This window comes from Enterobacter sp. UCD-UG_FMILLET (assembly GCF_000762975.1).
In the GTDB taxonomy this organism is placed as follows: Bacteria; Pseudomonadota; Gammaproteobacteria; order Enterobacterales; family Enterobacteriaceae; genus Enterobacter; species Enterobacter dykesii.
This window is the reverse complement of the sequence record NZ_JRJC01000017.1, coordinates 57,473-115,143: the sequence shown is the minus strand read 5'-3', so window position 1 is coordinate 115,143 and position 57,671 is coordinate 57,473. Positions and strand designations below refer to the sequence as shown.

At 57.7% G+C, this 57,671-nt stretch carries 44 protein-coding genes (2 of these 44 running past the window's edge); 22 read left to right on the top strand and 22 right to left on the bottom strand.

Annotated features, from left to right (window positions below; translation table 11 throughout):
* Positions 1–818, top strand: the 3' portion of a protein-coding gene (locus tag LA04_RS09020; protein ID WP_047651271.1) for a benzoate/H(+) symporter BenE family transporter. The gene continues 349 nt to the left of window position 1, outside the view; 818 of the gene's 1,167 nt are visible here — the last part of the coding sequence; the start codon falls outside the window, past its left edge; its stop codon occupies positions 816–818.
* On the opposite strand, the gene LA04_RS09015 is transcribed toward LA04_RS09020, so the two are convergent.
* Positions 798–1,670 (bottom strand): helix-turn-helix transcriptional regulator, encoded by an 873-nt coding sequence (locus tag LA04_RS09015; RefSeq protein WP_047651270.1) that lies wholly within the window; start codon positions 1,668–1,670, stop codon positions 798–800. The two genes, LA04_RS09020 and LA04_RS09015, sit on opposite strands and share 21 nt — an antisense overlap.
* Before the next feature lie 173 nt (positions 1,671–1,843).
* Here LA04_RS09015 and LA04_RS09010 point away from each other — a divergent pair, with 173 nt between their 5' ends.
* Positions 1,844–2,740, top strand: coding sequence for a DMT family transporter (locus LA04_RS09010; RefSeq protein WP_047651269.1), 897 nt, complete (start codon positions 1,844–1,846; stop codon positions 2,738–2,740).
* A 34-nt stretch (positions 2,741–2,774) separates the two neighbouring features.
* Here LA04_RS09010 and LA04_RS09005 read toward each other — a convergent pair whose 3' ends face one another.
* Positions 2,775–3,449 (bottom strand): DUF3313 domain-containing protein, encoded by a 675-nt coding sequence (locus LA04_RS09005; RefSeq protein WP_047651268.1) that lies wholly within the window; start codon positions 3,447–3,449, stop codon positions 2,775–2,777.
* A 135-nt stretch (positions 3,450–3,584) separates the two neighbouring features.
* Positions 3,585–5,180 carry an ABC transporter substrate-binding protein gene (locus LA04_RS09000; protein ID WP_047651267.1) on the bottom strand — a complete coding sequence of 532 codons (1,596 nt, stop codon included), beginning with the start codon at positions 5,178–5,180 and terminating at the stop codon, positions 3,585–3,587.
* Positions 5,181–5,291: 111 nt separating this feature from the next.
* Between LA04_RS09000 and pepT the strand changes: the two genes are divergently transcribed.
* Positions 5,292–6,521 (top strand): peptidase T, encoded by a 1,230-nt coding sequence (gene pepT, locus LA04_RS08995; RefSeq protein WP_047651266.1) that lies wholly within the window; start codon positions 5,292–5,294, stop codon positions 6,519–6,521.
* Here the strand turns inward: pepT and tehB are convergent.
* Positions 6,518–7,114 carry a tellurite resistance methyltransferase TehB gene (gene tehB / locus LA04_RS08990; protein WP_152594363.1) on the bottom strand — a complete coding sequence of 199 codons (597 nt, stop codon included), beginning with the start codon at positions 7,112–7,114 and terminating at the stop codon, positions 6,518–6,520. The two genes, pepT and tehB, sit on opposite strands and share 4 nt — an antisense overlap.
* 133 nt (positions 7,115–7,247) lie before the next feature.
* Between tehB and ydcK the strand changes: the two genes are divergently transcribed.
* A complete protein-coding gene (gene ydcK, locus LA04_RS08985) occupies positions 7,248–8,228 on the top strand; it encodes a YdcK family protein (protein ID WP_047651264.1) in 981 nt (326 codons plus the stop codon).
* Here the strand turns inward: ydcK and rimL are convergent.
* The 4 genes from rimL to LA04_RS08965 all read right to left on the bottom strand — a co-directional run bounded on the left by rimL (position 8,223) and on the right by LA04_RS08965 (position 12,782).
* A complete protein-coding gene (rimL, locus tag LA04_RS08980) occupies positions 8,223–8,771 on the bottom strand; it encodes a 50S ribosomal protein L7/L12-serine acetyltransferase (protein ID WP_047651263.1) in 549 nt (182 codons plus the stop codon). The two genes, ydcK and rimL, sit on opposite strands and share 6 nt — an antisense overlap.
* Before the next feature lie 45 nt (positions 8,772–8,816).
* On the bottom strand, positions 8,817–10,472 hold the full coding sequence (locus LA04_RS08975) for a glucan biosynthesis protein D (RefSeq protein ID WP_047651262.1): 1,656 nt from the start codon (positions 10,470–10,472) through the stop codon (positions 8,817–8,819).
* A gap of 356 nt (positions 10,473–10,828) precedes the next feature.
* Entirely contained in the window at positions 10,829–11,602 is a 774-nt protein-coding gene (locus LA04_RS08970) for a transporter substrate-binding domain-containing protein (protein ID WP_025756391.1), read from the bottom strand.
* Between the two features lie 10 nt (positions 11,603–11,612).
* Entirely contained in the window at positions 11,613–12,782 is a 1,170-nt protein-coding gene (locus LA04_RS08965; RefSeq protein WP_047651261.1) for a pyridoxal phosphate-dependent aminotransferase, read from the bottom strand.
* 115 nt (positions 12,783–12,897) lie between these two features.
* On the opposite strand from LA04_RS08965, the gene LA04_RS08960 reads away from it, so the two are divergent.
* Complete coding sequence (locus tag LA04_RS08960; RefSeq protein WP_047651260.1) at positions 12,898–13,740, top strand: LysR family transcriptional regulator; 843 nt, start codon at positions 12,898–12,900, stop codon at positions 13,738–13,740.
* Here the strand turns inward: LA04_RS08960 and LA04_RS08955 are convergent.
* Together LA04_RS08955 and hglS are read right to left on the bottom strand one after the other, a co-directional pair.
* A complete protein-coding gene (locus LA04_RS08955; RefSeq protein ID WP_047651259.1) occupies positions 13,727–15,232 on the bottom strand; it encodes a carboxylesterase/lipase family protein in 1,506 nt (501 codons plus the stop codon). The genes LA04_RS08960 and LA04_RS08955 overlap by 14 nt on opposite strands.
* A gap of 43 nt (positions 15,233–15,275) precedes the next feature.
* Positions 15,276–16,619, bottom strand: a complete 1,344-nt coding sequence (gene hglS / locus LA04_RS08950; protein WP_047651258.1) for a 2-oxoadipate dioxygenase/decarboxylase HglS — start codon at positions 16,617–16,619, stop codon at positions 15,276–15,278.
* Positions 16,620–17,147: 528 nt separating this feature from the next.
* Between hglS and LA04_RS08945 the strand changes: the two genes are divergently transcribed.
* The 8 genes from LA04_RS08945 (at position 17,148) to LA04_RS08910 (ending at position 23,684) form a co-directional block, all read left to right on the top strand.
* Positions 17,148–17,333, top strand: coding sequence for a general stress protein (locus tag LA04_RS08945; protein ID WP_004150795.1), 186 nt, complete (start codon positions 17,148–17,150; stop codon positions 17,331–17,333).
* 94 nt (positions 17,334–17,427) lie between these two features.
* Positions 17,428–17,922, top strand: coding sequence for a YciE/YciF ferroxidase family protein (locus LA04_RS08940; RefSeq protein WP_047651257.1), 495 nt, complete (start codon positions 17,428–17,430; stop codon positions 17,920–17,922).
* A gap of 22 nt (positions 17,923–17,944) precedes the next feature.
* Positions 17,945–18,148 carry a hypothetical protein gene (locus LA04_RS08935; protein WP_008502273.1) on the top strand — a complete coding sequence of 68 codons (204 nt, stop codon included), beginning with the start codon at positions 17,945–17,947 and terminating at the stop codon, positions 18,146–18,148.
* 25 nt (positions 18,149–18,173) lie between these two features.
* A complete protein-coding gene (locus tag LA04_RS08930) occupies positions 18,174–18,680 on the top strand; it encodes a ferritin-like domain-containing protein (RefSeq protein ID WP_014883791.1) in 507 nt (168 codons plus the stop codon).
* A gap of 15 nt (positions 18,681–18,695) precedes the next feature.
* A complete protein-coding gene (locus tag LA04_RS08925) occupies positions 18,696–19,568 on the top strand; it encodes a manganese catalase family protein (RefSeq protein WP_008502274.1) in 873 nt (290 codons plus the stop codon).
* A 68-nt stretch (positions 19,569–19,636) separates the two neighbouring features.
* Positions 19,637–21,040, top strand: a complete 1,404-nt coding sequence (locus LA04_RS08920) for a cytochrome ubiquinol oxidase subunit I (RefSeq protein ID WP_047651256.1) — start codon at positions 19,637–19,639, stop codon at positions 21,038–21,040.
* Positions 21,040–22,050 carry a cytochrome d ubiquinol oxidase subunit II gene (cydB, locus tag LA04_RS08915; RefSeq protein ID WP_047651255.1) on the top strand — a complete coding sequence of 337 codons (1,011 nt, stop codon included), beginning with the start codon at positions 21,040–21,042 and terminating at the stop codon, positions 22,048–22,050. Before LA04_RS08920 ends, cydB begins: the two co-directional genes overlap by 1 nt.
* 8 nt (positions 22,051–22,058) lie before the next feature.
* Positions 22,059–23,684 carry an alpha-amylase family protein gene (locus tag LA04_RS08910; RefSeq protein ID WP_047651254.1) on the top strand — a complete coding sequence of 542 codons (1,626 nt, stop codon included), beginning with the start codon at positions 22,059–22,061 and terminating at the stop codon, positions 23,682–23,684.
* On the opposite strand, the gene LA04_RS08905 is transcribed toward LA04_RS08910, so the two are convergent.
* Genes LA04_RS08905 through LA04_RS08890 form a run of 4 tightly spaced genes read right to left on the bottom strand, consistent with a single transcriptional unit; the run spans position 23,685 to position 26,178 of the window.
* Complete coding sequence (locus LA04_RS08905; protein ID WP_047651253.1) at positions 23,685–24,671, bottom strand: SDR family oxidoreductase; 987 nt, start codon at positions 24,669–24,671, stop codon at positions 23,685–23,687.
* A gap of 17 nt (positions 24,672–24,688) precedes the next feature.
* Complete coding sequence (locus LA04_RS08900) at positions 24,689–25,207, bottom strand: 2-oxo-tetronate isomerase (protein WP_047651252.1); 519 nt, start codon at positions 25,205–25,207, stop codon at positions 24,689–24,691.
* Positions 25,208–25,218: 11 nt separating this feature from the next.
* The gene (locus LA04_RS08895) at positions 25,219–25,665 is read right to left on the bottom strand and encodes a DUF421 domain-containing protein (protein ID WP_047651251.1); all 447 of its coding nucleotides are present in this window, start codon (positions 25,663–25,665) and stop codon (positions 25,219–25,221) included.
* Between the two features lie 9 nt (positions 25,666–25,674).
* Positions 25,675–26,178: a hypothetical protein gene (locus tag LA04_RS08890; RefSeq protein ID WP_047651291.1), complete on the bottom strand. Its 504-nt coding sequence runs from the start codon at positions 26,176–26,178 to the stop codon at positions 25,675–25,677.
* 138 nt (positions 26,179–26,316) lie between these two features.
* Between LA04_RS08890 and LA04_RS08885 the strand changes: the two genes are divergently transcribed.
* From LA04_RS08885 to LA04_RS08870, 4 genes are all read left to right on the top strand, one after another.
* Entirely contained in the window at positions 26,317–26,706 is a 390-nt protein-coding gene (locus LA04_RS08885; RefSeq protein ID WP_047651250.1) for a YdeI family stress tolerance OB fold protein, read from the top strand.
* 64 nt (positions 26,707–26,770) lie between these two features.
* Positions 26,771–27,655, top strand: coding sequence for an SDR family oxidoreductase (locus tag LA04_RS08880; RefSeq protein WP_047651249.1), 885 nt, complete (start codon positions 26,771–26,773; stop codon positions 27,653–27,655).
* 180 nt (positions 27,656–27,835) lie between these two features.
* Positions 27,836–28,759, top strand: coding sequence for a LysR substrate-binding domain-containing protein (locus LA04_RS08875; RefSeq protein WP_033145495.1), 924 nt, complete (start codon positions 27,836–27,838; stop codon positions 28,757–28,759).
* A 250-nt stretch (positions 28,760–29,009) separates the two neighbouring features.
* Positions 29,010–31,391: a glucose/quinate/shikimate family membrane-bound PQQ-dependent dehydrogenase gene (locus LA04_RS08870; protein ID WP_047651248.1), complete on the top strand. Its 2,382-nt coding sequence runs from the start codon at positions 29,010–29,012 to the stop codon at positions 31,389–31,391.
* 48 nt (positions 31,392–31,439) lie between these two features.
* Here LA04_RS08870 and LA04_RS08865 read toward each other — a convergent pair whose 3' ends face one another.
* The 3 genes from LA04_RS08865 to LA04_RS08855 all read right to left on the bottom strand — a co-directional run bounded on the left by LA04_RS08865 (position 31,440) and on the right by LA04_RS08855 (position 34,716).
* Positions 31,440–33,131 (bottom strand): methyl-accepting chemotaxis protein, encoded by a 1,692-nt coding sequence (locus LA04_RS08865; protein ID WP_047651247.1) that lies wholly within the window; start codon positions 33,129–33,131, stop codon positions 31,440–31,442.
* A gap of 160 nt (positions 33,132–33,291) precedes the next feature.
* On the bottom strand, positions 33,292–34,410 hold the full coding sequence (locus LA04_RS08860) for an S-(hydroxymethyl)glutathione dehydrogenase/class III alcohol dehydrogenase (protein ID WP_032668253.1): 1,119 nt from the start codon (positions 34,408–34,410) through the stop codon (positions 33,292–33,294).
* Between the two features lie 30 nt (positions 34,411–34,440).
* A complete protein-coding gene (locus tag LA04_RS08855) occupies positions 34,441–34,716 on the bottom strand; it encodes a metal/formaldehyde-sensitive transcriptional repressor (protein ID WP_003857256.1) in 276 nt (91 codons plus the stop codon).
* A gap of 198 nt (positions 34,717–34,914) precedes the next feature.
* Here LA04_RS08855 and LA04_RS08850 point away from each other — a divergent pair, with 198 nt between their 5' ends.
* Positions 34,915–35,781, top strand: coding sequence for an AraC family transcriptional regulator (locus tag LA04_RS08850; RefSeq protein WP_047651246.1), 867 nt, complete (start codon positions 34,915–34,917; stop codon positions 35,779–35,781).
* Positions 35,782–35,832: 51 nt separating this feature from the next.
* Here LA04_RS08850 and LA04_RS08845 read toward each other — a convergent pair whose 3' ends face one another.
* Positions 35,833–36,762, bottom strand: coding sequence for a LysR family transcriptional regulator (locus LA04_RS08845; RefSeq protein WP_047651245.1), 930 nt, complete (start codon positions 36,760–36,762; stop codon positions 35,833–35,835).
* 89 nt (positions 36,763–36,851) lie between these two features.
* On the opposite strand from LA04_RS08845, the gene LA04_RS08840 reads away from it, so the two are divergent.
* The 3 genes from LA04_RS08840 to LA04_RS08830 all read left to right on the top strand — a co-directional run bounded on the left by LA04_RS08840 (position 36,852) and on the right by LA04_RS08830 (position 38,513).
* Positions 36,852–37,328 (top strand): GNAT family N-acetyltransferase, encoded by a 477-nt coding sequence (locus LA04_RS08840; protein WP_047651244.1) that lies wholly within the window; start codon positions 36,852–36,854, stop codon positions 37,326–37,328.
* A 124-nt stretch (positions 37,329–37,452) separates the two neighbouring features.
* Positions 37,453–38,121: an epoxyqueuosine reductase QueH gene (locus LA04_RS08835; protein ID WP_052119540.1), complete on the top strand. Its 669-nt coding sequence runs from the start codon at positions 37,453–37,455 to the stop codon at positions 38,119–38,121.
* Positions 38,122–38,240: 119 nt separating this feature from the next.
* The gene (locus LA04_RS08830) at positions 38,241–38,513 is read left to right on the top strand and encodes a DUF883 family protein (protein ID WP_047651242.1); all 273 of its coding nucleotides are present in this window, start codon (positions 38,241–38,243) and stop codon (positions 38,511–38,513) included.
* 30 nt (positions 38,514–38,543) lie between these two features.
* Here the strand turns inward: LA04_RS08830 and LA04_RS08825 are convergent, their stop codons facing one another.
* On the bottom strand, positions 38,544–40,007 hold the full coding sequence (locus LA04_RS08825) for an EAL domain-containing protein (RefSeq protein WP_047651241.1): 1,464 nt from the start codon (positions 40,005–40,007) through the stop codon (positions 38,544–38,546).
* A 277-nt stretch (positions 40,008–40,284) separates the two neighbouring features.
* Here LA04_RS08825 and LA04_RS08820 point away from each other — a divergent pair, with 277 nt between their 5' ends.
* Positions 40,285–41,169, top strand: coding sequence for a hypothetical protein (locus LA04_RS08820; protein ID WP_047651240.1), 885 nt, complete (start codon positions 40,285–40,287; stop codon positions 41,167–41,169).
* Positions 41,170–41,204: 35 nt separating this feature from the next.
* Here LA04_RS08820 and LA04_RS08815 read toward each other — a convergent pair whose 3' ends face one another.
* The 3 genes from LA04_RS08815 to LA04_RS08805 all read right to left on the bottom strand — a co-directional run.
* Complete coding sequence (locus tag LA04_RS08815) at positions 41,205–42,380, bottom strand: HlyD family type I secretion periplasmic adaptor subunit (RefSeq protein ID WP_047651239.1); 1,176 nt, start codon at positions 42,378–42,380, stop codon at positions 41,205–41,207.
* Positions 42,377–44,557 carry a type I secretion system permease/ATPase gene (locus tag LA04_RS08810; RefSeq protein ID WP_047651238.1) on the bottom strand — a complete coding sequence of 727 codons (2,181 nt, stop codon included), beginning with the start codon at positions 44,555–44,557 and terminating at the stop codon, positions 42,377–42,379. The genes LA04_RS08815 and LA04_RS08810 overlap by 4 nt, the downstream gene beginning before the upstream one ends.
* 176 nt (positions 44,558–44,733) lie before the next feature.
* A protein-coding gene (locus LA04_RS08805) for an Ig-like domain-containing protein (protein ID WP_047651237.1) crosses the window boundary here: on the bottom strand, positions 44,734–57,671 show its 3' portion. Its footprint extends 5,068 nt past the window's final position; the window shows 12,938 of its 18,006 coding nt (coding positions 5,069–18,006); its start codon lies beyond the right edge, outside the window; it ends in the stop codon at positions 44,734–44,736.

Here is a 57,671-nt window from a genome sequence, read left to right as displayed (position 1 = left end):
TGAGGCTGATCCCCCATTCGCTTGCTGCCGCCATGCTGGCAGGCGTGTTGCTGCAGTTTGGCCTGCACGCGTTTGCGCACCTGGAGGGTCACTTTCTGCTGTGCGGCAGCATGATTGCGGCGTGGCTGATGGCAAAAGCGCTGGCGCCGCGCTATGCCATCGTGGTCACGCTGCTCGTCGGCGGTATCGTGGCATGGGCGGGCGGTGACGTTGTCACGGATAAGCTCACGCTCTCCCTTGCGATGCCTGAGTTTATTGCGCCCACGTTCACCTTCACCAGCCTGGTGAGTATTGGCATGCCCTTCTTCCTGGTGACCATGGCCTCTCAGAACGCGCCGGGGTTCGCCACGATGAAAGCCTCCGGTTACCCGCTGGCGGTCTCGCCGCTTATCGTCGTGACGGGCGGACTGGCGCTGCTGTTTTCTCCGTTTGGCGTCTTTTCAATATGCATCGCGGCCATTACCGCCGCCATTTGCCAAAGCCCGGATGCACACCCGGACGCCGATAAACGCTGGCTGGCGGCCGTCGCAGCGGGAGGTTTTTATCTGCTGGCGGGGATTTTCGGCGGCTCGATTACCGGGCTGATGGCCGCTCTGCCGCTCAGCTGGATCCAGACGCTCGCCGGTCTGGCGCTGCTGGGAACCATTAGCGGGAGTTTATATCAGGCGCTGAATCACGAGGCGGAGCGCGACGCGGCTATCGTCACGTTTCTGATGACCGCGAGCGGCGTCACGATCCTCGGCATCGGTTCGGCATTCTGGGGGCTGGTGCTGGGCGGCGTCTGCTATGCCCTGTTTTCACGCGCGCGCCGCGCGTAGCTGCGAAGGCGTCATGCCCGTCGCGCTGCGAAAGCGGTTGCTGAAGTGGCTGGCGGAGTTAAACCCACAGGCAAGGGCGATGTCCGTTAGCGGCGTCGCCGTGTTCTGCACCAGCGCCTTCGCTTTTTCCATTCTTCTCTGCATCACGTACTGATGCGGCGCCAGCCCCGTCGACTGGCGGAACATGCGGGCAAAATGGTATTCGCTGAGGGCGGCCTGCGCCGCCAGTTCAGCCAGCGTCAGGGGTTGCCCGAGGTTCTCTTCGATGAAGGCCAGCACGTTGCGCAGCACGAATGGCGATAGCCCGCCGGTGACGACCGGCAGCTTCCACTGAACGTTAGAGTAGTTTTGCAGCAGATGGGTCAGGAGTAGCGTAGAGGCCGTGCTCAGGGTGAGCTGGTTGGCGTGCTGCTGCCAGTCGCAGCCGAGCAAAAACTGGCGATACAGCGCTGTGATCTTCGGATCGCTACCAAAAATGCGCTCGTCCAGCGTCAGCGAAAGCGGGCGCTTATCCCAGATCTTTTCCCCCACGTCGCGCAGGTGTTCGTCGGTGCAGTAGAGATGCACAAACGACAGGTCATCGCGGATATCCCACGTCGATTCGCTCTCTTTTGGCATCAAGCAGAAACGGTCCGGCCCCCCGCCGTTCTTCCAGCCGCCCGGCGTTTTTTGGTAGCTTTCGTAGCCGTCCGCCACGTACAGGCTCAGGGTATGGTGGTTACTTTTTACCGTTATTGTATCGTGCTTGTTGTACCACGCTGCCAGCTGAATGCCCGAGTTCAGCGAGACGGTTTCCCGCAGGACCGCATTCTGTTGGCAAAGCGTTTCAAAGGTATCGTAAGCGTGAGACATGACCGTAAGCGCGTGATTGACTGGAATATCAGTCTAAGAAGAGTTGTCTCCCGTTGCCAGCCCCCGGGGAAGAAAAAAGCGCAAGAATTTGCAAGTCTACCGCAAGCCGGTGAAAGCCCCTGACCGATCTCAGCGGCATACTGCGGGCTTCCGTGGTTTGAGAAGAGAAAAATATGAACGCATTATTATACGGACTGGTGGTGGTCATCTGGGGAACCACCTGGATTGCGATTTTCCTGCAGCAGGGCCCCGTGGCGGCGCCCGTCTCGATTTTCTGGCGTTTCGCCGTCGCCAGCCTCACGATGATGGTGGTGTTACTCGCCCTGCGCCGCCTGCGCAAGCTGGCGCTGCGGGATCACCTCTTTTGTATGCTCCAGGGATGCTGCGTTTTCTGCTTTAACTTCTGGTGTTTTTATACGGCAGCGGCACATATCAATACCGGGCTGGAGTCGGTGATCTTCTCCATGGCCGTGCTCTATAACGCTATTAACAGCTTTATTTTCTTCGGGCAGCGCCCGCCCGCGCGTTTCTGGACGGCGGCGGCACTGGGCCTGACTGGGATCGTCACCCTCTTCTGGGACGATCTGCTGGCCAGCGGCTGGAGCGCGTCGCTCCTGACCGGGATTGGTCTTTCCGCGCTCGGCACCTACGGCTTCTCGCTGGGCAATATGATCAGCATGCGTCACCAGCGCAGAGGCTTGGAAACCATGACCACCAACGCCTGGGCGATGCTCTACGGCACGCTGGTAATGGGTTGCATTGCCCTGCTCAGAGGCGACAGCTTCGCGCCAGAGTGGACCATCAGCTACATTGGCGCGCTGCTCTATCTGGCGCTGTTTGGTTCGGTGATTGCCTTTGGCGCCTACTTCACGCTGGTGGGACGTATCGGTCCCGGCAAAGCGGCCTACAGTACGCTGCTCTTCCCGCTGGTGGCGCTGTCCATCTCCACAGTGTACGAAGGCTACGTCTGGCATATCAACGGAATCGTGGGGTTATTGCTGATTCTGGGGGGAAATATGGTGATGTTTACCAAACCAGAAACCTGGTTCAGACGCTTACGAACGGCGTAAATAAAAAGGCCTGCATTAAGCAGGCCGTTTTATTTTATTTCGCGGTATTTTTCACATCAAACATGGTGGCGTCCGTCGCCATGTCATCAACTACCTGTTTCAGCGTCGCAAAGCCCATCGGCGTATTTTCGTTTGCCAGCTCTTTACCTTCGCCTTTACGAACCACCTTCATTACGGACTTATTGGTTGCCGCATCAATCAGCTCACCTTCAAAGTAAAGATGGGTATCCATGGTGCGATGTCCGGTTGCCATCTGCGTACCTGCTACCACCAGCGCGACCGGCACCACTTCATAGAACTGCAGACCTTCTTTCTGCGAACTCACCCCGGTAATTGCACCGCGGAAAATCAGGCTGTGTTTACCCGGCGTGGTCACGACTGGCTTACGGGTACCAATAGCGGTTTTCATTTTGTTATTTGTATAATTCAACAGCTCATCAAGCGTTTTCTGACCAATTTGAGTGGTCGGTTTAGGCGCAGGATAATAAGTAATCGGCGTCCAGAGAATACTGTCGTAATTAGCTTCGTTATAAGAAGGATCAACCCAACGCAGCGTTGGTTTCCCCGTCGCAGACGTCGTCTGCTGCAAGCCGGAATAGTCTTTTAAAAAGCCAGAATATTGTTCGGGAGCCGCGACTTTTGAAGAACAGCCCGCTAACGCCAACAGACCAGTAAGCACTGCAACTTTAAAAAAAGTTTGAGTACGCATGATAGTTTTCCATGTTATCTGCAAGTATGCATTTGAAGTTATAGCAAAAGACCGACGGGTTTGTTGTGACAAAAAATGATGCGGAGAGCACAAATTGCAAAAAGACTGCCCGGAGGCGTGCCGGGCAGTGAAAAATTACTGATTTATATCCAGTTGCCAGAACAGATGTTTGCCAAATGGGTCGATTTCATAGCCCGTCACCTCCTTGCGCACCGGCTCGAAAATGGTTGAATGCGCAATCATCACCGCCGGCATCTGGTCATGCATCATTTGCTGAGCCTCTTTATACAGCGCCACGCGTTTATCGCGATCGGTCGTTGATTTTGCTTCCGCGATAATATTATCGAAGGGCTTATAGCACCATTTCGCCGAATTTGAGCCACCGTTTGCCGAGGTGCAGGTAAATAGCGGACCAAAGAAGTTGTCGGGATCGCCCGTTGCGGTCGTCCAGCCCATCAGCGCGGCCTGATGTTCCCCGCCCTTCACGCGCTTAAGGTATTCGCCCCACTCGTAGGTCACGATTTTGGTCTGTACGCCGATTTTCGCCCAGTCGGCCTGAATCATCTCCGCCATGCGTTTCGCATTCGGATTGTACGGACGCTGCACCGGCATCGCCCACAGGTCGACGCTCACGCCGCTGGCAAAACCAGCCTCTTTCAGCAGCGCTTTCGCCTTTTCAGGATCGTAATCGTAATCCTTAAGCTCGCTGTCTGCGCCCCAGACGCCCGGCGGCAGCAGGTTCTTCGCCGCAGTGCCGGTGCCGTGGAAAACCGCATCAATAATGGCAGGTTTATTGATGGCAATCGCCAGCGCCTGACGGACTTTCACGTTATCCAGCGGTGGCTTTTGGGTATTGAACGCCAGAAAGCCGGTATTCAGTCCGGCTTTGCTCATCAGATTGATGTCTTTGTTCGCCTTCATGCGCGGCAGGTCCGCCGGGTTCGGGAACGGCATCACCTGACACTCGTTCTTTTCAATTTTGGCAAAACGCACGGAGGCATCCGGCGTGATGCTAAACACCAGCCGGTCCAGCTTCGATTTCCCCTGCCAGTAGTCGGCAAACGCCGTAAACAGGATCCGCGAATCCTTCTGATACTGGGCCAGCTTAAACGGGCCGGTGCCTATAGGCTCCATATCCACCTTCTCCGGCGTACCCGCTTTGAGCATCGCGTCGGCATATTCCGCGGATAGGATCGAGGCAAAATACCATGCCAGATCGGCGACAAACGGCGCTTCCGGGTGCGCCAGGGTAAAGCGCACGGTGTGGTCATCAACTTTATCAATGCCGGTTATCAGGCTGCCAAACTCCAGACTTTCGAAGTTCGAGTAGCTGCCGTTAGAGACGTTGTGATACGGATGATTCACGTCTTTCTGACGCATAAACGAGAAAATCACGTCGTCGGCGTTAAAGTCGCGGGTCGGCGTGAAGGATTTATTGCTCTGGAATTTGACGCCCTTACGCAGATGGAAGGTATAAACCTTGCCGTCGTCGCTCACCTCCCAGCGCTCCGCCAGGCTCGGCACCAGCTCCGTGGTGCCGGGTTTGAAATCAACCAGCCGGTTATAGACCGGCACGGCGCTGGCGTCCACGCTGGTTCCCGAGGTGTATAGCTGAGGATTAAAGTTTTCCGGCGATCCTTCGGAGCAATACACCAGCGTTTTCGCGGCAACGGTGGAACTGACCGTGAGCGCAGCAAGCGCCAGCGTTAAAGTTGTGAGTTTGCTTTTCATCATTTATTCCTGTCTTTTTAATTCGACGGCTAATTAATTCTTTTGCCATTTCATAAATAACATTAAAGTGATGTGGCAAACACCTGAAAAATAAATAAGGAATAAATCACTATGGGCTCGCCGCTTTCCAGACAATTAACGCACCGTTTTTTCCGCTATCTCGCGATCACCAGCCAGAGCGATCCCAAAGTCAAAACCCTGCCCTCAACGCCGGGCCAGCACGACATGGCGCGGGAGCTGGCGCAGGAGCTGTCACAGCTGGGTTTAGACGACATTGTTATTGATGAATTCGCCACGGTAACGGCGGTTAAAAAAGGCAACGTGCCCGGTGCGCCGCGCATCGGCTTTATTACCCATATTGATACCGTGGACGTGGGATTATCACCGGATATTCATCCACAAATATTAACCTTTACCGGTGAAGATCTCTGTCTGAATAAAGAGAAAGACATCTGGCTGCGGGTTAACGAGCATCCTGAAATTCTGGCGTATCCGAATGAGGAGATTATTTTCAGCGACGGAACCAGCGTATTGGGCGCGGATAATAAATCGGCGGTCACGGTGGTCGTGACGGTGCTGGAAAACCTGACCGCGGAACATCAGCACGGGGATATCGTCGTGGCGTTTGTGCCTGACGAAGAGATCGGCCTGAACGGTGCAAAAGCGCTGGACCTTAAGCGCTTTGACGTCGACTTCGCCTGGACTATCGACTGCTGCGAGCTGGGGGAAATTGTCTACGAGAATTTTAATGCGGCAGCCGCTGAAATCCGCTTTACCGGCGTAACGGCGCACCCGATGTCCGCCAAAGGCGTGCTGGTGAATCCCCTGCTGATGGCGACTGACTACATCAGCCATTTTGACCGCCAGCAAACGCCGGAGTGCACCGAGGGGCGTGAGGGCTATGTCTGGTTTAACGGCATTCAGGCCGGACAGAACGAGGCCGTTCTTAAGGCCAATATCCGCGACTTTGACAAGGACAGCTTTGCCGCCCGCAAGCAGCAGATTGCCAACGTTGCCGCGCGGATTGCCGCCCAGTATCCAACGGCCAGGGTGGACTATCGCATTGAAGATACCTACAGCAATATCAGCAATGCGATTGGAGAGGACAGACGCGCCATCGATCTGATGTTCGAGGCGATGAAATCGCTCGGCATCACGCCGAAGCCGACGCCCATGCGTGGCGGTACCGACGGCGCGGCGCTCTCGGCAAAAGGGCTGCTCACGCCGAACTTCTTCACCGGCGCGCATAACTTCCACTCGAAGTTTGAATTCCTGCCGCTGTCGTCGTTCGAGGCGTCTTATAAGACTGCCCTGCAGATCTGCCTGCTGGCCGCCCGCTAAGCGGGCTTGCGCGCCAGCATCGTGGCAAAGCGCAGCTTGATGCGGTTACCGTTTTCATCGGTGCGGTGGAGTTCGCCAACGTCTTCATTGTATTTGAGCAACTCCCAGCCTTCGTAGTAGTTGCTCAGCTCACCGCTTTTGAACGCAAACGGGAAGCCGACGGTGCACGGGTAATCCGCCGTGTCCATCGCGGCAACAATCAGGTTGTAGCCGCCGGGTTTGGTGCAGCGCTGCATGTTAGCGATAAGTCCCGGGATGGTTTTTGACTCCAGGAACATCAGCACCACGGTGGAGAGAATGAAATCGTACTCGCCGTCAAAACTCAGGTTGTTGAGATCTTTGATCGCCGTATGGAGGTTATCGATCCCTTCTTCCGCCTTGATGCGCTCGATATTCTCGATGCTCATCGGGTTCTTATCCCACGCGGTCACCTCGTAACCGTTGGCCGCCAGATAAAGGCTGTTGCGGCCATTGCCGCAGCCCAGGTCCAGCGTTTTGCCCGGTTTAATCTGTGCCGCACTGAACAGCACCTCTGAATGGGTGCGGGTTAAGCCATATTTCTCTGTAAAGTAATTCTCGTCGACGGTCATTATTTTTTTCCTGAGCCTGCATAATCTGAAAGTGCATTCTGAATGCCATTTTAAGGCGTTTACCGTCTTGTTGCCAACCGTTCGAAAACCGAAAAATTTGCTACGTTTAGTTAAGACGCTTATCAGAGACCTAAAGATGAATAAATATCGCCTTAGCGACGAAACCCGCCTCTGGCAATGGAAAAACGGCGAAACTACCCACTCCGTCACGCTGCGGCAGATTATCGCGACGGCGGATTTTAACGACGTGACGGTCGGGACGAGAGGCGGATGGATTGATGATGAGCGCGCCCTCGCGCAGGACGGCGTCTGTTGGATCTACGACGAAAACAGCGTGGTGTTCGCCGGTGCAACCGTGTCCGGCAACGCGCGGCTTACCCTGCCTTGCATCGTTAGCCACGACGCGCATATCAGCGGCAGCTGCTGGCTGGACGGGGCGGAGGTAAGCCACGGAGCACGCATAAGTGACAATGTCACCGTTCAGCACTCCTGCGTGCGGGGCGAGTGCCATATCTACGGTGAAGCGCGCGTGCTGCACAACAGCGTTATCATTGCCGCCAAAGGGCTGACGCCGGATCATGACCAGATCCTGCAAATCTACGATAAGGCGACGGTGAGCCAGTCGCGCATTGTGCATCAGGCACAAATCTACGGCGAGGCGATGGTGAATTTTGCCTTTATTGAGCACCGCGCCGAAGTCTTCGACAACGCGATCCTCGAGGGTAACGAACTCAACAACGTGTGGGTGTGCGACTGCGCAAAGGTCTATGGCAACGCCCGCGTGATTGCCGGTTATGACGACGATGCTATTCCGACGGTGCGCTACAGCTCTCAGATTGTGGAGAATGCGGTGGTGGAAGGAAACTGCGTCATCAAGCATCACGTCCTGATTGGCGGTCAGGCCTGGCTGCGCGGCGGGCCGATCATGCTGGATGATAAGGTGGTGATCCAGGGACGCGCGCGGATCAGCGGGGACGTGCTGATCGAACATCGGGTTGAAATCACAGATGATGCGGTCATTGAAGCGTTTGCCGGGGAGAGCATTCACCTGCGCGGCGAAAAGGTGATTAACGGCGACCAGCGCATCACCCGCACCCCGCTGCTGGGAGCGTTATAGGACGTAGATCTTTCCGTAGATATTCACATCGTCAAAGCGGCCATTCAGGTATTCCGCTTCCCGCAGGCACCCTTCCAGCGTAAAACCGTTGCGGACGGCAACGCTGTTGCTGTGCTGATTCGCCACCCGACACTTGATCACAAAACGGCGGATCTCTCCGCGCTCAGCGTAGTAGCGCATAAAAGCCTGCAGTGACCGGGAGAGAATGCCCTGCCCCTGATGGGCTTCATCCAGCCAGTAGCCGATGTATCCGGCTTTGTTGGCTGGCTCAATCGCATTGAACGACAGCACGCCGACCAGCGCATCACTCTTGAAGATCAAAAACATTTTGGCGTAGCCGCGCTGATGCAGCATCTGATTGCTCTGCACGTTGCGGCGGGTATCCTCCTCGCTGCCGACGTGCTGCGCCCAGTCAAAGGCGGTTTGCAAAAAGGTTTTGTTTTTGACGACGAGATTATGCAGATCGGCGGCGTAGCGCTCTTCGACGGCGCGAAGCTCGAGAGCGTCAGATACCGGGATTATTTCGGATTTTGCTGCGGTCATTGCCCCTCACCCTATCCCTCTCCCGAAGGGAGAGGGAATCGATCGTTAACGCATTATCCGGTCGTCAACGTAGATACGTTTATCCGGCGCCGGTGGGAAATACTGGTACAGCCAGGTTTCACTGATGGCATCGCCCTGACAGCGCAGGAACAGGCGCATATCCACCGGCTCCGTTGAATCCGACGTCGGATACCAGTCAAACAGGATGCGATAGCCGTCAAACGGCTCAACGTAGAGGATCTCAACCTGCTTCGCTTCACCGCTGGAGAGCGTAATCACCGGCTCGATGCCTTTTGGCGCAGCGGCCTTCAGGTCGCCGCCGACGAAGTCGATGGCAAAGCGACGGGCCCACACTTTCGGGTAATTTTCGCCCGGTGCCCAGCCTTCCGGGAAGCCGCCCATGCCGGTACGGGTGGCGAAGACGTTGGCCAGCGGAGAACGCACCGGCGGCATGGCGCTCCAGTAGAGGCGATATTTGAAGTCCAGCTCGTCGCCCGCTTTCACCGCTTTTTCCGGCTGCCAGAAGCAGACCACGTTATCCAGCGTTTCGCCGGTGGTCGGGATCTCCATCAGGCCAACCGCGCCTTTCCCCCAGTTGTTACGCGGTTCCACCCACAGGCTCGGGCGTTTGTTATACCAGCCCATCACGTCCTGATAGTGCGAGAAATCGCGGTCGAGCTGCAGCAGGCCGAAACCTTTCGGGTTTTTGTCCATATAGGCGTTGAACTGCAGCTTCTGCGGGTTGTTCAGCGGACGACAGATCCACTCCCCGTTGCCGCGCCACATTGCCAGGCGGTCGGAGTCATGAATTTGCGGGTGAATGGTGTCACACATGCGGCGTTCGTTATTGCCGCAGCTGAACATGCTGGTCATCGGCGCGATGCCGAGCTGCTTGATGTCCTTTCGCGCGTAGAGATGGTTTTCCACCTCCATAATCACCTGGCTCTTCTCGCAGTGGATCACGAATTTATAGGCACCCGTGATGCTCGGGCTGTCCAGCAGGGTATAGACGGTAAAAGTCGTGTCGCCGGGCTTGACGGTTTCAAACCAGAATGACGTGAAATCGGGAAACTCTTCCGGCGTATCGGTAAAGGTATCTACCGCCAGACCGCGGGCAGACAGGCCGTACTGGTAGGTGTCATCCACCGCGCGGAAATAGCTCGCGCCCAGGAAAGAGACGATATCGCGACGCGCCAGCTCCGGCGCCTTAAAGGCGCGGAAGCCCGCAAACCCGAGATCGCTTTGCCCTTCCAGCTGTTTGGTATCCACACCCGTTTCACCGTAGCTGAACAGCTCCGGACGGAAGTGGATCTCGCGCGCCATAGAGGTCGACTGGTCCAGCGAGAACATCCGCACGCGGCGGCGGAACCCCATCCCCATATGGAAGAACTGCACGTCCAGCTGACGCCCTTCAATGTTGTTCCACAGTGACTGTTTTTCATCGTAGCGGATGGCGTTGTACGCCTGCGGCGTCATGGTTGCCAGCGTGTCCGGCAGCGGACGCGGCGCGCCACCCCACGGGGTTTTCGCCAGGTCATGCGCCATGGATTGCAGTACGGAGAAGTCGAAACGACGGCTCTGGCCGTCAGCAATGTCAGAGTCGGCAGCGTATGCCGCTTTGGAAAACAGGGAAGCAAGGCCAGATGTGCCGCTCAGGGCTGCCACTGCCAGCGAGCCTTTTAGAAAACGTCTGCGATTCATGCCTGGAAAAACGTCCTTATGGTCGTGTGAATGTGTTTCGCGCTCGGCGAAATGACGGCAAGAAAGAACGCACAGCCTAAACAAAAATGGTTAAGAATCCAATTGTTGGCCGGTGATTATATGAACAAAGTGAGAAATATTTTCTGTCGACCAGAACGGCCCGAAAGTGGTGTAAAAAACAGTAAATACACAAAATCATTCATGCTGGATCAAGGCGGCAATTCTGAGAATCCCCAGGAGCTTACTTAAGTAAGTGACTGGGGTGAACAGACGTAGCCAACGCAGAGGTAGCTTGAAGGATGAAGTGTATTAAAAATGCCCCGTCAGGACATCAGCTGACGGGGCGAATGAGGCGGTTATTTTACGCTGACATCGATACCCGGGAAGTACTTATCAGCGAGTTTAGCGATCGTGCCGTCGGCACGTACTTTATCAATCGCGGCATCAAGCTGCTTTTTGGTGGCCTCGTCACCTTTACGCAACCCAAAACCGATCCCACTGCCGAGGATAGTGTCGTCAGACACCGGTTTGCCGATGAAGCCAAACCCTTTCCCCTGCGGCTTGCTGAGGAAACCTGCCTGCCCGGCCGCGGACATGACCAGCGAGGCGTCGATACGGCCATTCAGCAGATCGCCCCAGGCCATATTCTGATCTTTATAAGACACCACGGTGACACCCTGCTTTTCCCAGTGCTCTTTGGCATAGGTTTCCTGAATGGATCCCTGCAGCACGCCGATGGTTTTACCCTTCAGCCCTTCTGGCGTTGCCTCAACCGCCGTGCCGGCCTTGCCGACCAGCTGCGACGGTATACGGTAGATCGGCTGGGTAAAATCAATGCTCTTGCGGCGCTGCTCGGTGATGTTCATCGCCGAGTTGATGGCATCAAATTTCTTCGCCACCAGGCCCGGGATCAGCGCATCAAAGGAGGTTTCAACCCAGCTGCACTTCAACGCTGCCGCTTTGCAGATGGCATTCCCCAGCTCAACGTCAAACCCTTCCAGTTCGCCCGCCGCATTGCGGCTCTCAAACGGCGGGTATTCCGCTTCCAGCCCGTAACGCAGCTCGGTGGCCGCGAAGGAAGAAAAAGTACACAGCAATCCCATGCCGACAACTAACGCGCGTAATTTCATCTAATACTCCTCAGCGTGGTTTAACCCGACACAGGGCCTGGGCACCTGCCCGTAACGTCGCCTCATCTTTCGCAAAAGAGAGACGAATCAATTTATTATCCGTACCGTCCGCATAAAACGCCGACAGCGGAATGGTGGCAACGCCGTACTCAACGATCAGCCGTTTCACCAGCTCGCTGTCGCGTTCGTCGCTGAACTGGCTGTAGTCCGCCAGCATGAAGAACGATCCGGCGCTCGGCAGCAGCGTAAACGGTGAATCGGCCAGCAGGCTGTGCAGCAGATCGCGCTTGCGCTGGTAAAACGCAGACAGCGATAGCCAGGTTTGCGGGTCGACCATATGCTCAGCAAACGCGTGCTGCATTGGCGTATCGGCAGAAAACATTAAAAATTGATGCACTTTACAAATCTCGTCCATCAGTACCGCCGGTGCAACACAGTAACCCACGCGCCATCCGGTGACGTGATAGGTTTTTCCGAAAGAGGAAATAATCACGCTGCGCTCCGCCAGCTGCGGGTGCGTGGCCATCCCGTGGTGCGGCTCACCGTCAAAAACGACGTGTTCGTACACTTCGTCAGACAAAATAATGATGTCGGTGTTGCGCGTCAGCGCCGCCAGCTGCTGCAGGTCACTGGCGGAGAAGACCTGACCGCTCGGGTTGTGCGGCGTATTGATGATGATCATGCGCGTGCGCGGCGTGATCGCGGCGCGAACCTCATCCCAGTTGACGGCAAAATCCGGCACCGTGAGCTTGATGGCGATCGGGGTTGCCCCCTGCAGACGAACAATCGGCGCGTAGCTGTCAAAGGACGGCTCAAAGTAGATCACCTCATCGCCCGGATGTACCAGCCCGCTAATCGCCGAATAGAGCCCTTCGCTGGCGCTGGCGGTCACCAGCACCTCGCTGGCAGGGTCATACTGCGTGCCGTAGAGCGTAGCAATTTTATCGGCAATACGTTCCCTGAGCGGCTGCAGGCCGGTCATCGACGCGTACTGGTTGTGCCCCGCCTCCATTGCGCGGGTGACGCCCGCAATCAGCTTCGGGTCGCAGGAAAAATTCGGTGCGCCCTGAGAAAGGTTAATCGCGTTATGCTGCGCCGAGAGCTGGCCGATAACGGTAAAAATGGTGGTTCCCACATCCGGCAGTTTGGAGCGCGTTTGCACAGGCGTTCGTAAAGTCATCCTCTTTCCCTTCTCATGGATATTGCATAACTATTCAAACAACATCTGTGCTGTCGGGACAATCGAATTGTTGTCATAATAGCCATGAGAAAAATGCATAGCTGAGGTGTTTTCTATGTCACGCCGTTCGCTCCCCCTTAATGCCATCGACGCATTTTTAGTCACCGCGCGTCACCTCAATCTTACCCATGCCGCGGCGGAACTGTGTCTGACGCAAGGGGCCGTGAGCCGCAAGATTGCCTCCCTTGAGGCGTGGTTTGGCTTTCCGCTTTTTGAACGCCACGCGCGCGGGCTGCGCCTCTCACCGCAGGGTAGCGCCCTGCTTCCGGAGCTGCAGTCCGCTTTCGAGCAGCTGCTGTCCGTGGCCGACCAGGCCCGCAGCCAGCACACGGTGATCCGGCTGAAGGCGCCCACCTGCGCCATGCGCTGGCTGGTGCCGCGCCTGCTGGAGGTGGAGCGCGAGCATCCGGATCTGCAAATTGCGCTGACCACCACAACCGATCACAACGTCAATTTCAAAACCGAATCTTACGACGCGGCCATCGTGTTCGGCACGCACATGAGCGCAGGCGATCTTCTGTTCGACGAGGCGCTCACCCCGGTGATAAGCCCGGTGCGTGCGGGGGCAGCGCTGGGATCGCTGACGTTTCTGCACCCCACAAGGGATAAGACGGACTGGTCGCTGTGGCTGGCGAAACAGGAAGGTCCGGGCTTTGCCATGCACAAAAATCAACACTTCGACACGATGGATCTCGCCATTACGGCCGCCATTCAGGGGCTCGGCGTCGCCATCGCCGACGAAACGCTGGTGGCAGAAGATGTTCACGCTGGAAGGCTGGTGCGGCCCTATGAGGCAAGCATAAAAACCGGCGCAAGCTACCGGCTGGTGCTGCGCGAAACGCCAGGCGAGGAAAATGGTCTCGCGGCGTTTCGCGCCTGTTTGCTTAATCGAGGCTGACGTGGTGCTTCATTACCCGCTTGAAGAGGCTCATGCGGGCGCGCATAAAGCGGTTTTCAAGCCTGAAAGCTGCATGTTTATTCACGCCAATGCGTAACAGCACGTCCCGCCCTTTGCGACACGCGGGCCAGTGCGTCGGCCCGGGCAGGATCTCGCGAGGACCCGCGTCACGCGCAAAACTCACCCAGTAATCGGCCACCTGGGCAGCAAACTGCAGATCCCGCTCATTGACATACTGGCGTGAAGGCTCCACCTGGCCGAGCGTATCAAAGACGTAAGGCACTTCATTGCCGTGCCACGCGCCGTTAATATAGGTGGCATGTTCCGCTTCCGCGACATAGTCAAACCAGTAACGCCAGCACAGTCCACCGACGCGCTGCTGGGCCTGCATCACCACATAGCCCATCGTGGTGAACGCCATGTCGCGGCACACCTGTCTGCCCAGCTCTTCATCGCCCTTCACGCCCGGATAGAGCAGCTTAATCAGCCCCAGCCCGAAGCGGCGCTCCCGGCGAAGCTTCTGAATTTGTCCGGCGAGATCGATGCCAAACACCGCCATCACGCTGGCTTCATCGCTGTTAGAGCCAATCATCACCGGCACCGGATGCTGACGGGCGGCGAAAAAGACGTCCAGAATGGCTTCCGGCAGAACACAGTCTCCAGCGATAGGCGCCGGGGCGACGTTCAGCGGCGCGGTGAGCGGCCAGAACGCCTCGGGCGGAATGGCGCGCAGCTGCCCGGCGGTCGCATTTTCCAGCCCGAAATGGGCGGCCAGCGCTTCCCCTTTTTGCAGCGCCTGCTCGCGCGGCGTGTCCGGCAAGGTGTATCCGCTCTGCACAATCGCCTTGTGGAATAATCCTGCTGCCAGCGGAGAGGCCAGCAGAGAAAGCACGCTGCGCGCGCCGGCGGATTCGCCAAACAGGGTCACATTAGCGGGATCCCCGCCAAACCCGGCGATATTCTCCCGCACCCATTCGAGCGCGGCGATCTGATCCAGCAGGGCAAAATTATGCACCACGCGCCCTTCCTCGCCTTCCAGCGCGGGATGGGCGAAAAAGCCGAGATGGCCGAGACGGTAGTTAATCGTGACCACAACCACGCCGCGCGTAGCCAGCGCTTTGCCGTTATACGGCGGCAGGCCCCCGGCACCAATCGTAAAGCCACCTCCGTGCAGCCAGACCATAACCGGGAGCGGCTCGGCGCGCTCTGCCGGAGACCAGACGTTAAGGTAGAGGCAGTCTTCGGAAAACTGGCCCGGATCGCCCCCGCCCAGCTCCTGACAATACTCGCTGCTTTGCCAGCTTGAGGCGGAGAAGGCCCTGGCCTCACGCAGGCCATCCCAGGGTTCAGGCGGCCGGGGCGAGCGCCAGCGCCACTCCCCCACGGGCGGTGCGGCGTAGGGAATACCGCACCAGACGTGGACATTTTCATCGGTTAAACCAGACAGTGCGCCCTGGCGCGTTTCAACCACAGGGGCGGAAGGATTTTGCATAACGACCTTAATTTTTCCATCACACCCCAGCAGAGTAACGATTTCAGAGCAAACCGCAACGCTGTTTGCTGCGCGTTTCAGCCTCCTGGTAGAGCGTAAACTCGTCATACACCGGGCAGCCCAGCGCGTCTTCAAACGCATCGCGGCTGGCGTTACCGTGGCTGCGGGCCTGGGTTTCGTTCCCGAGATTGGACTGGAAAATCCCCGCGGCGCTGACCGGGAGAAAATCTTCGTAGGTGATGGGCTGGGCAACCACCCATCCGCGCTCGATCAGCGGCTGAGGATCGTCGCCCGGACGAAACGCATGCCGATGCGCTTCACCCGCAGGCGTCAGGCGGTAGCGGAAATACGCCAGCTCCTGACGGCGCATGAGCATTTCGCTGTCCGGGAAGGCGCTAAAGATCTCCCGCAGGTGCAGCTGATGCGTCAGGTTATCTTTGCCGGTACCGGCCTGGGCGAGGAGGCTATCGTACAGTTCCCGGCCTTTTTGCGTCAGCGCCACGCCGCGCTGCTCAATCTCACCGAAGCGCGCGGTGTGGGTTCCTTTATGTTCCCCGGCAAACAGCACCGGCTCTTCCAGCGCCTTGAAGCTGGTTTGACGCAGTAATACGGGCACCTCGCGACGCGGCGGCCCTTCGATCAGAATTTTTGGCTCGATACCGTACTTCGGCATCAGCTCCTGCACCCGGTCAATATCCAGCGTGCGCGGCGTGAGGTGGTTAATATGGCAGCCCGGGAAGCAGACCACGTCGGCGATCAGGCGATGCTCGTTGCTCAGGGCCAGATAGGTCTCCCGATCGACCGTCGCATGGCGGTGCCAGCGGAAGGTTTCCACCGCTTCCTGCACAAACTCGTGGGCCTGTGCGTCAGTAAAGTGCCCTTCCGACTCGTGGAGGTCAAGCAGTTCCAGACAGCGGGGGGTGAAGATGTTCCGGTGAGAGAGGATCTCCGCGGCACGTTCGCGCAGCGCGACGTTTTCAATCAGCTCAAGACGCAGCAGCGAGGTAAAGATACGAAACGGATTCCGGCACAGCGCCGCGTCTTCTATCGGACGAAACGCCGTTGAGTGGACGGGCACCCCCGCTTGAGAGAGATCGTAATAGCTGACCGGGTACATGCCCATAATGGCAAACATACGGCGCAGGGTTGAAAGTTCCTGTGCCGTGCCGACGCGGATCGCCCCGTGACGCTCCACGTTCAGGCGCGCAAGCTCATCGGCGTTAGCCAGTTGTTCATGTAATAGTGGATTATTTTCCAGAACCGCCAGGTTTACGTCCGCAACCAGTTCGAGCAAGGTGCCGTACTGCGGAACTTCCTGCTGGTACATCGCCGACATAGCCTGCGAAAAGTGTTCCCGAATGTCATCAGCCGTGATGGTGTTCGCCATGATGTCATGCCTCCAGTGAATATTACCTGGAGTGTAGAGAAACCCGTTCCTTCCGGGGGGAAAGATTTCTGATTTGTGATCTTAAGACGACAGTGGTCAAACCGTGCGCTACGGGTCCCTGAACAGCGCCGAACGGAACCGCCCTTTATGCTCAACTCTTTTATCCAGGATTTTCCTTATAATTATTTAGGGTTCCGCTTTCTAGCTATAAAGGAGTATTTTTTGGTTCTCTCCTGAATGCAAATTAACCAATTCGAGTACGCCATTATTTTTATCCTCACCTTTCAAATTTTTAGCCTGAAGTTAGGATTAATCTGAATAGTTGTTTACAAGTCCTTCCTGTCTATCCATATTTCCATTTTAAGCGAAGCGCAAATTTACAAATATTTAAAAATAACGCAACCGCAAATAGCAAAACGCATTTGACGGATGCCGAACACCGACTAGAGTTATTACTCGAACGACGAGTGATACGGAATATTTTTCGTATCGTACTGACATAACCAATATATGACTAAGAGGTTTAATATGGCAGAGCATCGTGGTGGTTCCGGTAATTTCGCTGAAGACCGTGAAAAAGCATCAGAAGCTGGACGTAAAGGTGGCCAGCATAGCGGTGGGAACTTTAAAAACGATCCGCAACGCGCATCTGAAGCGGGTAAGAAAGGGGGACAGAACAGTCACGGCGGAGGCCGTAAATCTGATAACTCCTGATCTTATTTAATACTCTTTTAATAATACCAGAGAGCATGCTGCGGGCTGAAAAGCTCGCAGTACCCTTTCTTTATTTTACCGGAGCGTAATTATTATGAATATGAAAAGCGTCGAGGATGTCTTTATTCATCTTCTGTCGGATACCTACAGCGCAGAAAAGCAGCTTACCCGAGCGTTAAGCAAGCTTGCCCGCGCCGCGTCCAGCGAGAAGCTGAGCGCCGCTTTTACCGCGCACCTGGAAGAGACGCAGGGTCAGATCGAACGTATCGACCAAATCGTCGTGCAGGAAGACGGTATCAAGCTTAAGCGCATGAAATGCGTGGCGATGGAAGGTTTAATTGAAGAAGCCAATGAAGTCATCGAAAGCACGGAAAAAAATGAAGTACGTGATGCCGCACTTATTGCCGCCGCGCAAAAAGTCGAACATTACGAAATTGCCAGCTACGGTACCCTTGCCACATTAGCAGAACAACTGGGCTATAAAAAAGCCGTTAAGCTTCTTGCCGAAACGCTGGAAGAAGAAAAAGAGACCGACCTTAAACTCACCGACCTGGCCGTAGGAAATATTAACCAAAAAGCGCAGAAATGACGCAATAAAAAGGTTAAATAAAATGAGCATCAGTCCCAGGACTATTAAACGGTGCCATTTAGCGGCAGCCATAATATGGTTCATTCTCGCTATCCCCTCTGTAATATGGTGGAAGAATAGCGTGCTATGGGTCATTATCATCAGTATTTACGCCAATATTGTCGGCCATTTATCTGGCTACAGTGCCGCGCGTGCCGATCAGGCTGCTGAAAGTGAGACCAAATAAGCGAACCCCTAATGAGGATACAATGATGAATCACGTAGAACACTACCATGACTGGCTACGCGATGCCCATGCGATGGAAAAGCAAGCCGAATCTATGCTGGAATCCATGGCCAGCCGTATCGATAATTATCCTGATGTTCGCGCCAGAATTGAGCAGCATATTAATGAGACAAAACGGCAAATTACATTGCTGGAAGAAATCCTCGACCGTAATGATATTTCTCGTTCGGTTTTAAAAGATTCGATGAGCAAAATGGCGGCGCTCGGGCAGTCCATCGGCGGCATGTTCCCGTCTGATGAGATCGTGAAGGGCTCGATCAGCGGTTATGTTTTCGAACAGTTTGAAATAGCCTGTTATACCTCCCTGCTGGCGGCGGCCAAAAAAGCGGGCGACACCGCCTCGATACCTGCGATTGAGACGATTCTGGCTGAGGAACGCGAAATGGCCGACTGGCTGATTCGTCATATTCCGCAGACCACGGAACAGTTCCTGCTGCGTTCTGACGCATCGGGCGTCGAAGCGAAAAAATAACCCGGGAGAATCGCCATGTTCCGACACGTCAAACAGCTGCAATACACGGTTCGCGTTGCCGAACCGAACCCTGGCCTCGCCAACCTTTTACTGGAACAGTTCGGTGGGCCCCAGGGCGAACTGGCTGCCGCCTGCCGCTACTTTACGCAAGGATTAAGCGATGACGATCCGGGCCGTAAAGATATGCTGATGGATATCGCGACCGAGGAGCTCAGCCACCTCGAAATCATCGGTACCTTGGTCGGCATGCTGAATAAAGGCGCCAAAGGCGCGCTGGCGGAAGGGGTGGAAAACGAGGCCGAGCTGTATCGGTCCATGACCGAAAACGGCAATGACAGCCACATCACCTCCCTGCTCTACGGTGGCGGCACCCCGCTCACTAACTCGGCGGGCGTGCCCTGGACGGCAGCCTACGTCGATACCATCGGCGAGCCTACGGCGGACCTGCGCTCAAACGTGGCAGCTGAGGCACGCGCGAAAATCATCTATGAACGGCTGATCAACGTGACCGACGATCCCGGCGTAAAAGATGCGCTGGCGTTTCTGATGACGCGCGAGGCGGCGCATCAGCTCTCCTTTGAGAAGGCGCTGCAGTCCATCCGTAATAATTTCCCACCGGGAAAACTGCCGCCAATCGAGGAATTCACCAACAAGTACTACAATATGTCTGAAGGTGGAGAGGTTCGCGGAAGCTGGAACAGCGATAAACATTTCGATTACGTTGAGTCCCCCCAGCCTGCGGTTGACGGCGGCGATGGCAGCGCAAGCGTCACGCTCACGACCGAACAGGCAACCCTGGTCAAGGCGATGTCTGCCCGCACGAAGTCCGATCCACATTCTGACCCGCTGACCGGTGCCGAGCTGGGTGCCGGTAAGACTAAACCGTAATCGGTTTTGCCGGGCAGCCATAAACTGCCCGGCAATTCTCGTGCCCCATCGTTTCAGAGGTACGGACCATGTTCGAACTCGACGCGTTCCATCTGGCCAGAATTCAGTTCGCTTTTACCGTCTCGTTTCATATCCTTTTTCCTGCGATCACCATCGGCCTCGCCAGCTATCTGGTGGTGCTGGAGGGCATGTGGCTGCGCACCAAAAACGACGTCTGGCGATCGTTGTACCACTTCTGGCTCAAGATATTTGCCGTTAACTTTGGGATGGGCGTCGTTTCCGGCCTGGTCATGGCGTACCAGTTTGGCACTAACTGGAGCGGGTTCTCTCAGTTTGCAGGCAGTATCACCGGCCCGCTTCTGACCTATGAGGTGTTAACCGCCTTCTTCCTGGAGGCCGGATTCCTTGGCGTCATGATGTTCGGCTGGAATAAGGTCGGCCCGGGCCTGCACTTCTTTTCAACCTGCATGGTGGCGCTCGGCACGCTGATGTCGACCTTCTGGATCCTCGCCTCCAACAGCTGGATGCATACGCCGCAGGGCTTCACTATTGAGAACGGACAGGTTATCCCGCAGGACTGGCTGGCGATCGTCTTTAATCCCTCCTTCCCTTACCGCCTGATTCATATGGCTATCGCCGCGTTTCTGAGCAGCGCGCTGTTTGTCGGCGCGTCGGGCGCATGGCACCTGCTGCGCGGTAACGATACCCCCGCCGTCCGCACCATGTTTTCCATGGCGATGTGGATGGCGCTGCTGGTCGCGCCCATTCAGGCGGTGGTGGGCGATATGCACGGCCTGAACACGCTTGAGCATCAGCCGGCCAAAATTGCCGCCATTGAGGGGCACTGGGAAAATCCGCCGGGCGAGGCCACTCCGCTGCTGCTGTTTGGCCTGCCGGATATGGACGAAGAGCGCACCAAATACGGTCTGGAGATCCCCGCGCTCGGCAGCCTTATCCTGACCCACAGCCTGGACAAGCAGGTCCCGGCGCTGAAGGATTTTCCGAAAGAAGATCGGCCAAACTCGACCATCGTTTTCTGGTCGTTCCGCGTCATGGTCGGGATGGGGCTGCTGATGATTACCCTCGGGCTGATTAGCGTCTGGCTGCGCTATCGTCATCGACTTTACCACTCGCGTCCGTTCCATTGGTTTGCCCTCTGCATGGGGCCTGCCGGGCTGCTGGCGCTGCTCGCCGGCTGGGTGACCACCGAGGTGGGCCGTCAGCCGTGGGTGGTCTACGGCTATCTGCGCACCATCGACGCGGTATCGCTGCACAGCACCCTGCAGATGAGCATCAGCCTGCTGGCGTTCTTCGTTGTCTACTCATCCGTGTTTGGCGTGGGCTATGTTTATCTTATCCGGCTGATTAAGAAAGGTCCGCAGCCCGTCGATACGCTGACGTCAAATACCTCGGGCACGCCCGCTCGTCCGCTGTCTGCCGCGGAGTCTGTTCCGGAAGAGGAGAGAATCTGATGGGCGTCGATATCGCAGTGATTTGGTTTGCCATCATCGTGTTTGCCACGCTGATGTACATCATTATGGATGGCTTTGATTTGGGCATCGGCCTGCTGTTTAACTTCGTGGGCGATGCGAAAGAGCGCGACGTGATGGTCAACAGCGTGGCGCCAGTCTGGGACGGCAACGAGACCTGGCTGGTACTCGGTGGCGCGGGCCTGTTCGGCGCGTTTCCGCTGGCCTATGCGGTCATTATTGATGCGCTGACAATACCCCTCACCGCGATGCTGATCGGCCTCATCTTTCGCGGCGTCGCCTTTGAGTTCCGCTTCAAAGCCACGCCCTCGCACCGCAAGTTCTGGGACTACTCCTTTGCCGGCGGCTCCCTGCTTGCCACCTTCAGCCAGGGCGTGGTGGTAGGGGCCGTGATCAACGGCTTTGACGTCGAAGGCCGACGTTTTGTCGGCTCTGCGCTAGACTGGCTCACCCCCTTCAACCTCTTCTGCGGCATCGGGCTGGTCGTCGCCTACACGCTGCTGGGCACCACCTGGCTCATCATGAAAAGCGAAGGCGCGCTGCAGGCCCGCATGCGCGAGCTGACCCGCCACGTGCTGCTGGCACTGATGGTCGTCATCGCTGTGGTGAGCATCTGGACGCCGCTCGGCTGGCAGTACGTGGCCGAGCGCTGGTTTACCCTGCCCAACTTCTTCTGGTTCCTGCCGGTTCCGCTCCTGGTCGGGCTGTTCAGCGTGCTGATCTGGCGACTGACCCGCAACCCGGCCAGCCACGCGCGCCCCTTCCTGCTGACGCTGGGGCTTATTTTCCTCGGGTTTAGCGGCCTGGGTATCAGCCTCTGGCCAAACATTATTCCGCCGCACATCACCCTGTGGGAAGCCGCGGCCCCGCCCGCCAGCCAGCTGTTCATGCTGGTAGGCACGTTGCTGATTATTCCGGTGATCCTGGTGTACACCGCCTGGAGCTACTACGTCTTCCGCGGCAAAGTGTCGGATACTGAAGGCTATCACTGAGGAACGCTATGACGGACTGGCATACACGGGCCATTATTTACCAAATTGATACCGCGCTATTTTATGATTTGAACGGCGATGGCTGCGGGGACATCGCCGGCATAGCGTCTAAGTTACGCTATATTCGCCGCATGGGGGCGACGGTCATCTGGATCACCCCGTTTTACCTCACGCCTTTTCTCGATGAAGGCTACGACGTTAGCGACCACCTCCAGGTGGACCCCCGCTTCGGAAAGCTGGCCGATATCATCGCCTTTATCGAGCAGGCCCGCGAGCTTGGCATGCAGGTCATTATTGAGCTGCTGATCCAGCACACGTCGGACGCGCATCCCTGGTTCCAGCAGGCACGCCGCAACCCGGCGTCACCCTATCGTGATTACTACCTCTGGTCGGATAACGACGAGGACGATACGCCCCCCATGTTTCCCGGCGTGGAAAAGAGCATCTGGAGTTGGGACGACGAGGCGGGACAATACTACCGGCACATGTTTTATCGCCACGAGCCGGATCTGAACCTCACCTCGCCCGCGGTGCTTAAAGAGATTGAAAACATCATCCTCTTCTGGCTCAAGCTGGGCGTGTCGGGATTTCGCCTCGATGCTGCCTCCCATCTCACCACGCAGGCAGGCAACGGTGACGAAAAAAAAGGGCTGTGGATCCTCGAGCATATGCGGCGTCTTATCGAACAGCGCAATCCGGACGCGATCCTGCTGGGTGAAGTGGACGTAGACGTTGAGGCCTATAAAGACTACTTCGGCAATAACGACCGCCTGAATCTGGTGCTCAACTTCTGGCTCAACAAGTATTTCTACGTCAGCCTGGCCGGGAAAAGCGCCCGCCCGCTACGCAACGCGGTGAAGAAGATGATCGTCCCGCCTGACTCCTGCTGTTTTGCCAACTGGCTGCGCAATCACGACGAGCTGGATCTGGAAGGCATTAGTCAGAAAGACAAACAGTTTGTCCTCGATACCTTCGCCCCTGACAAAGAGATGAACGTCTATCAGCGCGGGATCCGCCGCCGCCTGGCGCCGATGCTCAACGGCGATCGGAAGCGGCTGGCGTTCTGCCACGCGGTGCTGTTTTCCCTGCCGGGTGTCCCGGTGATGCGCTACGGCGACGAGATAGGCATGGGTGACGACCTGGATCTGGAGGAGCGCTACGCTGTCCGTACCCCGATGCAGTGGGCGGGGTCACTGGGAGGCGGTTTCTCTGCGGCAGACCCTGAAAAATTTATCGCGCCGATTATCGACCGCGGCCCTTACCGCTATCAGAAAGTCAACGTCGCCGATTCGCTGCTTCACCGCAACTCGCTCCTGCATCGGATCATTGATATTGCCACTACCCGCTCGGAGTTCCCCGAAATAGCCGTTGCGCCCTTTCGGCTTATCACAATCGATGATGACGCGGTGCTGGGGCTCTATTACGAAACCGACGAGCGCAGCATCCTGACCTTCGTTAACTTCAGCGACGAGCCGGTGCAGTTCACCGCCAGAGGGATCCGCAACGCCACCTGGACCGCCTGTCTCGCGGACAAGCGCTACGATGACGCGCTGATTTGCGGTAAAACCGTTCAGCTCAGTCTTGGCGGCTACGGCTACCGCTGGTTCTGGACGCACCGTAGCGCGCTGCGCTGACTACGGTTTCCGGCGGGTTATCAGACGCGTCAGCACTACCCCCGCCACCGCGAGGGCGCCCAGGGCCACTTTCCCCGGCATGCCGGAGGTGACGGACGGCGCGCGGGTTTTCGCCTCGTCAGTAAAGCGGCCATGGATTTTATGCAGATCGTTAACCGGCTGGTCGAGGTAGTCCCGGCGATCCGGCGCGTTGAGATCGTCGGTCATTTGGCCTTCCCACGCCTTTTTTACCATCAGCCGGTCAAGAAAACCGGGGAAGAAAAATTGCCCGACGATGGACTGGATGGTGCTGCCGCCGACCCACAGCTCGCGCACCGGCTTTTGCGCCACCCTGAAGATGGCGCTGGCGGCCACCTCAGGCTCGAACACCGGCGGCACCGGGCGCATCGCCCAGGCGAACTTGTTCCTCGCCCATTCGAACTGCGGGGTATTGAGCCCCGGCATCTGGACCATCGAAAGCTGGACCCGGCTGTTCTCATGCATCAGCTCGGTACGCACCGCATCGGTGAACCCGCGGATCGCCGCCTTTGCCCCGCAGTAGGCTGACTGCAGCGGAATGGAACGGTAGGCCAGCGCGGACCCCACCTGGATTATTACGCCCCTGTCGCGCGGAACCATAAGCTCGAGCGCGGCGCGAGTGCCGTTCACGTAGCCGAGGTACGTCACATCAGTCACGCGCCGAAACTCGTCCGGCGTGAGCGTACGAAACGGCGCCAGAACGGCCCCCATCGCGTTGTTCACCCAGATATCAATCGCGCCGAGGCGATACTCAATTTCGTTAGCGGCATCCACCACCGCCTGGCTGTCGGCGACGTCCGCCTGCACGGCGTGGGCATTAACGCCGAAGCGCCGTAGCTCTTCCTGGGTGGAGTGCAGGCTGGCTTCATCGCGGGCAATGAGCCCCACGTCGTAACCTGCCTTTGCAAAGTGCAGCGCCGTGGCTTTTCCCACGCCCGCCGTCCCGCCGGTAATCACTATGACAGCCATAGAACCTCCACGTGAGTTTATCCGTTATTCCCGTCCGACAACGTTGTCACCAGTTCAGCCAGCGAGTAATGCACCGCTTTTTCGATCACGTCCTGACAGTCACCGGAGAAAAGCACGGTGCGGGTCTTCGTCTCGCCGCGTATGTTCCACGCGAAGCAGACCGTCCCCGCCGCCGTGCCGTCGTCGCCCCCTTCCGGGCCCGCGTAGCCGCTGATGGCGATGCTGATATCGGCCTGGGCGATGTCGCGGATACTGGCGGCCATTTCGGTTACCGTCTGCTCGCTCACGGCCGTAAACCGCTCAAGCGTCTCAGGACGCACGCCGAGGATCCGCGCTTTTGCTTCATCGCTGAACACGACCAGGCCGACATCATAAAATTCGGCGGTGTTTTCCTCTGCGCAAAGCGCCACCGAGAGCTTTCCGCCCGTGCAGGATTCCGCGGTGGTTAAGCGAAGCCCGAGATCGGTTAATTTGCTCGCCAGTTTTTTCGTCAGTTCACCCACGGTATTATTACTGTCGTGAAAAAGATTGCTCATCTCCCCGCCTCTTATTTCTCGAAAGGAATGATTGAAATATGTCCATTACGCTCAAGTATGGCATATTTAATTTTACTCATTTCTGTAAGCCCATTATTTTGACGCGCTGACACCAGAATATCATCACAGGATACGTCGACTTTTTTCAGCTTATCGGCTAACGGCACCCCGTTCTCGACCAGAATCACCGGCGTACCATCCAGAATATTCTCCACAGGGGAAAAATATTTTTTCATCAACCCAAATATTATATCCACTACCACCAACGTGGTAATAGTAATCATCGCACCGGTAACGGAAAAATCCTGTCCAAGAAGCGCCTGCTGCGTGGCTTCACTAATTATCAGGAGGAGGATGAGATCGAAGCTGGTCATCTGCAGCAGCGCGCGACGCCCGGCCACTTTAAATACCACCACGAGGAACAGATAAATAGCCAGCGCGCGAAAGACCATATCCATATCAGCCTCCTAGGGGTAAATGAATTGCCAGATGTTAATCTCCGGCTCGCTGTTGACGCGGATGACGGTGTTCCATTTACCGGCTCTGGAAGGTGTCGTGAACAGTATCACGGAGAAGCTGTCGGATTTTTTCAGGTTGTTATAGACAAAAAAGAGGGTCTTCCCGCGGCTGAACATAGCGTCCGGCTGCGGCCAGACGCTGCCGGGCTCATACGCATCGCTGCTCTCGCTGGTCATACTAAGGACATACTTCCCCTCGGTCTGCACCGGAAACGCGAGAGCCATCCGCGTCTCTGTCTCCCGTCGTCCAAAGCGTTCATAGTCTATGGTCAGTGATTTAGCGGAATTCGTTTTGACCGTGTCGCTGACCATTCCGCTGGAAAACAGACCGGCAATCGCCGCGACGATAATACCCAGCAGGACAATAAAACCCACCTGACGAAACGCGTATTCAAACGTCAGCAAACGGTAACTCTCATCTATCCCGGGTAACTTTTCATTTTCACGCTTCATGGCCATCGTCACCGTTTCGCTTATTATCCGATAATTTTGATTTCTAACGCGAATGTTTTTAGGACTTATCACATTTGCCACATAAAGGAATAGCAACAATACTTAATAAGTCAAGACACGCAAAATGAAGGATATCGGATGAAATTATCACTTATTTCCGCTTTATTGATATTTCTGGTTCCGTCCGCATGGGCAGATAATAACGGGGGTTTACAAAAAGGTGAAGCGCCACCGCCTCCCCACGCGCTTGATAGCGGATATCGCGGAACAGACGACGCGCGTATTATGACCATCAAACAGGCAAAAGAATTGCACGATGGTGCGACAATTTCATTACGCGGTAATCTTATTGACGGTAACGGCGATAAGTTTGTATTTCAGGATAAAACCGGAAAAATCGACGTTATTATTCCCCAGGCAGTTTTCGACGGCAGAACGGTAAAACCCGACCAGATGATCAGTATCAACGGTTCGCTTGATAAAAAATCATCTCCTGCCGTCGTCCGTGTTGATCGTTTGCAGAAATAATTCAGCGAAGCGTTAACGCTGCAGTTATCCATCAAATCTCACCCCTTGGCTTAAGGAGTCAGCTATGAGTGATACTAAACAACGTACGAACGCTTACCCGCAGCCCCCGTTCCCGGAACAGCCGCAAACGCCGCCGGGACTGGCATCTGAAATGCAGCCCGTACCCGACCACGGGGAACAAAGCTATAAAGGGCATGGCCGCCTTGCCGGCAAAAAAGCGCTGATTACCGGCGGAGACTCCGGTATTGGGCGCGCGGTCGCTATCGCCTATGCGCGTGAAGGCGCTGACGTTGCCATTAACTACCTGCCCGAAGAGGAAAAAGACGCCGCTGAGGTCATCGACCTGATCGAAGCGGAAGGCCGCAAGGCCGTCGCGCTGCCAGGGGACGTCCGGGACGAAACGTTCTGCAAAAATCTGGTTGAAGAAGCCGTCTCGAAGCTGGGCGGGCTGGACATTCTGGTCAACAACGCCGGCCGTCAGCAGTTCCGTGAATCGCTTGAGGAACTGACCACGGAAGATTTTGACGCAACGTTTAAAACCAACGTTTACGCGCCGTTCTGGATCACCAAAGCGGCGCTGCGCCACCTGAAAGCGTCGTCCGTTATCATTAATACCTCCTCCGTTCAGGCGGTGAAGCCCAGCCCCGTTTTGCTGGACTACGCCCAGACGAAAGCCTGTCTGGCGGTGTTTACCAAATCCTTAGCCAAACAGCTGGGTCCGAAAGGCATTCGCGTCAACGCGGTTGCTCCTGGCCCTTACTGGACGGTTCTGCAATCCAGCGGCGGACAGCCGATGGAAAAAGTGAAGGAGTTCGGTGGCGACACCCCGCTGGGACGTCCGGGCCAGCCCGTCGAGATTGCCCCGCTGTACGTCACGCTGGCCTCGGATGAATGTTCATTTACGTCCGGCCAGGTGTGGTGTTCCGATGGCGGTGACGGCGTGATCTAAACCAGTAAACGATATCCCTCCGCAATGAGCAATAAATGAACAAGGATGTTCGCTTTTATTCCCCTGCCAAAAACATGTTGTAACTCAAACAGATCAAATGTTAAAAATATTTTGCTATCAGGTTATCAAAATTAAACAACTTAACTTGTCACCCGCATCGCTCTGTTTTTAACATCGCCTATGGAAAAAAATGGTCTGTTCAGTCAGCGCATACGCTTGCGCCATTTGCATACATTTGTGGCCGTCGCTCAACAGGGAACGCTGGGGCGTGCGGCTGAAACTCTCAACCTGAGCCAGCCTGCGCTCTCAAAAACTCTCAACGAGCTGGAACAGCTGACCGGTGCCCGTCTTTTTGACCGCGGCCGGCTGGGGGCGCAGCTTACCATCGTGGGTGAACAGTTCCTCACGCACGCCGTGAAAGTGCTGGATGCACTCAATACCGCAGGCCAGTCCCTGCACCGAAAAGAAGAGCAATCCAGTGAGGTGGTGCGCGTGGGTGCTTTGCCTACCGCGGCGCTGGGCATCCTTCCGCCCGTTATCGGCCAGTTCCACAAGCAGCAGCGGCATACCACGATTCAGGTCGCCACCATGAATAACACCATGCTTCTCGCGGGGCTAAAATCGGGCGAACTGGATCTCGGTATCGGTCGCATGTCCGACCCTGAGCTGATGGGTGGCCTCAACTATGAACTGCTGTTCCTGGAGTCCCTGAAGCTGGTGGTTCGTCCCGATCACCCTCTGCTGCAGGACACGGTCACGTTAAGCCGCGTGATGGAGTGGCCAGTAGTGGTTTGCCCGAAAGGGACCGTTCCCCGCCAGACCGCCGAAACCTTGCTGCAAATGCAGGGGTGTACGCTGCCCTCAGGATGTATCGAAACGCTGTCGGCCTCGCTTTCGCGCCAGCTTACGCTGGATTATGACTACGTCTGGTTCGTTCCCTCCGGCGCGGTAAAAGATGATTTACGCCAGGGAACGCTGATCGCCCTGCCGATTACCTCCCCTGGCCCCGGTGAACCTATCGGCATTTTGACCCGCGTAGACACGCCGCTTTCAACGGGCGCGCAGACGCTGCTGAGCGCTATCCGTAAATCAATGCCGGTCTGACACCTTTCTCTTCTCACCCTCTCCCCAACGGGGCGAGGGCATTGTCCTGCGCCCTAATCAATTAATGCGAAATCATTCATTAACAATTGCGCAAAACATTTTAACAGTTTTATCATAGCGACGAATTCACCAAATGGTTCGTAAATAATTTTACAACCCCGAATTCACCCGTATTAATCATTCTTCCCTCCGCATTTATTACCCAACTGGTACACACCCAGCACGACGGGGGGATCTTAAGGAGACAGAAATGGCATTTGGCAGCGCGCCACGTGGGATACCGCGTATCCTGCAGTGGCTTCTTGCCGGACTGATGTTGCTCATCGGTCTGGCGGTCGGCGGGCTGGGCTTTAAGCTCGTCACCGTAGGCGGAAGTGGATACTTCCTGATAATGGGCGTGGTGATGGTGATTGCCGCGATCCTGATTTTCCTCAACCGCACCAGCGGGATCGTGCTTTACGGCATCGCGTTTATTGCCTCGCTGTTCTGGGCGGTAAGCGATGCGGGCTGGGATTTCTGGCCGCTCTTCTCCCGCCTGTTTACCTTTACCGTACTGGCCTTCCTCTGCGCCATCGTCTGGCCTTTCCTGCGCACGGCAAACCACAGCGCCGCGAACAAGGCTCCCGCTTTTGGCGTCGCGGCCGTGCTCGCGGTAGCGATGCTGGTCAGCCTGGGCTGGATGTTTAAGCCGCAGACCCTCGTGGCAGCGAACGAGCCCGTTCCGGTGAAACCCGTCGCCCCCGGCGAGCAGCAAAAGAACTGGGCGCACTGGGGCAATACCACCCACGGCGACCGTTTCGCCGCGCTGGACCAGATTAACAAGCAAAACGTCAGCGACCTGAAGGTCGCCTGGGTTGCGCACACCGGCGATATTCCGCAGAGCAACGGTTCGGGCGCGGAAGATCAGAACACGCCATTGCAGATTGGCGACACGCTGTACGTCTGTACTCCATACAGTAAAGTACTGGCGCTGGACGTGGATTCCGGCAAGGAAAAATGGCGCTACGATTCCAAAGCCACGGCGCCTAACTGGCAGCGCTGCCGCGGTCTGGGCTATTTTGAAGACCATTCAAGCGTGACAACGTCACAGACAGAGACACAGCCTGCGGCATGCCCACGCCGCCTGTTCCTGCCGACCACCGACGCCCGCCTGATTGCCATCAACGCGGATACCGGCAAGGTCTGCGAAGATTTCGGCGACCATGGCACGGTGGATCTGAGCGTCGGCATGGGCGAGATCAAGCCCGGGTATTATCAGCAGACCTCCACGCCGCTGGTTGCCGGGAATGTGGTTGTCGTCGGCGGTCGCGTCGCGGATAACTACTCCACCGGCGAACCGCCGGGCGTAGTGCGCGCCTACGACGTACACACCGGTAAGCTGGCGTGGGCGTGGGATCCGGGTAATCCGAACCTGACCGGCCTGCCGCCGGAAGGCCAGACCTACACCCGCGGCACGCCGAATGTCTGGTCCGCGATGTCTTACGACGCTAAGCTGAACCTGATCTACCTGCCAACCGGCAACGCCACCCCGGACTTCTGGGCGGGTGAGCGTACCGCGCTGGACGATAAGTACAGTTCCTCCATCGTCGCCGTCGACGCGACGACCGGTCAGGTGCGCTGGCATTTCCAGACGACCCATCACGACCTGTGGGACTTTGACCTGCCTTCCCAGCCGCTGCTGTACGACCTGCCCGACGGTAAGGGCGGCACCACGCCTGTGCTGGTGCAGACCAGCAAGCAGGGCATGATCTTCATGCTTAACCGCGAAACCGGCAAGCCGGTGGCGAAGGTAGAAGAACGTCCTGTCCCGGCCGGTAATGTGGAAGGTGAACGCTACTCCCCGACCCAGCCGTATTCCGTTGGCATGCCGATGATTGGCAACCAGACGCTGACCGAATCCGACATGTGGGGCGCGACGCCGGTCGACCTGCTGCTGTGCCGCATTCAGTTTAAAGAGATGCGTCATCAGGGCGTCTTCACCCCACCGGGTCTCGACCGTTCCCTGCAGTTCCCCGGCTCACTCGGCGGGATGAACTGGGGCAGCGTCTCGGTTGACCCGAACAACAGCCTGATGTTCGTCAACGATATGCGCCTGGGTCTGGCAAACTACATGGTGCCGCGCGCGAACGTTGCGAAAAACGCCAGCGGCATCGAGATGGGTATCGTCCCGATGGACGGCACGCCGTTCGGCGCGATGCGTGAACGCTTCCTGTCGCCGCTGGGCATTCCGTGCCAGAAGCCGCCGTTCGGCACCATGTCGGCCGTTGACCTGAAAACCGGCAAGCTGGTCTGGCAGGTCCCTGTCGGCACGGTGGAAGATACCGGCCCGCTGGGCATTCGCATGCACATGCCAATCCCAATCGGTATGCCGACCCTGGGCGCATCACTCTCTACCCAGTCCGGCCTGCTGTTCTTCGCCGGCACGCAGGATTTCTACCTGCGCGCGTTTGATACCGCCACCGGGAAAGAGATCTGGAAAGACCGCCTGCCGGTCGGCAGCCAGTCCGGGCCGATGACCTACGTGTCGCCGAAAACCGGTAAGCAGTACATCATCATCAACGCCGGGGGCGCTCGACAGTCGCCGGATCGCGGTGATTACGTTATCGCTTACGCGTTACCCGATAAGAAATAAGATGTGAAAAAGGGACCGAAAGGTCCCTTTTTTATCTGGTGGCGCAACTCAGAACGTTTCCCAGTTATCCCCGGAAACCGTCGCCGCCGGGCGTAGCGGAGCGCTCTTCGCCACTGGCGCAGACGACGCCGCGCGGCCCGGCTTTACGCTGCTCAACCGAAACGCCCCAACCGCCTCGGTCAGACGCGCCCCCTGTTCTTCCAGTGACGCCGCCGCCGCGGAAGCTTCTTCCACCAGCGAGGCGTTCTGCTGGGTCACTTTATCCATCTCAGAAATCGCCTGGCTCACCTGCACGATACCGCGGCTCTGCTCGTCGGACGCTGCGGCAATCTCCAGCATGATGTCGGTCACGCGTTTAACCGCGTCGACGATTTCATTCATGGTGTTACCGGCGGCGACAACTTCACCGGAACCCTGGTCGATCAGCGAGACCGATTCGTTGATCAGGCTTTCGATCTCTTTTGCGGCATTCGCACTGCGGCTTGCAAGGGTTCGGACTTCGCTTGCCACCACGGCAAACCCTCGCCCCTGCTCGCCCGCCCGCGCCGCTTCTACCGCCGCGTTAAGCGCCAGGATATTGGTCTGGAAGGCAATGCTGTTGATGACGGCGGTGATCTCCGAGATTTTCTTCGAGCTGCTGGAGATATTGCCCATGGTTTTAACCACGCCGGAGACCATCTGGCCGCCGCGGCTGGCTTTACCTGACGCATCTTCAGCCAGCTTGCTGGCATGATGGGCGTTATCGGCGTTCTGCTTCACCGTCGCGGTCAGCTGTTCCATGCTTGCGGCGGTTTGCTCAATGGCTGCGGCCTGCTGCTCGGTACGTGAAGAGAGATCGGTGTTACCGGCAGAAATCTCGCTGGTGCCGCGATAGATCTCCTCCGCCCCCTGACGCACGGTGCCCACCGTGTTTTCCAGCGAGTGCTGCATGGTTTGCAGATCGCGCGTCAGGCGGCCAATTTCGCTGCGCCCGGCCACATCGTCCGGCATCGTCAGGTCGCCTTTGGCGATATTCTCGATACGTTTCGCTGCCCGCTGCAAAGGATTGATTACCGTGCGGCGCAGCACGACAAAGGTCATCGCCGTCAGTACCAGCGCCAGTGCAAACGCGCCCACCATAAACATCAGGCCCAACTGCGTGCGGCTGTGCGCCTGCGCCGTCAGCGCATTGGCACGGTCGGTACGGATCTTAATCGCCTTCAGCAGCACGGCGTTGTAAGCGTCATCCAGCGGGCGCGCCGTTTCGTTTTCGTGGTTGATAATCGCTTCGAACATGCCGTTTTTGGCGAATTTCAACATCGGCTGCATGCCCGAGATATAGGCGTCGTAGCGTGTTTTCAGATCAGCGTCCAGCGCTTCGTCTGAAGAGGTGCGCACCGTACGGTTCATATAGGCGGTAAAGCTATCCTGGGACTGCTTAATGCGCTTTTCCGCCTCGCTGATGTTCTGCTTCATCGCATCCATCTCCGCGATACGGCTTGCCGCACCGGCGTGGATCAGATTGATACGTGCGGTTCGCAGATGGTTTGAGCTGTTCGAAAGCCCCATACGCACCTGAATTTCGGATGTGACATCCTGCTGATCGTTATCGGCCTGCAGCAGGAAATACCCCGCCAGACCCGAGCTCAAGGCAAACAGAAGAATAATGCCACCGAGAATGGAGGAAAACAGCGGAACCAGCCTGATGTGATGCAAGAAGCCCAGCTTGCGCTGCGCCAGCATCGAAGTAGTGTTGTCCATGACCGTCGACTCTCTTGTAGGTAAGATGCGTAAAAACACGCCTGTTAAATAGTCATCGGCACGGCAGAGATTTAGATTACGGCTAAAAACGCCGCACTGGTCACACTTTAGAGAAGATTATTAAAGAAACGCCAGCGGCGAAAAACCGCTGGCAGAAGAGTTACTTGTCGCCGAAATGAATGACGGTACGGATGGATTTTCCTTCGTGCATCAGATCGAACGCGTCGTTGATCTGCTCCAGCGGCAAACGGTGGGTAATGAACGGGTCGAGCTGAATCTTGCCGACCATCGCATCTTCCACCATACCCGGAAGCTGGGTACGGCCCTTCACGCCGCCAAACGCGGAACCGCGCCACACGCGACCGGTGACCAGCTGGAATGGACGGGTTTTAATCTCCTGGCCCGCACCGGCAACGCCTATGATAATGCTCTCGCCCCAGCCTTTGTGGCAGCATTCGAGCGCGGAACGCATCACGTTCACGTTGCCGATACATTCAAAGCTGAAGTCAACGCCGCCGTCGGTCATCTCAACGATGACATCCTGAATCGGTTTTTCGTGATCTTTCGGGTTCACGAAATCGGTCGCGCCCATTTCACCCGCCAGCTTGAATTTCTCCGGATTGGTGTCGACCGCGATGATACGCCCGGCCTTCGCCTGCACCGCGCCCTGAATCACCGCCAGACCAATGCCGCCGAGACCGAACACCGCCACGGTGTCGCCCTCTTTCACTTTTGCCGTGTTATGCACCGCGCCAATGCCGGTGGTCACGCCGCAGCCCAGCAGGCAGACTTTATCCAGCGGTGCCTGCGGGTTCACCTTCGCCAGCGAGATCTCCGCGCAAACGGTGTATTCGCTGAAGGTGCTGGTGCCCATGTAGTGATAAACAGGCTCGCCGTTGTAGGAAAAACGGGTGGTACCGTCCGGCATCAGCCCTTTCCCCTGGGTGGCGCGAACCGCCTGGCAGAGGTTGGTTTTACCGGATTTACAGAACTTACACTCGCCGCACTCCGCGGTGTACAGCGGGATAACGTGATCGCCAGGCTTCAGGCTGGTCACGCCCTCGCCCACTTCCACCACAATCCCGCCGCCTTCATGGCCGAGTACCGCCGGGAAGACGCCTTCAGGATCGTCACCTGACAGCGTAAACGCATCGGTATGGCACACGCCGGTATGGGTGATTTTGATCAGCACTTCGCCTTTCTTCGGCGGTGCCACGTCGATTTCAACGATTTTGAGCGGCTGGCCGGGACCAAATGCAACTGCAGCGCGAGATTTCATATGTCTTCCCTTTTTGTCAGGTGTGTGGGTTTATTTTAGATAAGAGCGCAGCAAATGGCCGACTTCTGCCATGCGTACGGCTCGCTGATCCGGCGTGGTTTCCCCCGTCACCAGCTCATCTTTGAGGTGAATTTCAACCATTTCGCCCATCAGGCCATTGGCGGCCCCGCGCACGGCGGCGATTTGCTGCAGGATGGCCAGACAGGGATCGCCCGACTCCAGCGCGCGTTCAAGGGCATCAACCTGGCCCCGAATGCGGCGGACGCGAGTAAGAATACGTTTTTTATCTTCGGGTGAATGCGGCATACGCCCTCCTGATACTATAGGGGGGTATGGTATTTAACTTTCCTGGTGATGTAAACCTTCTATTTGAACAGTATATTTGACGACAATGCGATTGCTGCCGTACAACGATATACCGCCAGTATAACCTCTCCATAATCAGCAAGATCGGTCAGGATTCTGGCCGTTCGGTGAGGCAAAGTGGGTCATCAGGAGGATGCAATGAACGATGCAATCAAAACGGCTTACCGCGAGCGCTTCACGATGGTGTGCGGCTATATCGCCAACCATCTCGATGAACCGCTCACGCTGGAGAAGCTCAGCGCGTTAGCCTGCTGTTCGCCCTATCATTTTCACCGGCAGTTTCTGGCGTTTAGCGGCCAGCCTTTATATCGCTATATCCAGTGGCTGCGTCTGCGTCATGCTTCCTGGCGACTGGCGTTTAATCCTCAGGATAAGGTGATTGATATTGCGCTCGATGCCGGTTTCCAGAGCCCCGAATCGTTCAGTCGCGCCTTCAGAAACGCGTTTGGAAAAAGCCCGCGTCAGTTTCGGCAGCAGCCGGACTGGCTGAACTGGCACCAGCGCGTACCGAAAATGACCTTTCAGGAGCAAAAAACGATGGAAATTAAGATTGTCGATTTCCCACAGACCCAAGTGGCAATGCTGCAGCACCGTGGCAACCCGGATCGGGTAAATGACAGCGCGGCGAAATTTATTGCCTGGCGTAAAAGCACGGGCCTATCGCCAGTACACGAAAGCAGCACGTTTGGCATTGCCTGGGATGACCCGGCAACCACACCCGCAGACGCCTTTCGTTTCGATATCTGCGGCAGTATCTCTGAAGCGATACCAGAAAATGAATTCGGGGTTTGCAGTGGCGAAATCGACGGCGGACGATACGCCGTAGCCCGCCACACGGGTTCTCTGGATACCATTTCCGCTACGGTGTGGGCGATGTTTCGCGACTGGCTACCGGCCAGCGGCGAAACGCTTCGCGATGCCCCGGTATTTTTCCACTACCTCAACCTTATTCACGAGGTGCCAGAACATGCGCTGCAAACCGATATCTACCTGCCGTTAAAGTGACGATCCCTTATTGACCGCCATTTCTGCCGGGCGGCACTGCGCTTGCCCGGCCTACGGTTCCCTGCCAGCCTGCGCCAGCCTTTGCAGCTCCTCCTTAAGCCAGCGGGTTGCGCCCCGCTGGCCGCTGCGTTTATGGGAGTAAATTTTCACTTCAAACGTGCGTATCGAAAACGGTAAAGGAAAAATCCTCAGGTCCGCTGCCGCAGCCAGCTTCTCAGCGGCAAAACGGGGGATCGCCATCAGCAGGTCGCTTTCCGCTACGATAAACGGCGCGCTGAGCATCGATGGCGTTTTGATCGCGATTTGTCGGGTATAGCCCAGCTGTTCCAGCCGCACGTCCAGAACACCCTGCTTCTCATTCCATGGCGTCACCACCAGGTGTCGGGCTGCGAGATACTCCTCCAGCGCGAGACGCGTCCGGCGCGCGTTGCTGATGACCACATACTCATCTTCAAACCAGTCGATCTCTTCCAGCTCCGGGTGCCGGATATCATCCTGAGTGCTGAACCCCAGCGCGAGATCCACTTCGCCCGCCAGCAGTTCCGTCAGCGCCGGGCTGTGCGGCAGATAGCGCAATTCGAAACGCAAACCCGGGGCCGCAAGCTGCAGTTTGTGCATCAGCGCCGGGAAAATGCACAGCGCGGTAAAATCCGTAATCCCAATTTGTAAGCTTTCGGTACTGCTGGCCGGGTCAAACTCCGGCTGCGGGGTCAGCTCATGATTCAGGAACGACAATGCGGAAGCAATGGAAGGCGCAAGCTGAGAGGCATACACGCTGGGGGACATGCGATGCCCTTCGCGAAAAAAGAGCGGGTCATTAAGGGTAATGCGCAAACGCGACAGCGCATGGCTCAGTGCCGATGTGCTCATCGCCAGCTCGTCAGCGGCCAGCCGAACGGAACGGTGGCGGTAAATCGCGTCGAAAACGGGCAGCAGGTTTAAATCAAGGCGTCTCAGTATCGGATGCATAATATTCATCATTTGTTGATTTCATTGCACTTAATTCTTCGGACAATACTCCGTATGCTTATCGCCATCAATCGAACACAGGCTAAAAAGCAGGAAAAACAATGAGCATCACCATTCGTCAGGCCCGCCCCGAAGATGCGGCAGTAATATATGCCATGATCTACGAGCTGGCGGTGTATGAAAAAGCGCCGGAAGAAGTGGTTACCACGCCGGAGGAGATCCGCGAAACGCTCTTTGGCGCAGGCACAAAGACCGAAGCGTTGATCGCAGAATTTGAAGGCAAGATCGCCGGCTATGCCGTTTTCTTCACCAGCTATTCTACCTGGCTCGGACGCAACGGGATTTATATGGAAGACCTGTACGTTTCTCCGGAGTATCGTGGTAAAGGCGCGGGAAGAGCGCTGCTGAAACATATCGCGCAGCTGGCGGTGAGACGGCAGTGCGGCCGCCTTGAATGGAGCGTGCTCGACTGGAACCAGCCCGCTATTGATTTTTACCTGAGCATAGGCGCACTGCCGCAGTCCGAATGGGTACGCTATCGTCTTGATGGCGAGGCGCTGCTGAAATTTGCCGAATAGCGACACGTGGTACCCGAGTAGATCCCGCCCGGCGGGATCGCTCTGTCCTGCCCTGATCCCGTCTCAACAGATGATGAATTTATGCTACCCTTCCATAAATTTCATAAACATAGTGCAGAACGCCATGACGACAGCCCCTTTTATCCGCCCACAACTTTCCCTGCCAGACGGTGCCGACAAGCTGCTGCTGCACTCCTGCTGCGCCCCCTGTTCGGGTGAAGTGATGGAGGCTATCCAGGCTTCGGGGATTGACTACACGATTTTCTTCTACAACCCCAATATCCATCCGCAGAAGGAATACCTCATCCGCAAGGAGGAAAATATTCGCTTTGCGGAAAAACACGGCGTGCCGTTTGTTGATGCCGATTACGACACCGATAACTGGTTTGAGCGCGCGAAAGGCATGGAATGGGAACCCGAGCGTGGCGTCCGCTGCACCATGTGCTTCGATATGCGTTTCGAGCGTACGGCACTCTATGCGGCTGAAAATGGATTCAGCGTCATAAGCAGCTCGCTGGGGATTTCCCGCTGGAAAAACATGCAGCAGATAAATGACTGCGGCCAGCGTGCTGCCGCGCGCTACCCGGGTATGGTTTACTGGGACTATAACTGGCGTAAACAGGGCGGCTCCTCTCGCATGATTGAGATCAGCAAGCGGGAGCAGTTTTACCAGCAGGAATACTGCGGGTGCGTTTATTCGCTCAGGGACAGTAACCTGCATCGTAAGTCTCAGGGACGCCCGCTGATCCGCATCGGGAAACTGTATTATGGTCAGGATGACAGTGAGAAATAACGGGTTCCCGGTATAGGGATATATCCGAAAACAGCCCTGCCGGGTGCCGAAATTAACCTTTCGCCTCCCACATCCACAAAGAGCGGCTATCCTTAAATTATCAACAAAAGGAGGCAAAAATGTCTGATTTCGGTACTGATAAAAACACCCAGTTTGCTGAAGATAAAGCAAAAAATAAATTTGATGAGCTTGCAGGTTCAGCGCAGCAGCAGTTTGGTGAATTCGTAGATTCACCAAAGCATCAGGTAAAAGGTGCGGCTAAAAAATATGCCGCGCAGGCCAGCGATGCCGTTTCCGACGTCACTGAAGCTGTCAGAAATAATCCCCTCACCGGCCTCATCGCCGCAGGTGCGGTAGGTATTGTTCTCGGCCTGCTGTTGGGTCGAAAATAATAAAAGGCCCTTCGGGGCTTTATTTTTTTCTTAACTAAAAATTCTGACCATGCGATCCAACTCGTCCTCTTTCACGGCTCGCGATAAATAATATCCCTGAAAGTTTTTGACGCCCAGCGCGACTAATTTTTCAAATTTTTCCTCACTGTCTACTCCCTCTGCAATACAGTCCGTTCCGGTCATGTCGCTATAAATCTGTATCGCTTTGATCAGGTTATAGTCATTGTCGTTTGCCACAAAATGCTCAACGATATCCCGATCCAGCTTGAGTCCATCAAAATGCACCTGCCGCACCGGGAACATGGTTTGGTGATTAGAGAAGCAGTCATCCAGAAACAATCGACACCCTGTATTACGCAAATGCCGCATGGTTTCTGGGATCCCTTTGTCCTTCGTCACGTCAATATCTTCTGCGAATTCAAAGACCAGCTTCTCGGCCCACTGCGGTTTGAGCAGCATGTCGATAGCTTTCCTTGCCATATCAGGCAATGCATTTCCGGAGGCCAGGCGAGGTGGAATATTCACAGAAAAATAGTATTTACCATTATACTTATTAATTCCCGACACGGCGGCATGAATAACTAGCGCGGTAATTTTCAACCATATCTCATGATTTGAAATATCCGTGAGAAAACTGGTCGGCTTGACAATTTTACCGTTTTTGTTCCAGCGGATCAGTATCTCAAAGCCTACGCCTTTTTTGTCACGATCGGTAATGATCTGATAAGCAGGGAAGATCTCTTTTTTATATAATGCATTAAAAATCTCTGCTTCCTTATCCGTAAATTCCGTGTTTTGACTCCGCCGCTTGATACTTCTTTCCGCATTGATATTGTGCGAATCGTGTAGCCACCGCTTAATTAAGCGTAATTTCAGCACGCCTTCCTTACGGTGGGTATAAACCGTTTTATTAGATAGTCCCATTTCATCGCACATTTCTTTTACGGACATGCCGCGGTAGAAATTTAATAAAACGTCAATCTCTCTTTTTGTTAGCCACTTGACGTTGTCTTGCGAAGAATTATCCCTGTAGCGATCGCGTAATAAGTACGAACGTTCCTTAAATACATGATGGTGCGTATGAGAACCAGTGACGACATCCGAAACGCGGGCTAGTCGAATCAATGATAATTGATAACTATTATTTAAAAGACTGCCCAGGGTGCGATATAGCCAGCCATCCGGTATGTCGCCATACAGCGTGACGCGTCGAATAACGGGCAACGCATTGAGCACGGACGCCAGTCGCTTCAGGCTCTCCAGGAGACTTAAGATACCTTTTCCGAGAAACACCACAACATGAGCATTCTGATTTATAAGGATATTTTTCATATCCTGTTGCGATGCCTCATCCCCATCAAAATGAATATGCGAAGCCTGTATTCCGTACTGGTTAAGGAACAGACGATATCCCTGGAACGTAAAACCGCAGGCTGAGATGACAAACTTTTGTTCATCGCACACCCTATTTCTGAGAGAAATGTTGTGGGTCATAAACTGCTCCTGGGCACTAAGGCGCCATTTCCATTTGTGAATGCGTAAAATTTAACGCACCTGTTATAAACATTAATTTTACAGTACAGCCTCAGGGTAAGAAACAGTTATCAGCTGAACTCAGAGGAACATCTTTGCGTTAATCACCGTCGTTTAAATATACTTTTCTTTGCAAATAACAACGGCAAACATCTTATTCTCAGGGTATAATGAAAATTCCGAAAAAGAAGACTGGATACTTCATCTATCGGTTCATTCAAATACGAGAAAAAATGCTATGGATAATCACATCTCATCCAGGGCCTTGCTACATCGAAGGGATGTTATAAAGAGCAATCCGCGATTCGGTGAGGCAATTTTAGAGCACTACACAATTAATGACACCATCTACAAAAAACAACCTTTGTTCTACAAGACAATGCTGCAGGAATCCCGGTTCAACATTATCCTCTCCATGTGTTGTTTTATTTTTGGAAATCAGGCCGAATCAGTTTCAGAGATTAAAGAGTTATGCTCTCGCTATAAAATAGCCAGCCCCAACAGCGTTATTGCGATCATTACAATACTGAGAACTACCGGACGCATCAGTACCTGGCGCTGCACGGAAGACCGACGCAAAACGAGAATCGCGCCAACTGAAAAAGGTCTCAATGAACTTAAGCGTTATATGTCCGGGGCATTTTTGCCCGTCAGCATTCTTTATCCGACTTTTAATATTAATGTAAACCTGCTGGATAATGATATTTTGAGAAACAACTTCTTCCGCCGCGCGGCTGAATATCTTTTTCGGGGATTAACGTTCCGAAAGGTGCTGCCTGAAGTGGGGTTGTTTATTGATAAAGATGGAGGGCGAATGATTATGCTTTATATCTATTTGCAGGCCATGAAAAATAAATCCGCCCACGGAGCCGTCATTGACTATTCAGCGAGCACGCTCGCAAAAGAATTTTTCGTTTCGCGCATCCACGTCAACCGAATTATTAAAACGGCGCAAGAGGCGGGCTATCTTAAAGATCGGGGTGATGGAAAAATGTCGATCTATCCGGCCTTTATCGAACTGGTGGAAAACTATGCCGGTTTATATTTTGCGTATGTCACGCATTACATCAACGTGGTGCCTAAAGAACGACGCCACCTTAACAACGTGGCGTCAACGGTATAATTAACGTGGCGTTCGGGATCCCGAACGCCACTCTCTTATCTTTCGCGCAGCGCCTCTTTCGCCTTGTTTAGCGGCTTCAGCAGATAATCCAGGATGGTTTTACTGCCGGTTTTAATATCAACGGTAGCTATCATGCCCGGAAAGACCGGAAATTCCTGGCCGTGCTTATTGGTCAGATGGTTACTGTCGGTACGGATATAGACGCGATAGTAGTAGACATCTCTTTTCACTTCATCCTGCAGGGTGTCCGGGGAAATCATGGTCACTTCCCCTTCCAGCCCGCCGTAGATGGAGTAGTCATAGGCCGTAATTTTCACCAGCGCTTTCTGACCGGGATGGATAAACGCCACATCGCGAGGCGAAATTTTCGCCTCAACCACCATCTGATCGTCAAGCGGAACCAGGCTCATCAGCTTGCCGTTCGGCGGGATCACGCCGCCCACGGTGGTGACGTCAATATCCTTCACGATCCCGCGAACCGGGGCATTGAAGGTCAGGCGGGTCAGGGAGTCCTCACGCCCTTTCATCACCGAACGCTGGGCCTCAATCTCCGCATTGGCTTTCGCCAGCTCTTCACGGGCGCGAACGTAATACTGGTTTTTCATCTCGGTGATTTTATTCTCAAGCTCATTTTTTTGACGCTCAAGACGTAACACCTCAACCTTGCTGGCCGCCCCCTGAGTCACCAGCGGACGGGTTAACGACAGCTCGCGCTGCACCAGCTCGGCGCCCTGACGCAAACCGGCCAGCCCTTTTTCGAGGCTTTCACGACGGGACTGGTAGAGCGCCGTTTCCTGTTTAACCAGCTCAACGTCGTCATCCAGCTCGTCCGGAAACGCGAGTTCCGTATCGTTCACCTCGGCCTTCAGGCGCGCCGCCGTTGCCAGCGCGGCATTCAGACGCGACTCGCTCTCCAGAACGCTCGACTCGGTTTTGGTTCGGTCAAGCTGCGCGAGCTGCTGGCCGCGTTCGACGATGTCACCTTCGCGCACCAGCAGGCTGTGGATAATGCCGCCTTCCAGAGACTGAATAACCTGCTCATGAGAAGACGGTATGACCTTGCCGCTGCCGGTCGTCACTTCATCCAGTTGGAACAGACTTGCCCAGATGATAAACGCCGCCAGCAGGGCGAACAGCGACCATGCCACCAGTGACGACCGCGGCAGACGTGGCTCCTTCAGTCGACTATTGAAACGAGATAAATCATTCATGCCGCGCCCTCCTCTGCAACCGCCGCCGGCTTCATGGTCACGGTGCGCTGCGCGGCTTTCTGCGGCGCCATACCGTGCTGATGCAGGATCGCATCGCGCGGGCCGTCCATCACCACCTTGCCGTTTTCCAGCACGATGATGCGGTCTACGAGGTCCAGAATCGGCAGACGATGCGTCGCCACGACCAGCGTCCGGCGTTTACCCAGCCATTTGTGAAGATGCTGAATAAACTGCTTCTCGCTCATTTCGTCCAGCCAGGCGGTAGGCTCGTCCAGCAGCAGGATATTCGGGGAGGTGATCAGCGCGCGCGCCAGCAAAAGCGCCTGACGCTGACCGCCGGAGAGGCCCGTTCCGCCCTCGTTGATGATGGTGTTCAGCCCCATTTTCTGTTTGCGCACGAACTCCAGCGCGCCGCTGTTGACCAGCGCCTGGTGGATCTCGTCGTCGGTAGCGAGCGGGTTCCCCATCAGGATGTTGTCCCGCACGGAGCCAAAGAACAGCCGGGCCTGCTGGCCGAGCAGCTGCATGTCGCGACGCACGTCGGCCGGGTCCAGATGATTGAGGGCAATATCGTCCAACAGGATGCTGCCCTGCTGCGGCTCCTGCATGCCCGCCAGCAACTGCAACAGCGTGCTTTTACCGGAGCCATTACGCCCGAGCACCGCCACGCGCTCTCCGGCGCGGATCTGCAGCTTGCTGACGTTGAGCACGGTGAGTTTCTCTTCCTCGTCGTAATAAAACCCGACGTCATCAAGCGCATAGTCGCCGCGCAGGTGGGCTTTGTGGACCTTCTTGCCGTGCTGCGGATCGTCAATCGGACGCTGCATCAGATCGTCCAGCCCCTTGCGGGCCACTTTTGCCGACTGCCAGCGCGACAGCACGCCTGAGATCTGCGACAGCGGCGCGATGGTGCGCGACGCCAGAATCGAGGTGCCCACCAGCGCACCGGTGGTCATGTCGCCGCTGATAACCAGGTAACAGCCCACCAGTAGTACCACCGCATAGACGATGGACTGCACCTCCTGCGTCCAGGTGAGCAGCAGGCCCGTCAGCCAGCGCTGCTTCATGCCGACGCTGGCGGCGACGTCGTTGGTGTTATTCCACTGGTTCTGGAAACGCTGCTCGGCGCGCATCAGCTTGATGTCTTCAATGCCCTGCACCGCTTCCACCAGCGTGGCGTTACGGATGGCGGATTCACGCATCCCTTCGCTGGAGAGTTTTCCCAGCGGGCGCTGCACCAGCAGACCAGGAATGAGCAGCAGCGGCACGGCGAGCAGGACCACCAACACCAGCGGCCCGCCAATCATCCACAGAATAAAGACGAACAGCAGGAAGAACGGCAGATCGGAGATCGCCGCGATGGTGGTGGAGGTGATGAGCTCGCGCACCGACTCCAGCTCGCGGATCTGGGCGATAAAGGATCCGGTTGATTTAGAACGCGCGCCGTTTTTAATCCGCAGCGCGTGGGCAAAAACGCGTTCGGAGATGCGCAGGTCGGCGCGTTTCCCCACCACGTCGGAAATATGCACGCGCAGCATGCGCATAATGAATTCGAACACGATGGCAATCATCACGCCGCCAAACAGCACCCATAATGTGGCTTCAGACTGTGACGGGACCACCCTGTCATACACCTGCATGGAGAAAACCATGCCCGAAAGCGCCAGCACGTTGGCGACCAGCGCCACCAGCATAATGTCGCTGTAGCGTCGCCAGTCCTTCAGCGCCAGCTGCCAGAACCAGTTTTTCTCATAGGGTTTGATGTAGTCGTCCACGCGGGCATCCGGCGTGGATTCGAGCGGGCGCAGCACCATCAGGCCCTTTAACCGCGACCCGAGCTCATCGCGCGTAAGCGTGGTCTCCAGCCCCGCGTCGCCGCTAAACTGCAGGCTGACGTTGCCTTCGCTGTCCATGCGGTTAATGACCGCGATTTGTCCGCCGGTAAATTCCGCCAGCAGCGGCAGACGCCACGGGTCGAGGGATACCGCTTCCGCCGCCACCACACGCATCCCCAGCCCAAGCTGGCGCGCCATCTCCTCCAGCACCAGCTGGCGCGGAGACTGGCTTTCATGGTTAATCGTGACCCGAACATGCTCCGCGGAAAAATCCAGCCGGTAATGCTTCGCGATGATGAGCATGCCCTGCAGCCAGGGTTCGTACTGTGGATGTGTCTTCATAATGCTACGTCCTGTCCAGCGCGATAATTACGCACTGAAATGATACCTTTACGGGATGATTGAAAAACGAACACTCTCTAAACGAGCCCGCAAAATAATCTTGTGAAATATAGGGTTATGGCTATTCATGTAAAGAAACGCAAAAGGCCGCGAGGATCGCTCCCCGCGGCGTTGTTTTACGCAATTAACAGCTGATGGTTCGCCAGCAGCGTCGCCAGATCCGTCTGCACGCCGTTCAGCGTCACCAGGGTGGTTGGCGAGAATTGACCGCCTGTACCGTCCAGGTCAACCTGGATCTCGGTATTGCTGCCGTTCTGCACCACGCGGATGTAATCGCTGATATTGCCCGCGCTGCTGTCCAGCGTGGCCACGCCGTTCACGTAGCTCGCCGAGCCCGTGCCGGTATAGCCGCTGTCGGAGAGCAGATCGCGCAGGTCAATACGATCCGTGTCCGCGGTCCCTTCCCAGGTACCGACCGTGAAGCCGTTCACCACGTCGTGACCGTTACCGCCCGTCGCATCCGAGGCGTTAATCAGCTTGTAGAGCAACGTATCGTGACCGCCGCTGCCGATGTTGAAGGTGTCGTTTCCGCCGCGCCCTTCGAACTGGTTATCACCGCTGTTGCCGGTAATAACGTCGTCGTAATCCGAGCCGTTGATGCCTTCAATGTTCAACAGTCGCGTGGTACCGAACCCGGTGTTCTGCGCGGTTGAGAGGCGCAAGTCAACGTTAACGCCGGAGGTCGCGTTGCGGTAATCCACCACGTCCATCCCACCGGTGTTGCTCCAGGTGTCGTAGTCGGAGTGGGTATTCCAGCCGCCGGAACCGTTGTAGGTATAGGTGCCATCCTCTGCGATGAAGGTGTCGTTATACCCGGTCCCGGTGATGGTCCCGCTGTGGCCACCGGTGGCAGCTTCGGCCGTCAGGACATAGCCCTCTTTGCCGTTGCCCGCCTCCAGGCCGGTCCAGGTGACGTTATCCGACACGCCGTTGGCGATCTTCAGGATCTCCGCCGAGTAAGTCTCATTCGGGTCCAGCCCGTAGAAGCTCACCAGCGCAGAGGTATCGTTCGACCCGATACCGGACTGGGCGTTGATGATCTGCGAGGCCACCAGCACGCCCGCGGCGTTGTACAGATTGACCGTGTTGCCGTAGTAGGCGTTGATGCCCTCGCTGTCGACAATGTGCAGGTGCATCGCGGTGCCATCAGCAATGGTTTTGCTGTTTTGCACCAGCACCACCTTGCCGTTCTGCTGAGAGACCAGCAGATCCTGCGCGCCGTCCCAGTTGTAGTCCACTGCCGCCACGCCGGTGACGTTCGCCAGGCCTGACGCCAGCTGGCTTGAGGTCCAGGTGGAACCGTAACCGTTGTTGGTGAACAGGGTCGCCGTCTGCGAGCCGCCGTAGGTGCTAAGCTTGATGATGTCCATCTGCCCGTCACCGTTCCAGTCCACCGCCACCGACAGATAGCCCGCCGTGGCGTTGGAGGCTTCCACCGCGCTCTTGGTGGCAGAGAGCTTCCCGGTACCGTCGTTGTAGTAGATCACCCCGCCGTTGTTGTTGTAGCTGCTGCCCAGGTACAGATCCATGTAGCCATCGCCGTTGAAGTCCGCCCACGTCATGGATGCCGCCGTGGTGGTATTCGAGGCGTTGACCACAAACACGTTGGTCAGGTTCTGGCCGATGGAGAGCGTGCCGTTACCGTTGTTGTTGATCACGGTTAACGAGTACGCGCCGCTGCGGTTGGTGTGCTGGACAATATCCACCGTGCCGTCGTTGTTCAGGTCGACGCCGGAGATTTCGCGCCCGGAATCGAACTGACCGTAGAACCCGCCTTCCCCGCCGGTGCCGTCCGGCGACAGAACGCCGTTGTTGTTCACCAGGTAGGTCAGTGAGTCCATACCGGCATCGCCGTACGCCAGATCCAGATAGCCATCCCCGGTTTTGTCGTACGCGATCACGCCGCCGTACCAGATGGTGGTGCCCATCGCCAGCTGGCTGGCGTTATAGGTGCTGCCATCATAGGTCCACATCACCTGCGTGGAGCCGGCGTAGGTGTTCTCGGTCGCGAAGATGTCCTGCGTGCCGTTACGATCAAAGTCGGCGGCGGTCTGGCTCACCACGTAGTAGCCACGGGTGTTGGTCAGCGTATTTCCGGCATAGCTCGAATTATCGCTGCTGGAGTAGGACTGGCCGTTAGCAATGATATTCCACAGACCGCTGCTGTTCATGCCGAGGGTCATGGTCGAGTTGTTGCTGTTCCCCGCCGTGGTCGCCCAGTCGGTATTCACCGAAGTGGTATCAATCACCAGGCTGCCGGTCGCCGTACCGGTGGTATTGCCGTTACCCGCGCTGCTCTTCACCTGCGCCGTCACGCTGTAGCTCGACACGCTCAGTGCATCGCCGTTCGGGATCTGCAGATACCAGGTGTTGTGATCCGGGTCGACCACCACCGCACCGCCCGTCTGGGAGGTGTAGGTTTTGCCGTTCACCGTCACCACCAGATATTCACCGTTTACCAGGTCAGCGGAGACGGTACCGCTGACGATCGGCGTAGTGTCCGACGTGGTCTGCGCGGTAATCGCCGCCGTGGTGGTCGGAATGCTGGTATCGACGTTCAGCACAAAGCCGTCCGATTCCGTGTAGTTACCCGCTTTGTCGGTGACGCGCACGATATAGGTGTGATTGCCGTCGCTCAGGCCGTTGTCCTGGAAGGACCAGCTCGCGCTGCCGTTCATGGTCACCTGGCCGAGCAGAACGCCATCACGGTAGAGCTGCACAATTTCACCGTCGTCCGGGGCGCGGTTCAGCGTCCCGTTGATCAGCGGCGAGTTATCGTCGGTTGCCACCGCGCTGCCAAAGGTGCCCTGACGCTCGCCTTCGCCGTCGGTATAGCTCACTACCGTGCCTACCGTCGCTGGCGGCGTGGTGTCCACGGTCACCACCTGAGAGGCGGTGGAGCCCACGTTGCCCGCCTGGTCGATAATCCGTACCTGGTAGGTATAGTCCCCGTCAGCCAGATCGCGGGTATCGGTGTAGCTCCAGCGCTGGTTGGTGACCGTGGTATCGAGCCAGGTATTCCCGCCGTCGAGGCTGATCTGCACGCGCTCGTCGTTTGCCAGCGCGCTGCCCAGCGAACCGTTGATGGTCAGCGTAGTGTCCATGGTAATGAAATCACTGCCGGACTGGCCGGTATCTTCGCTGATGCTGTCGATGGTGACGCCGTACTGCGGCGCCTGGGTATCCACCGTCACCGCCTGCGAGGTGGTGGCTCCGACGTTCCCCGCCTGGTCAACGACCCGCACCTGGTAGTTATGGCTACCGTCGGTCAGGGTACGGGTGTCGCTGTAGCTCCACTGCGTCCCGCTGACGGTGGCGTACACCCAGGTGCTGCCGCCGTCCATGCTCACCTGCACGAATTCACCCGCGCCGAGCTCTGCGCCAAGCGTTCCGTGCAGCGTGTACGAGGTCGAACTGGTCAGGAAGTCGTTATTGTCGAAGCCGGTATCCACGGTGATGTTATCCACGGTCACCGTAATCGCCGCATCCGGGGCGACCGTATCGACGGTCACCTGCTGATGGGCGCTGGCCCCCACGTTGCCGGCGGCATCCACCACGCGAACGTAGTAGTCATAGGTCTGGTTACCCAGCGTGCGGCTATCGACGTAGTACCAGCTGTTGCCGGTGACGATGACGTTTTGCCAGGTCACGCCGCCGTCGATGCTGATCTGGGCATATTCGCCGTCGGCCAGCGTCGCGCCGAGCGAGCCGTGCAGCGTCAGGGACGTATCGTTGGTGATAAAGTCGCTGCTGCTCAGACCGGTATCGTCGCTGATGCTGTCGATAGCGATCGTTTTGCTGGCGTCCGGCGCAACGGTATCAATGGTCACCACCTGGCTGGCGGTGGCGCTGATATTGCCCGCGTCGTCAATCACGCGCAGCTGGTAGTTGTAATCCCCGTCGGCCAGCGTGCGGCCATCGACATAGGTCCAGCTCAGGCCGCTGACGCTGACGTCGGTCCAGGTGACGCCGCCGTCAAGGCTGATCTGCGCGTGGTCGCCGCTGCCCAGCGCCGCGCCGAGCGTCCCTTTCAGGCTGATCTGGCTGTCGCTGGTGATAAAGTCGCTGCCGGACAGGCCCGTATCCTGGGTGATGGAATCGACCGTAATAGTGCTTGCCGCAGGCTTAGTCAGGTCAATCACCACGTCCTGGCTGTCCGTTGCCCCCACGTTCCCGGCGTTATCGATAACGCGCACCTGGTACTGATACGTACCGTCCGTCAGGGTGCGGCCATCGGTGTAGCGCCAGGTGGTGCCGGTCACGGTCAGGTCAATCCAGGTGGTGCCGCCGTCGAGGCTGATCTGCGCCTTCTCGTTGTTGCCGAGCTGCGCGGTCAGCGAGCCGTTGACCACGACCTGGCTGTCGTTGGTGATGAAATCACTCGCGCTCAGGCCGGTATCGTTTTGCAGCGAATCAATCGTAATGCCCATCGACGGCGCGGTGAGATCCACGGTCACGGTGTGGTTATCGCTGCCGCTGTTGCCGATGGTGTTGCTGACCTGCGCGTTGATGACGTAAGAACCGCCGTCCGCCAGCGCGGTCACGTCTGCGCTGCCCACCGTATAGCTCCAGCTGCCGTCATTCTGGACGGTCGCCGTGTAGGTTTTACCGTTAAGCGTAATGGTCACCGTCTGGCCCGCCGGGGCGTCGGTGGTACCGCTGATGACGAGCGGCGTACCGTGCTCGGCGGCGTTGACGATATCGTCCTGCGCAAAGGTGTTAATGGTGATGGTTGGCACATCGCCGTTCAGCGTTACGTCGTGCGTCGCGCTGCCCGGGTTGCCCGCCTTATCGCTTACCGAAGCGGTGATGGTGTACTCCCCGTCGCTCAGGCCGAGGAAATCACGGCCCGGCACGAAGACCGACCACGAACCGTCTGCCGCGACGGTCGCCTGATAGCTGTGCCCGTTGAAGGAGACGGTCACCGTCTGGCCCTGTTCCGCCGTGGTGGTGCCGCTGATGGTCTGGCCCGCCAGCTGCTCCGCGTTGTTGACGATGTCGTCATCGGCGACGGTGCTGATGGTCACGGTTGGCGCGACGGTATCCACCGTTAAGGTGTGCGTGGTCTGGCCGCTGTTACCGGCTTTGTCGTTGACCGAGGCGGTGACCGTCAGCGCGCCCTGGCTCAGGGCGGCCAGATCTGCCGCCGGAACATCCAGCGTCCACGTCCCGTCGTTCGCGACGGTGGCGGTGTAGGATTTGCCGCCCAGCGTCACGGTGACGGTCTGACCCGCCTCCGCGCTGGAAGAGCCGTGCACGGTCAGCGGCTGCTGCGCTTCAAGCGCGTTCAGCATATCGTCAGCCGACAGCGTCGCGATGCTCACCACCGGCGCAGTGGTATCCACGCTGATGCCGTGCGTCGCCGACGCGCTGTTGCCCGCGCTGTCCTGCGCCGACACGGACACCTGATAGCTCGCGCCATCGGCCAGGGCGCCCACGTCGGCGGCCGGTACGGTGGTCGTCCAGCTGCCGTCGCTCTGGATGGTGGCCGTATAGCTCTTGCCGTTCAGCGTCACGGTGACCTGGGTCCCGCTGGCGAACTGGGCGCTGGAGCCGTTAATCACCAGCGAGTTGCCCGCCTCAGCCGCGTTGATGACGTCATCGCCGCTGAGGGTATTGATGGTCAGCGCCACGGAGGCGGTGTTGACCACCACGTCGTGAGTCTGGGTGCTGCTGTTGCCCGCGCTGTCGGTAATCGTCGCACTGAGGGTCACGGTGCCGTCGGTCAGCGCGGAAATCACGCTTGCCGGCACGCCCACGCTCCAGTTACCGCTGGCGTCCACGGTGGTGGTGTACTGGTTCGAACCGATGGTGATGACCAGCTTATCGCCGACGGCCGCGCCGGTTGCCGTGCCGCTGACGATCTGCGCCTGCCCGTGCTCCACGCTGTTGATGACGTCATCGCCCGCGACAGCGTTAAAGCTGACGGTCGGCGGCGTAGTATCAAGCGTAATCGCTTTGCCCGCGCTGCCCGGGTTACCCGCGGCGTCGCTCACGCTGACCTGCACGGTGTAGCCGTTATCCGCCAGAGCGGACAGGTCGGTACCCGGCACGTTCACGCTCCAGATTCCACCCTGCTGCACCTGCGCGGTATAGCTCTTACCGCCCAGCGTCACGGTGACCGTCTGACCGACTTCCGCCGTGGTGGTGCCGGAAATAGCCACGCCCGCAGACGCTTCGCTGGCGTTAATCACGTTATCGCCTGCGACCGTATCGATGGTCACGGCTGGCGCGGTCGCATCCACGCTGTACTCCCGGCCCGCAGAGGCGCTGTTGCCGTGCGCGTTGGTGACGCTCACCTGCACGCTGGCATCGCCGTCCTTCAGGCCCGCGAGATCCGCAGACGGCACGGTGGCCGTCCAGTTACCGTCAGCGTCCACTTTCGCGGTGTACGTCTTGCCGCCGAAGGTGATGGTAACGGTTTGGTTTTCCTCCACGTTCGAGGTGCTGCCGGACAGGACCAGATCCGCGCCTTTCTCCGCCGCGTTAATCACGTCGTCGGTGGCAATCGCATTGATGCTGACGGCAACGGCAGACAGATCGACGGTGACATCGTGGCTGATGGTCACCGGGTTGCCCGCCGCGCTCTGGCCCGCAACGGTCACGGTGACCGTGCCCGCGTTTAGCGCGCTGACGTCTGCCGCCGGGATCGCCGCGCTCCAGGTGCCGTCTGCCAGCACGGAGGCCGCATAGGTTTTGCCATTCACGGTCACGGTGAGCGTCGTGCCTACCGCCAGCCCGTCGCTGGAGCCGGTGACGATCAGATTCTGCCCGTGCTCGATGCTGTTGATCACATCGTCGCCCGCCACGGTATCGACGCGCAGGCCCGGCAGGCTGGCGTCGATAGTGATTTCGCGCTCGCCCGCGCCGGTGTTGCCGTGGCCGTTGGTGACGGTCGCCGACACGGTCAAATCGCCGTTGCCCAGCGCGGTCAGGACGGATTCCGGCACGTTAACGGACCAGGTCAAATCGTTCTGTACCGTCGCGGTGTACGTATTGCCGCCAATGGATACGGTGACGGTATTGCCCGCTTCCGCGTTCGCTACCTTGCCGCTGATGGTCTGGCCTGCGGCCACTTCCGCCGCGTTGATGACGTTATCGCCCGCCACGGTGTTGATGGTAACGGTCGGCAGCGCGGTATCGACCAACAGGGTCGCCGTATTGCTGACGCTGTTGCCCACGCCGTTGGTCGCGGCTGCGTTCAGGGAGTAGTTCGCTTCGCCCAGACCCGCGAGATCCGCTGCCGGAACCGTCAGGCTCCAGGAGCCGTCTGCCGCGGTCGTGGCCGAATAGTTTTTGCCGTTGAGGGTCACGGTCACCATGGTGCCTTCCGCCAGGTTGGCGCTGGTGCCGCTCACGCTCAGATCCTGACCTTTTTCTACCGCGTTCAGCACGTTATCGCCGCTGATGGCGTTGAACGCCACGGACGGCAGACCGGTATCGACGGTCACGTTATGCGTGCCGGTGCCGGTATTGCCCGCCGCGTCGGTGACGGACGCCGTGACGGTCACGGTGCCGTCGCTGAGGCCGGAAATCACGCTTGCCGGTACGCCGACGCTCCAGTTGCCCGCCGCGTCCAGCACGGTGGTGTAGGTCTGGCCGTCGATGGTCACGGTGACCTTATCGCCCGCTGCCGCGCCGGTGGCGGTGCCGCTGATGATGTGCGCCTGGCCATGCTCAACAAGGTTAATCACGTCGTCGCCCGCCACGGTGTTGATGGTCACCGCCGGAACGGTGACGTCCACTGTCAGGTTGTGATCAACGGACGCCGGGTTACCCGCCTTGTCGCTGACGCTTGCGGTGACGGTCACGCTGCCGTCCGTCAGGGCCGCAACATCGGCCGCCGGGACGTTCAGCGTCCAGCTGCCGTCCGCGCCTGCGGTTGTGGTGTAGTCTTTGCCGTTCAGCGTCACGGTCACCGTCTGGCCCGCTTCGGCGGTGGTGGTGCCGGACACGGTCAGGTCGCTCTTCGCTTCGGCGGCATTCAGGATATCGTCGGTCGCCAGGGTGTTGATGGTCACGGACGGCGCGGTCGCATCCACGCTGTACTCGCGGCCCGCCGCGGCGCTGTTGCCGTTCACGTTGTTGACGCTCACCTGCACGCTGGCATCGCCATCCTTCAGACCCGCCAGATCCGCAGACGGCACGGTGCAGGTCCAGTTACCGCTGTCGTCTACTGTCGCGGTATAGATTTTGCCGTTCAGGCTGATGGTCACGGTCTGCCCGGCTTCCACGTTGGTGGTCGCACCGGACAGCACCAGATCCGCGCCCTTCTCCGCCGCGTTAATTACGTCGTCGGTGGCGATGGCGTTGATGCTGATGGCAACGGTCGCCAGATCCACCGTCACGTCGTGGCTGATGGTAATCGGGTTGCCCGCTGAGCTGTCGCCGGTCACGCTGATTTTGACGGTGCCTTCCGGCCACGCGCTCACGTCGGTAGACGGAACAGCTGCACTCCAGGTGCCGTCCGCCAGCACCGTGGCCGCATAGTTTTTGCCGTTGACGGTGACGGTCAGCGCTGTGCCTGGCGCCAGCCCGTCGCTGGATCCGCTGACGATCAGGTTCTGCGCGTGCTCGATGCTGTTGACCACGTTGTCGCCCGCCACGGTATCGACGCGCAGACCCGGCAGGTTAGCGTCGATCGCGATCTCGCGCTCGCCGGTGCCGGTGTTGCCGTGGCCGTTGGTGACGGTCGCCGTCACGCTCAGGCTGCCGTTGCCGAGCGCCGTCAGCACGTCAGACGGCACGTTCACGGACCAGGACAGATCGCTCTGCACCGTCGCGGTGTAGCTGTTGCCGCCAATGGTCACGGTCACGGTATTGCCCGCTTCGGCATTCGCCACGGTGCCGCTCAGGGTCTGGCCTGCGGCCACTTCCGCCGCGTTGATGACGTTATCGCCCGCCACGGTGTTGATGGTGACGGTCGGCAGCGCGGTGTCCACCAGCAGGTTCGCGGTGTTGCTCACGCTGTTACCCACGCCGTTGGTGGCGGTCGCGTTCAGGGTGTAGTTGGCCTGACCGAGACCGGCCAGATCCGCTGCCGGAACCGTCAGGCTCCAGGTGCCGTCTGCCGCCGTGGTAGCCGTGTAGTTTTTACCGTTGAGGGTCACGGTCACCACGGTGCCTTCTGCCAGGTTGGCGCTGGTGCCGCTGACGCTCAGATCCTGACCCTTCTCTACCGCGTTCAGCACGTTGTCATCGCTGATGGCGTTGAAGGCCACCGACGGCAGGCCGGTATCGACGGTCACGTCATGGCTGCCGGTACCGGTGTTGCCCGCCGCGTCGGTAACCGACGCCGTGACGGTCACGGTGCCGTCGCTGAGGCCGGAAATCACGCTTGCCGGTACGCCCACGCTCCAGTTACCCGCCGCGTCCAGCACGGTGGTGTAAGTCTGGCCGCCGATGGTGACGGTCACCTTATCGCCCGCTGCCGCGCCGGTGGCGGTGCCGCTGATAACGTGTGCCTGACTGTGTTCAGCCACGTTAATCACATCATCACCCGCGATCGTGTTGATAGTGACCGCAGGAACGGTCACATCCACCGTCAGGTTGTGGTCTACGGACGCCGGGTTACCCGCCTTGTCGCTGACCGAAGCGGTAACGGTGACGCTACCGTCGGTTAATCCTGCCAGATCGGCCGCCGGAACGTTCAGCGTCCAGCTGCCGTCCGCGCTGACGGTTGTGGTGTAGTCTTTGCCGTTCAGCGACACGGTCACCGTCTGGCCCGCTTCGGCGGTACTGGTACCGGACACGGTCAGATCGCTCTTCGCTTCGGCGGCATTAAGAATGTCGTCCGTCGCCAGGGTGTTGATGGTCACGGACGGCGCGGTCGCATCCACGCTGTACTCGCGGCCCGCCGAGGCGCTGTTGCCGTTGACGTTGGTGACGCTCACCTGCACGCTGGCGTCGCCGTCTTTCAGACCCGCCAGGTCGGCCGCTGGCACCGTGGTCGTCCATTTGCCGTCGGCGTCCACCGTGGCGGTGTAGTTCTTGCCGCCAAAGGTAATGGTAACGGTCTGGTTTTCCTCAACGTTAGAGGTCGCCCCGGAGAGCACCAGATCCGCGCCCTTCTCGGCGGCGTTAATCACGTCGTCGGCGGCAATCGCATCGATGCTGATGGCAACGGTCGCCAAATCCACCGTCACCTCATGGCTGATGGAGACCGGATTACCGGCGCTGCTCTGGCCCGCAACGGTCACGGTGACCGTGCCTGCATTCAGCGCCCCCACGTCCGCAGCCGGGATCGCCGCACTCCAGGTGCCGTCCGCCAGCACGGTCGCCGGATAGGTTTTGCCGTTTACGGTCACGGTCAGCGCCGAGCCCGCCGCCAGCCCGTCGCTGGAGCCGGTGATAATCAGGTTCTGCCCGTATTCGATGCTGTTGATCACGTCGTCGCCCGCCACGGTATCCACGCGCAGGCCCGGCAGGTTAGCGTCGATAGTGATATCACGCTCGCCCGTTCCGCTATTGCCCACGCCGTTGGTCACGCTGGCCGACACGGTCAAATCACCGTTACCCAGCGCGGTCAGCACGTCCGACGGCACGTTCACGGACCAGGTGAGATCGCTCTGCACCGTGGCGGTGTAGCTGTTGCCGCCAATGGTCACGGTCACGGTGTTGCCCGCTTCGGCATTCACCACCTTACCGCTGATGGTCTGCCCGGCAGCCAGCTCCGCCGCGTTAATCACGTCATCGCCCGCAATGGTGTTGACGATCACGCCAGGCAGAACGGATTCCACGTTCACGGTGTGCGACGTGCTGGTATTGTTGCCGACGCTGTCCGTTGCCGATGCGGTGACGGTGTAAAGCGCCTCACCCAGCTGACCGACTTCGCTCGCCGGGACGGTAGTCGTCCATTTCCCGTTATCGTCCACCAGCGCGCTGTACGCTTTGCCGTTCAGCATCACGGTCACCACCGCGCCCGCTGCCAGGCCGGAAGCCGTACCGGAGAGGGTGAGATCCTGTGTTTTCTCAGTATTGTTGATCACATCGTCACCGGAAACGGTGTCAATGGTCAGCCCCGGCGCGGTCAGGTTCACCTCCACGCCGTGCGTGGCGCTGTTGCTGTTGCCCGCTTTATCGGTCAGCGCCGCGGTAATGGTGTAATCCCCGGCGGCCAGCGCGGTGACGTCCACCGCAGGCACGCCAACGCTCCAGTTGCCGGAGGCATCCAGTGTGGCGATGTACGATTTGCCGTTGAGGGTAACGGTGACCACATCACCCGCCGCCGCGCCGGTCACGGAACCGGTGACAATCAAGGCCTGCGCATGCTCGGCGCTGTTGATCACGTCGTCGTCGGAAACGGTGTGGATGGTCAGCTGCGGAACGGTGGTATCCACCAATACGTCGCGATCCGCAGAGGCCGGGTTGCCTGCCTTATCCGATACGGCGGCGCTGATGGTGTAGTTGCCGTCGGTAATACCGCTCAGATCCGCGGACGGCACGGTCACGCTCCAGCTGCCGTTTGCCTGCACGGTGGTGGTGTAGTCCACGCCGTTCAGCGTCACGGTGACGGTCTGGCCCGCTTCGGCGTTGGTCACGCCGTTAACGACCAGATCCTGCTGCGCTTCGGCCGCATTGATGATGTTGTTGTCGCTGACAATTTCAATAGATACCGTCGGCGCGGTGGCGTCCACGCTGTACTCGCGGCCTGCCGACGCGCTGTTGCCGTTCACGTTGGTGACGCTTACCTGCACGCTGGCATCGCCGTCCTTCAGGCTGCCCAAATCGGCAGACGGTACGGTGGTCGTCCAGTTGCCGTCGGCATCCACCGTCGCGGTGTACGACTTGCCGCCGAAGGTGATGGTGACGGTCTGGTTTTCTTCTACGTTGGTGGTGGAGCCGGACAGCACCAGGTCCGCGCCTTTCTCCGCCGCGTTGATTACGTCGTCCGAGGCAATTGGGTTAATACTGATGGCAATGGCCGCCAGATCCACCTTCACGTCATGGCTGATGGAAACCGGATTGCCCGCCGCGCTCTGGCCGTCCACGGTCACGGTGACCGTGCCCGCATTCAGCGCGCTGACGTCCGCCGCCGGAATGGCTGCCGTCCAGGTCCCGTCCGCCAGCACGGTGGCCGCGTAGGTTTTGCCGTTGACGGTGACCGTTAACGCCGCACCCGTTGCCAGGCCTTCGCTGGAGCCGGTGATAATCAGATTCTGGGCGTGCTCAATGCTGTTGATGACATCGTCGCCCGCCACGGTATCGACGCGCAGGCCCGGCAGGTTGGCATCAATGGTGATGTCGCGCTCGCCGGTTCCGGTGTTGCCGTGGCCGTTGGTGACGCTGGCTGACACGGTCAGATCGCCGTTCCCGATGGCGGTCAAGACCGTAGACGGCACGTTGACCGACCAGCTCAGATCGTCCTGAACCGTCGCGGTGTACGTATTACCGCCGATTGAAATCGTGACAGTGTCACCGCTCGCCGCACCGCTTACTTTGCCGCTCAGGGTCTGCCCGGCAGCCACTTCCGCTGCGTTAATGATATCGTCCGTGGCGACAGGATTGATGGTGACCTGCGGCAGCGCGCTGTCGACCAGCACGCTGTGGCCGGTGCTCGCGCTGTTGCCCGCGGTGTCGGTTACGCTCGCCGTCACCACGTAGCTTGCTTCGCCCAGCGCGGAGACGTTTGCCGCCGGAACGGTAACGCTCCAGTTCCCGCTGGCATCGGTAGTCGCCGTATAGTTAATCCCGTTCAGGGTCACTATGATGGTGGTTCCGTCCGGCTGGTTGCTGGTGCCGGACACCAGCAGATCCAGGCCTTTCTCGGTCGCGTTGATCACGTCGTCAACCGCCAGGGTATTGATGGCAATCACCGGCGCGGTCAGGGAAACGTCAAACGCGTGCGTCTCGGTGGTGCTGTTACCGGCTTTATCGGTGAGGGTCGCGGAGATCGTCTGTTCGCCGTTAACCAGCGCGCCTACGTCCGCCGCCGGAACGCCCACGCTCCAGCTGCCGGACGCGTCCAGCATGGCGGTGTAGTCTTTGCCGTTCAGGGTCACGGTAATCACGTCACCCGCCTGCGCGCCCGTCACCTTACCAGAGACGATCAGCG

Coding starts and splice junctions, on each gene's coding strand:
- LA04_RS09015 (WP_047651270.1), bottom strand. CDS start 1,670: ATGTCTCACGCTTACGATACCTTTGAAACGCTTTGCCAACAGAATGCG.
- LA04_RS09010 (WP_047651269.1), top strand. CDS start 1,844: ATGAACGCATTATTATACGGACTGGTGGTGGTCATCTGGGGAACCACC.
- LA04_RS09005 (WP_047651268.1), bottom strand. CDS start 3,449: ATGCGTACTCAAACTTTTTTTAAAGTTGCAGTGCTTACTGGTCTGTTG.
- LA04_RS09000 (WP_047651267.1), bottom strand. CDS start 5,180: ATGAAAAGCAAACTCACAACTTTAACGCTGGCGCTTGCTGCGCTCACG.
- pepT (WP_047651266.1), top strand. CDS start 5,292: ATGGGCTCGCCGCTTTCCAGACAATTAACGCACCGTTTTTTCCGCTAT.
- ydcK (WP_047651264.1), top strand. CDS start 7,248: ATGAATAAATATCGCCTTAGCGACGAAACCCGCCTCTGGCAATGGAAA.
- rimL (WP_047651263.1), bottom strand. CDS start 8,771: ATGACCGCAGCAAAATCCGAAATAATCCCGGTATCTGACGCTCTCGAG.
- LA04_RS08975 (WP_047651262.1), bottom strand. CDS start 10,472: ATGAATCGCAGACGTTTTCTAAAAGGCTCGCTGGCAGTGGCAGCCCTG.
- LA04_RS08970 (WP_025756391.1), bottom strand. CDS start 11,602: ATGAAATTACGCGCGTTAGTTGTCGGCATGGGATTGCTGTGTACTTTT.
- LA04_RS08965 (WP_047651261.1), bottom strand. CDS start 12,782: ATGACTTTACGAACGCCTGTGCAAACGCGCTCCAAACTGCCGGATGTG.
- LA04_RS08960 (WP_047651260.1), top strand. CDS start 12,898: ATGTCACGCCGTTCGCTCCCCCTTAATGCCATCGACGCATTTTTAGTC.
- LA04_RS08955 (WP_047651259.1), bottom strand. CDS start 15,232: ATGCAAAATCCTTCCGCCCCTGTGGTTGAAACGCGCCAGGGCGCACTG.
- hglS (WP_047651258.1), bottom strand. CDS start 16,619: ATGGCGAACACCATCACGGCTGATGACATTCGGGAACACTTTTCGCAG.
- LA04_RS08945 (WP_004150795.1), top strand. CDS start 17,148: ATGGCAGAGCATCGTGGTGGTTCCGGTAATTTCGCTGAAGACCGTGAA.
- LA04_RS08940 (WP_047651257.1), top strand. CDS start 17,428: ATGAATATGAAAAGCGTCGAGGATGTCTTTATTCATCTTCTGTCGGAT.
- LA04_RS08935 (WP_008502273.1), top strand. CDS start 17,945: ATGAGCATCAGTCCCAGGACTATTAAACGGTGCCATTTAGCGGCAGCC.
- LA04_RS08930 (WP_014883791.1), top strand. CDS start 18,174: ATGAATCACGTAGAACACTACCATGACTGGCTACGCGATGCCCATGCG.
- LA04_RS08925 (WP_008502274.1), top strand. CDS start 18,696: ATGTTCCGACACGTCAAACAGCTGCAATACACGGTTCGCGTTGCCGAA.
- LA04_RS08920 (WP_047651256.1), top strand. CDS start 19,637: ATGTTCGAACTCGACGCGTTCCATCTGGCCAGAATTCAGTTCGCTTTT.
- cydB (WP_047651255.1), top strand. CDS start 21,040: ATGGGCGTCGATATCGCAGTGATTTGGTTTGCCATCATCGTGTTTGCC.
- LA04_RS08910 (WP_047651254.1), top strand. CDS start 22,059: ATGACGGACTGGCATACACGGGCCATTATTTACCAAATTGATACCGCG.
- LA04_RS08905 (WP_047651253.1), bottom strand. CDS start 24,671: ATGGCTGTCATAGTGATTACCGGCGGGACGGCGGGCGTGGGAAAAGCC.
- LA04_RS08900 (WP_047651252.1), bottom strand. CDS start 25,207: ATGAGCAATCTTTTTCACGACAGTAATAATACCGTGGGTGAACTGACG.
- LA04_RS08895 (WP_047651251.1), bottom strand. CDS start 25,665: ATGGATATGGTCTTTCGCGCGCTGGCTATTTATCTGTTCCTCGTGGTG.
- LA04_RS08890 (WP_047651291.1), bottom strand. CDS start 26,178: ATGAAGCGTGAAAATGAAAAGTTACCCGGGATAGATGAGAGTTACCGT.
- LA04_RS08885 (WP_047651250.1), top strand. CDS start 26,317: ATGAAATTATCACTTATTTCCGCTTTATTGATATTTCTGGTTCCGTCC.
- LA04_RS08880 (WP_047651249.1), top strand. CDS start 26,771: ATGAGTGATACTAAACAACGTACGAACGCTTACCCGCAGCCCCCGTTC.
- LA04_RS08875 (WP_033145495.1), top strand. CDS start 27,836: ATGGAAAAAAATGGTCTGTTCAGTCAGCGCATACGCTTGCGCCATTTG.
- LA04_RS08870 (WP_047651248.1), top strand. CDS start 29,010: ATGGCATTTGGCAGCGCGCCACGTGGGATACCGCGTATCCTGCAGTGG.
- LA04_RS08865 (WP_047651247.1), bottom strand. CDS start 33,131: ATGGACAACACTACTTCGATGCTGGCGCAGCGCAAGCTGGGCTTCTTG.
- LA04_RS08860 (WP_032668253.1), bottom strand. CDS start 34,410: ATGAAATCTCGCGCTGCAGTTGCATTTGGTCCCGGCCAGCCGCTCAAA.
- LA04_RS08855 (WP_003857256.1), bottom strand. CDS start 34,716: ATGCCGCATTCACCCGAAGATAAAAAACGTATTCTTACTCGCGTCCGC.
- LA04_RS08850 (WP_047651246.1), top strand. CDS start 34,915: ATGAACGATGCAATCAAAACGGCTTACCGCGAGCGCTTCACGATGGTG.
- LA04_RS08845 (WP_047651245.1), bottom strand. CDS start 36,762: ATGATGAATATTATGCATCCGATACTGAGACGCCTTGATTTAAACCTG.
- LA04_RS08840 (WP_047651244.1), top strand. CDS start 36,852: ATGAGCATCACCATTCGTCAGGCCCGCCCCGAAGATGCGGCAGTAATA.
- LA04_RS08835 (WP_052119540.1), top strand. CDS start 37,453: ATGACGACAGCCCCTTTTATCCGCCCACAACTTTCCCTGCCAGACGGT.
- LA04_RS08830 (WP_047651242.1), top strand. CDS start 38,241: ATGTCTGATTTCGGTACTGATAAAAACACCCAGTTTGCTGAAGATAAA.
- LA04_RS08825 (WP_047651241.1), bottom strand. CDS start 40,007: ATGACCCACAACATTTCTCTCAGAAATAGGGTGTGCGATGAACAAAAG.
- LA04_RS08820 (WP_047651240.1), top strand. CDS start 40,285: ATGGATAATCACATCTCATCCAGGGCCTTGCTACATCGAAGGGATGTT.
- LA04_RS08815 (WP_047651239.1), bottom strand. CDS start 42,380: ATGAATGATTTATCTCGTTTCAATAGTCGACTGAAGGAGCCACGTCTG.
- LA04_RS08810 (WP_047651238.1), bottom strand. CDS start 44,557: ATGAAGACACATCCACAGTACGAACCCTGGCTGCAGGGCATGCTCATC.